Annotated in this window: 54 protein-coding genes and 1 riboswitch (1 of these 55 running past the window's edge); of the genes, 35 read left to right on the top strand and 19 right to left on the bottom strand. The window is 45.4% G+C overall.

The window, feature by feature from the left end:
- Positions 1-261 precede the first annotated feature (261 nt).
- Positions 262-378, top strand: a riboswitch (SAM riboswitch).
- A 351-nt stretch (positions 379-729) separates the two neighbouring features.
- From C7460_RS05450 to C7460_RS05465, 4 genes are read left to right on the top strand one after another with little or no spacing between them, the layout of a single operon-like run.
- A complete protein-coding gene (locus C7460_RS05450; RefSeq protein ID WP_115867081.1) occupies positions 730-2,853 on the top strand; it encodes a HEPN domain-containing protein in 2,124 nt (707 codons plus the stop codon).
- Positions 2,854-2,857: 4 nt separating this feature from the next.
- The gene (gene cobA, locus C7460_RS05455; RefSeq protein ID WP_115867375.1) at positions 2,858-3,625 is read left to right on the top strand and encodes a uroporphyrinogen-III C-methyltransferase; all 768 of its coding nucleotides are present in this window, start codon (positions 2,858-2,860) and stop codon (positions 3,623-3,625) included.
- Positions 3,622-4,260: a precorrin-2 dehydrogenase/sirohydrochlorin ferrochelatase family protein gene (locus C7460_RS05460; RefSeq protein ID WP_115867082.1), complete on the top strand. Its 639-nt coding sequence runs from the start codon at positions 3,622-3,624 to the stop codon at positions 4,258-4,260. Before cobA ends, C7460_RS05460 begins: the two co-directional genes overlap by 4 nt.
- Positions 4,235-4,900 (top strand): phosphoadenylyl-sulfate reductase, encoded by a 666-nt coding sequence (locus C7460_RS05465; RefSeq protein ID WP_115867083.1) that lies wholly within the window; start codon positions 4,235-4,237, stop codon positions 4,898-4,900. The genes C7460_RS05460 and C7460_RS05465 overlap by 26 nt, the downstream gene beginning before the upstream one ends.
- A 48-nt stretch (positions 4,901-4,948) precedes the next feature.
- On the opposite strand, the gene C7460_RS05470 is transcribed toward C7460_RS05465, so the two are convergent.
- The 4 genes from C7460_RS05470 to C7460_RS05485 form a co-directional block, all read right to left on the bottom strand.
- Positions 4,949-6,754, bottom strand: a complete 1,806-nt coding sequence (locus C7460_RS05470; protein ID WP_115867084.1) for a cytochrome-c peroxidase — start codon at positions 6,752-6,754, stop codon at positions 4,949-4,951.
- Positions 6,755-6,777: 23 nt separating this feature from the next.
- Positions 6,778-8,358, bottom strand: a complete 1,581-nt coding sequence (locus C7460_RS05475; protein ID WP_245986185.1) for a PhoX family protein — start codon at positions 8,356-8,358, stop codon at positions 6,778-6,780.
- Between the two features lie 300 nt (positions 8,359-8,658).
- Positions 8,659-8,985 (bottom strand): HesB/IscA family protein, encoded by a 327-nt coding sequence (locus C7460_RS05480; protein WP_115867085.1) that lies wholly within the window; start codon positions 8,983-8,985, stop codon positions 8,659-8,661.
- On the bottom strand, positions 8,985-9,392 hold the full coding sequence (locus C7460_RS05485; protein ID WP_115867086.1) for a hypothetical protein: 408 nt from the start codon (positions 9,390-9,392) through the stop codon (positions 8,985-8,987). Before C7460_RS05485 ends, C7460_RS05480 begins: the two co-directional genes overlap by 1 nt.
- A gap of 102 nt (positions 9,393-9,494) precedes the next feature.
- Between C7460_RS05485 and mce the strand changes: the two genes are divergently transcribed.
- Together mce and thiL are read left to right on the top strand one after the other, a co-directional pair.
- The gene (gene mce / locus C7460_RS05490; protein WP_115867087.1) at positions 9,495-9,917 is read left to right on the top strand and encodes a methylmalonyl-CoA epimerase; all 423 of its coding nucleotides are present in this window, start codon (positions 9,495-9,497) and stop codon (positions 9,915-9,917) included.
- On the top strand, positions 9,914-10,945 hold the full coding sequence (thiL, locus tag C7460_RS05495; protein ID WP_115867088.1) for a thiamine-phosphate kinase: 1,032 nt from the start codon (positions 9,914-9,916) through the stop codon (positions 10,943-10,945). The genes mce and thiL overlap by 4 nt, the downstream gene beginning before the upstream one ends.
- 74 nt (positions 10,946-11,019) lie before the next feature.
- Here the strand turns inward: thiL and C7460_RS05500 are convergent, their stop codons facing one another.
- A complete protein-coding gene (locus C7460_RS05500; RefSeq protein WP_115867089.1) occupies positions 11,020-11,598 on the bottom strand; it encodes a YceI family protein in 579 nt (192 codons plus the stop codon).
- 169 nt (positions 11,599-11,767) lie between these two features.
- Between C7460_RS05500 and C7460_RS05505 the strand changes: the two genes are divergently transcribed.
- From C7460_RS05505 to C7460_RS05585, 17 genes are all read left to right on the top strand, one after another.
- Positions 11,768-12,337 carry a DUF3109 family protein gene (locus tag C7460_RS05505; RefSeq protein ID WP_115867090.1) on the top strand — a complete coding sequence of 190 codons (570 nt, stop codon included), beginning with the start codon at positions 11,768-11,770 and terminating at the stop codon, positions 12,335-12,337.
- A gap of 259 nt (positions 12,338-12,596) precedes the next feature.
- Entirely contained in the window at positions 12,597-18,158 is a 5,562-nt protein-coding gene (locus C7460_RS05510; protein WP_170147900.1) for a choice-of-anchor I family protein, read from the top strand.
- Between the two features lie 264 nt (positions 18,159-18,422).
- Positions 18,423-20,954: a methyl-accepting chemotaxis protein gene (locus C7460_RS05515; RefSeq protein WP_115867092.1), complete on the top strand. Its 2,532-nt coding sequence runs from the start codon at positions 18,423-18,425 to the stop codon at positions 20,952-20,954.
- A gap of 103 nt (positions 20,955-21,057) precedes the next feature.
- Positions 21,058-21,612 carry a chemotaxis protein CheW gene (locus C7460_RS05520; protein ID WP_115867093.1) on the top strand — a complete coding sequence of 185 codons (555 nt, stop codon included), beginning with the start codon at positions 21,058-21,060 and terminating at the stop codon, positions 21,610-21,612.
- A gap of 18 nt (positions 21,613-21,630) precedes the next feature.
- Complete coding sequence (locus C7460_RS05525) at positions 21,631-24,237, top strand: methyl-accepting chemotaxis protein (RefSeq protein WP_115867094.1); 2,607 nt, start codon at positions 21,631-21,633, stop codon at positions 24,235-24,237.
- A gap of 29 nt (positions 24,238-24,266) precedes the next feature.
- Positions 24,267-25,010: a ParA family protein gene (locus C7460_RS05530; RefSeq protein WP_115867095.1), complete on the top strand. Its 744-nt coding sequence runs from the start codon at positions 24,267-24,269 to the stop codon at positions 25,008-25,010.
- Between the two features lies 1 nt (position 25,011).
- Entirely contained in the window at positions 25,012-25,683 is a 672-nt protein-coding gene (locus tag C7460_RS05535) for a chemotaxis protein CheW (protein ID WP_115867096.1), read from the top strand.
- A gap of 2 nt (positions 25,684-25,685) precedes the next feature.
- Entirely contained in the window at positions 25,686-26,720 is a 1,035-nt protein-coding gene (gene cheB / locus C7460_RS05540) for a chemotaxis-specific protein-glutamate methyltransferase CheB (RefSeq protein ID WP_170147901.1), read from the top strand.
- 1 nt (position 26,721) lies between these two features.
- A complete protein-coding gene (locus tag C7460_RS05545) occupies positions 26,722-28,443 on the top strand; it encodes a chemotaxis protein CheA (RefSeq protein WP_115867098.1) in 1,722 nt (573 codons plus the stop codon).
- Between the two features lie 5 nt (positions 28,444-28,448).
- Positions 28,449-29,294: a CheR family methyltransferase gene (locus tag C7460_RS05550; RefSeq protein WP_115867099.1), complete on the top strand. Its 846-nt coding sequence runs from the start codon at positions 28,449-28,451 to the stop codon at positions 29,292-29,294.
- Between the two features lie 24 nt (positions 29,295-29,318).
- Complete coding sequence (locus C7460_RS05555; protein WP_115867100.1) at positions 29,319-29,687, top strand: response regulator; 369 nt, start codon at positions 29,319-29,321, stop codon at positions 29,685-29,687.
- A gap of 158 nt (positions 29,688-29,845) precedes the next feature.
- Positions 29,846-30,448 carry a hypothetical protein gene (locus C7460_RS05560; RefSeq protein ID WP_115867101.1) on the top strand — a complete coding sequence of 201 codons (603 nt, stop codon included), beginning with the start codon at positions 29,846-29,848 and terminating at the stop codon, positions 30,446-30,448.
- A 27-nt stretch (positions 30,449-30,475) separates the two neighbouring features.
- The gene (locus C7460_RS05565) at positions 30,476-30,835 is read left to right on the top strand and encodes a response regulator (protein WP_115867102.1); all 360 of its coding nucleotides are present in this window, start codon (positions 30,476-30,478) and stop codon (positions 30,833-30,835) included.
- A gap of 33 nt (positions 30,836-30,868) precedes the next feature.
- Positions 30,869-33,499, top strand: coding sequence for a nitrate- and nitrite sensing domain-containing protein (locus C7460_RS05570; protein WP_115867103.1), 2,631 nt, complete (start codon positions 30,869-30,871; stop codon positions 33,497-33,499).
- Positions 33,480-33,863, top strand: coding sequence for a response regulator (locus C7460_RS05575; protein WP_115867104.1), 384 nt, complete (start codon positions 33,480-33,482; stop codon positions 33,861-33,863). The genes C7460_RS05570 and C7460_RS05575 overlap by 20 nt, the downstream gene beginning before the upstream one ends.
- Complete coding sequence (locus tag C7460_RS05580) at positions 33,838-34,305, top strand: chemotaxis protein CheX (protein ID WP_115867105.1); 468 nt, start codon at positions 33,838-33,840, stop codon at positions 34,303-34,305. Before C7460_RS05575 ends, C7460_RS05580 begins: the two co-directional genes overlap by 26 nt.
- A 6-nt stretch (positions 34,306-34,311) precedes the next feature.
- Positions 34,312-35,094 carry a PP2C family protein-serine/threonine phosphatase gene (locus tag C7460_RS05585; protein ID WP_115867106.1) on the top strand — a complete coding sequence of 261 codons (783 nt, stop codon included), beginning with the start codon at positions 34,312-34,314 and terminating at the stop codon, positions 35,092-35,094.
- A 2-nt stretch (positions 35,095-35,096) separates the two neighbouring features.
- On the opposite strand, the gene C7460_RS05590 is transcribed toward C7460_RS05585, so the two are convergent.
- From C7460_RS05590 to pdxA, 8 genes are all read right to left on the bottom strand, one after another.
- Positions 35,097-35,723 (bottom strand): hypothetical protein, encoded by a 627-nt coding sequence (locus C7460_RS05590; protein WP_115867107.1) that lies wholly within the window; start codon positions 35,721-35,723, stop codon positions 35,097-35,099.
- Between the two features lie 191 nt (positions 35,724-35,914).
- Entirely contained in the window at positions 35,915-37,258 is a 1,344-nt protein-coding gene (accC, locus tag C7460_RS05595; protein WP_115867108.1) for an acetyl-CoA carboxylase biotin carboxylase subunit, read from the bottom strand.
- Between the two features lie 19 nt (positions 37,259-37,277).
- A complete protein-coding gene (gene accB / locus C7460_RS05600; protein WP_115867377.1) occupies positions 37,278-37,754 on the bottom strand; it encodes an acetyl-CoA carboxylase biotin carboxyl carrier protein in 477 nt (158 codons plus the stop codon).
- 84 nt (positions 37,755-37,838) lie between these two features.
- On the bottom strand, positions 37,839-38,402 hold the full coding sequence (efp, locus tag C7460_RS05605) for an elongation factor P (RefSeq protein WP_115867109.1): 564 nt from the start codon (positions 38,400-38,402) through the stop codon (positions 37,839-37,841).
- Between the two features lie 15 nt (positions 38,403-38,417).
- On the bottom strand, positions 38,418-39,416 hold the full coding sequence (locus tag C7460_RS05610; protein WP_115867110.1) for a beta-ketoacyl-ACP synthase III: 999 nt from the start codon (positions 39,414-39,416) through the stop codon (positions 38,418-38,420).
- Positions 39,417-39,440: 24 nt separating this feature from the next.
- On the bottom strand, positions 39,441-39,632 hold the full coding sequence (gene rpmF / locus C7460_RS05615; protein WP_115867111.1) for a 50S ribosomal protein L32: 192 nt from the start codon (positions 39,630-39,632) through the stop codon (positions 39,441-39,443).
- 9 nt (positions 39,633-39,641) lie between these two features.
- Positions 39,642-40,169 (bottom strand): YceD family protein, encoded by a 528-nt coding sequence (locus C7460_RS05620; protein ID WP_115867112.1) that lies wholly within the window; start codon positions 40,167-40,169, stop codon positions 39,642-39,644.
- Between the two features lie 82 nt (positions 40,170-40,251).
- Positions 40,252-41,277, bottom strand: a complete 1,026-nt coding sequence (gene pdxA / locus C7460_RS05625) for a 4-hydroxythreonine-4-phosphate dehydrogenase PdxA (RefSeq protein WP_115867113.1) — start codon at positions 41,275-41,277, stop codon at positions 40,252-40,254.
- A gap of 55 nt (positions 41,278-41,332) precedes the next feature.
- On the opposite strand from pdxA, the gene rsmA reads away from it, so the two are divergent.
- From rsmA to rsgA, 7 genes are all read left to right on the top strand, one after another.
- Positions 41,333-42,094 (top strand): 16S rRNA (adenine(1518)-N(6)/adenine(1519)-N(6))-dimethyltransferase RsmA, encoded by a 762-nt coding sequence (rsmA, locus tag C7460_RS05630; protein ID WP_115867114.1) that lies wholly within the window; start codon positions 41,333-41,335, stop codon positions 42,092-42,094.
- Positions 42,091-43,458, top strand: coding sequence for a magnesium transporter (gene mgtE / locus C7460_RS05635; RefSeq protein ID WP_245986188.1), 1,368 nt, complete (start codon positions 42,091-42,093; stop codon positions 43,456-43,458). The genes rsmA and mgtE overlap by 4 nt, the downstream gene beginning before the upstream one ends.
- On the top strand, positions 43,455-44,411 hold the full coding sequence (locus C7460_RS05640) for an NAD(P)-dependent oxidoreductase (protein ID WP_115867115.1): 957 nt from the start codon (positions 43,455-43,457) through the stop codon (positions 44,409-44,411). The genes mgtE and C7460_RS05640 overlap by 4 nt, the downstream gene beginning before the upstream one ends.
- Before the next feature lie 128 nt (positions 44,412-44,539).
- Positions 44,540-45,013, top strand: a complete 474-nt coding sequence (greA, locus tag C7460_RS05645; protein WP_115867116.1) for a transcription elongation factor GreA — start codon at positions 44,540-44,542, stop codon at positions 45,011-45,013.
- Positions 45,013-45,411: an HIT family protein gene (locus tag C7460_RS05650; RefSeq protein ID WP_115867117.1), complete on the top strand. Its 399-nt coding sequence runs from the start codon at positions 45,013-45,015 to the stop codon at positions 45,409-45,411. The genes greA and C7460_RS05650 overlap by 1 nt, the downstream gene beginning before the upstream one ends.
- A 69-nt stretch (positions 45,412-45,480) precedes the next feature.
- Positions 45,481-46,710 (top strand): 3-deoxy-D-manno-octulosonic acid transferase, encoded by a 1,230-nt coding sequence (locus C7460_RS05655; protein ID WP_115867118.1) that lies wholly within the window; start codon positions 45,481-45,483, stop codon positions 46,708-46,710.
- Positions 46,707-47,624, top strand: coding sequence for a ribosome small subunit-dependent GTPase A (rsgA, locus tag C7460_RS05660; protein WP_317127686.1), 918 nt, complete (start codon positions 46,707-46,709; stop codon positions 47,622-47,624). The genes C7460_RS05655 and rsgA overlap by 4 nt, the downstream gene beginning before the upstream one ends.
- On the opposite strand, the gene C7460_RS05665 is transcribed toward rsgA, so the two are convergent.
- On the bottom strand, positions 47,585-48,478 hold the full coding sequence (locus tag C7460_RS05665; protein WP_115867120.1) for a glycosyltransferase: 894 nt from the start codon (positions 48,476-48,478) through the stop codon (positions 47,585-47,587). The two genes, rsgA and C7460_RS05665, sit on opposite strands and share 40 nt — an antisense overlap.
- A gap of 21 nt (positions 48,479-48,499) precedes the next feature.
- On the opposite strand from C7460_RS05665, the gene C7460_RS05670 reads away from it, so the two are divergent.
- Complete coding sequence (locus C7460_RS05670) at positions 48,500-49,420, top strand: sulfotransferase family protein (protein ID WP_115867121.1); 921 nt, start codon at positions 48,500-48,502, stop codon at positions 49,418-49,420.
- The gene (locus C7460_RS05675; protein ID WP_115867122.1) at positions 49,417-50,616 is read left to right on the top strand and encodes a glycosyltransferase; all 1,200 of its coding nucleotides are present in this window, start codon (positions 49,417-49,419) and stop codon (positions 50,614-50,616) included. The genes C7460_RS05670 and C7460_RS05675 overlap by 4 nt, the downstream gene beginning before the upstream one ends.
- On the opposite strand, the gene C7460_RS05680 is transcribed toward C7460_RS05675, so the two are convergent.
- Positions 50,591-51,457, bottom strand: coding sequence for a GNAT family N-acetyltransferase (locus C7460_RS05680; protein ID WP_115867123.1), 867 nt, complete (start codon positions 51,455-51,457; stop codon positions 50,591-50,593). The genes C7460_RS05675 and C7460_RS05680 overlap by 26 nt on opposite strands.
- A gap of 71 nt (positions 51,458-51,528) precedes the next feature.
- On the opposite strand from C7460_RS05680, the gene C7460_RS05685 reads away from it, so the two are divergent.
- Together C7460_RS05685 and C7460_RS05690 are read left to right on the top strand one after the other, a co-directional pair.
- Positions 51,529-52,689, top strand: a complete 1,161-nt coding sequence (locus C7460_RS05685; protein WP_170147902.1) for a tetratricopeptide repeat protein — start codon at positions 51,529-51,531, stop codon at positions 52,687-52,689.
- Entirely contained in the window at positions 52,689-53,291 is a 603-nt protein-coding gene (locus C7460_RS05690; protein ID WP_115867125.1) for an IMPACT family protein, read from the top strand. Before C7460_RS05685 ends, C7460_RS05690 begins: the two co-directional genes overlap by 1 nt.
- Here C7460_RS05690 and C7460_RS05695 read toward each other — a convergent pair.
- From C7460_RS05695 to C7460_RS05705, 3 genes are read right to left on the bottom strand one after another with little or no spacing between them, the layout of a single operon-like run.
- Complete coding sequence (locus C7460_RS05695; protein ID WP_245986191.1) at positions 53,288-53,878, bottom strand: 3'-5' exonuclease; 591 nt, start codon at positions 53,876-53,878, stop codon at positions 53,288-53,290. The genes C7460_RS05690 and C7460_RS05695 overlap by 4 nt on opposite strands.
- On the bottom strand, positions 53,875-55,308 hold the full coding sequence (gene nhaC / locus C7460_RS05700; RefSeq protein WP_115867126.1) for a Na+/H+ antiporter NhaC: 1,434 nt from the start codon (positions 55,306-55,308) through the stop codon (positions 53,875-53,877). Before nhaC ends, C7460_RS05695 begins: the two co-directional genes overlap by 4 nt.
- Before the next feature lie 42 nt (positions 55,309-55,350).
- Positions 55,351-56,472, bottom strand: coding sequence for an NAD(P)/FAD-dependent oxidoreductase (locus C7460_RS05705; RefSeq protein WP_115867127.1), 1,122 nt, complete (start codon positions 56,470-56,472; stop codon positions 55,351-55,353).
- A 35-nt stretch (positions 56,473-56,507) separates the two neighbouring features.
- On the opposite strand from C7460_RS05705, the gene C7460_RS05710 reads away from it, so the two are divergent.
- Positions 56,508-56,984, top strand: a complete 477-nt coding sequence (locus tag C7460_RS05710; RefSeq protein WP_115867128.1) for an Mpo1 family 2-hydroxy fatty acid dioxygenase — start codon at positions 56,508-56,510, stop codon at positions 56,982-56,984.
- Here C7460_RS05710 and C7460_RS05715 read toward each other — a convergent pair.
- A protein-coding gene (locus C7460_RS05715; protein ID WP_115867129.1) for a glycosyltransferase family 4 protein crosses the window boundary here: on the bottom strand, positions 56,974-57,671 show its 3' portion. The gene runs 583 nt beyond the window's last position; only the last 698 of its 1,281 coding nucleotides appear in the window; its start codon lies beyond the right edge, outside the window; the stop codon is at positions 56,974-56,976. The two genes, C7460_RS05710 and C7460_RS05715, sit on opposite strands and share 11 nt — an antisense overlap.

Raw genomic sequence — 57,671 nt, forward strand, 5'->3', positions numbered from 1 at the left:
CGTACGTACGGTGGTGTGAGAGGGCTGAAGTAAAGAAGAAATCCTTTCCGGGTTTCCGAAGGTCTAAAAGTCTCCTTTACTTTGCTCTACTCGATTTTAGCACCCAGTAGGTGCTAATATTCTTTGGTGAGGAGGTGGATTTTGAGGTGAAAAATGAAGTGGTAATCCGATTTTCCTAATAATGTTTTTCGGCTTTTTCTATGGTTCATTTTGTACTTTAAAAATTCTGTCCCACCTTTGTGTCATCAATTCAAAGAAATTGATTTATACAGAAGCGTGGAGAGACAGGCTCTTTGAAGCGCTAGCAACCTGAAAGCAACGTTTAAGGTGCTAATTCCTGAGTTTTCTGAGCGGTTATCAGAAGACAGAATATGAATTAATTAAAGATGAAATTCACAAGTAGAACATTTAGTAATCCCTTAAGAGAATCATTGCATCACATTTCGTGTTTGTGTTGTTGTTGCTGTATGTAAACCTTCCCCTTTTACAACAGACAGCCCAATACTACGTACAGACAACACACGAATAACGAGAAGCAATGATATCTTATATACCTGAAATTTACGGACTCAAAAATGCCCACTGCTGCATGTGCTGTGTGTGTTGTTGTATGCTATAGCGTGCCGGGATTCGTATATCAAAATATTTACAAAACACCATTCATTAAAGATATATACAAGCCCCGGTAGACATTCTTCCGGGGCTTTTTTGTAAGAATAAACAGTAGCCATGAGTACAAAAACAATTTCTAAAGAAGCACAAGCAGACATTACGGAGTTGAAGGATAAAATCCAAAGCTTTAAGTTAGGTCAGATTCCTGAAGAGCGGTTCAAAGCTTTTCGTCTTGCCCGTGGAGTATACGGTCAGCGCCAGCAGGGTGTGCAGATGTTTCGCTCCAAGTTGCCATTCGGCAAAATCACACCAGACCAGCTAGAGCGCTTCGCTGATCTGGCAGAGCAGTACACCAATAGCAATCTGCACCTGACCACCAGACAAAATATTCAGTTGCACTACGTAAAACTGGACGATTCGCCCATTATCTGGGAGCAGCTGGAAGAAGTAGGGGTGACCAGTAAAGAAGCCTGTGGAAACACCGTAAGAAACGTCACCGCATCGCCTTATGCAGGCATCGATCCGGAGGAGCCCTTCGATGTGGCTCCTTACGCTTATGCGGTGTTCGAGTATTTTCTTAGAAATCCTATCTGTCAGGAGATGGGCCGAAAGGTGAAAATCGCCTTCTCTTCTTCTAAAGCAGATGCTGCTTTTACATACATTCATGACTTTGGTTTTATCCCTAAGATTCAAAACGGAGCTTATGGGTTTGAAGTGATTATAGGCGGAGGACTAGGGGCTCAGTCTTTTATGGGACTCAAGGCATACGATTTTCTTCCTCAGGATGAGCTGATTCCGTTCATCGAAGCAGGCCTGCGTGTGTTTGACCGCTATGGTGAGCGCGAGCGTAGACACAAAGCACGTATGAAATACCTCATAGAGCCTAAAAAAGGACTCGGTCTCGACGGATTTCTGGCGCTCGTAGAAGAAGAACGTCTGGCACTTAAAAACAAGACTTATAAGATCAATACCAAGAAGGTAATCACCAAAATACCTGAAGATCAGCCAATGCTTGGGGTAGAAAGTGTGGAAGTGGATGAGGCTTATGATCAATGGTACAAGACCAACGTGTTTGAGCAAAAGCAAGAAGGTTTCTATGCGATCAAAGTACGTATCCCTCTCGGTGATATCAAATCTCCCAAGGCACGTATACTGGCTGATATCGCAAGAAAGTATGCAGCGGAAGATATGCGTCTCACCCTCAATCAAGGTGTGTTGCTGAAGTTTGTACGAGCAGAAAACATCCCTGCTGTGTACAATGAGCTCAAAAAGTTGGGCTTTGGAGAAGCCGGCTTTGATACATTGGCAGATGTGACGGCCTGCCCAGGTACTGATACATGTAACCTCGGTGTGACCAACAGTACTGCACTTGCACTAGAGCTGGAAAAATTGATCAAAAATGAATTTCCACACCTTGTGGATGAAACGCTGATCAAAATCAAAATCAGTGGGTGTATGAACTCCTGTGGCCAGCACATGGTAGGGAATATCGGTTTTCACGGAAGTAGTATCAAAAATGGAGATAAAATCGCACCTGCTATGCAGGTAGTGATCGGTGGGGGTGTAGATCCTGATGGTAAGGGCTACATCGCCGAAAAAGTGGTGAAAATTCCGACCAAGCGAATCCCCGAAGCAGTTACTGTTCTGCTGAATGATTTTGAAGAGAAAGCTACTGACGAAGAGTATTTTAACGCCTATTTCCGAAGACAAGGCAAGCGCTATTTCTACGACTTGCTCAAGCATCTTGCGGATGTGAAAACGCTGGCTGATGAAGACTATCAGGACTGGGGTAAAGCAGATGACTTTGTGCCGGAAATTGGTGTGGGGGAATGTGCCGGTGTGATGATGGATCTGGTAGGTACCATCATTAATGATGCTGCCGAGCGTCTGGAAAAAGGTAAGGCCGCATACGGTGAAGGCAAATGGGCAGATGCGATCTACTATGCATACAATACGCTGGTGATCGGAGCTAAAGCCATACTTCTCAGCAAAGATGTTCAGTGCAACACACATCAGGGCATTATTGCTGATTTCCAGAAAAAGGTAGTAGAAACTGGTGATCTGGAGCTTTCTGAAGGCACTTTCCAGGATCTGGTACTACAGATCAATAAAAACGAACCGAGTGAAGCCTTTGCGTCAGCGTATCTGGCTCAAGCCGATGCTTTCTTTGGTCAGGTGCAAGCCCTTAGAAACAATGAAGCTGGCAAGAAGCTGGTAGTCAATGAATTTTATAAAGCCTAAACTCATGAGTAAGACTCCTAAACTTACGCTGGTAGGTGCAGGCCCAGGTGATCCAGAGCTGATCACACTGAAAGGTCTAAAAGCGCTGCAAGCTGCCGATGTGGTGCTATATGATGCCTTGGTGGACCCAGAGTTGCTCACCTATGCGCCGGATGCGCTGCATATTCCGGTAGGCAAGCGTGCGGGGAAGTCTAGCGTGTCGCAAGACACCATCAACAGCCTGATCGTGCAATATGCCAAGGAGCATGGGCATGTGGTACGACTCAAAGGCGGAGACCCGTTTGTGTTTGGTAGAGGCTTTGAAGAAAAAGCCTTTGCTGAGCAGCATGGACTGGAAGTAGATGTAGTAGTAGGGGTGAGCAGTGTGATGCTTCCCGGTTACTTTGGCATACCGTTGACATGCAGAGGTATCAACCAAAGTTTTACCGTAGTGACAGCTACTACCCGCGAAGGCAAACTCAGTGATGAAGTGCTCAATGCAGCAGCATATGCTCCCACTACACTGTTTTTTATGGGGCTGGGAAAGCTGGATATGATAGCGGAGGCTTACGTGCAAAACGGTCGTGGAGAACTTCCTGTGGCTATTGTAAGCAAAGGCTCTCATAAAGATGGGGAAGTGATTAAAGGTACGGCCAACACCATAGCAGAAGTAGCTGCCAAAAAGCAGCCTGAAGCACCAGCTTTGCTCGTATTCGGTGAAGGTGCCGCGCTGGCATCTAATGAGCAGCAGGTCAATCAATGGTGGGAAACTGTAAAAACTGAAGTGGCATGAGTGAAGCAATCAAAACGGATGGAAATGTGCTTTTTCCGGTATTTCTAAAGCTCAACCAACTACAAACTGTAGTAGTAGGTGGAGGAAATGTAGGGTTGGAAAAAGTGGAGGCACTGTTGAAAAATGATCCCAATGCCCGTATCCGTGTGATTGCTCCTGAAATAAAAACCGAGCTGCGAGCAATTGCAGCTCAGTCTGAATATATAGAAATCGTAGAGCGCAAGGTGAGGGGTAGAGATCTCCGCAAAGCAGACCTTTTGATTCTGGCTACTGATAATTACTCGCTCCATGAGCGACTTAAGCAAAAGGCTAAGCGACGCAGACTGCTCACTAACGTGGCAGATACTCCGAACCTTTGCGATTTCTATTTGGGATCTACCGTTAAAAAAGGTGACCTCAAAATTGGGATCAGCACCAATGGTAAATCACCAACGTTTGCCAAGCGCTTCCGGCAGACATTAGAAGAAATTTTACCAGAAAGCACCCCTGAGCTACTTAATCAGCTCAAAACCATTCGCGACCGACTGAAGGGAGATTTTCAGTACAAAGTGGATAAGCTGAATGAAATCACTTCGGTGATGGTAAACAACGAAAACAACAAAGACGAACATGGAGAGCGAATTGAGACTCACTGAACTCAACAAGCGATACAAGAACCTGACCTATCTGGATCGGATCAAAATGCTGTTTGGGGAGTTTGATGCAGACAAGATTTTGGTCACTACCTCTTTTGGTAGCACTTCTGTAGTGCTGCTCCACATGATCAATAAGGTGGCTCCAGACCACCCTATCCATCTGATCAATACAGGGTACCTTTTTAAAGAAACTCATGCTTACAAACAGGAGCTTCGAGACGAATGGGGACTCAATGTAGTGGATGTTCACCCTCGGGAGCGATCTCACGACTTTTCGCGTAAGCACAAGGTTTGGAACGACAACCCGGACTTTTGTTGCTTTATCAACAAGGTAGAACCGATGATGGAGCTAAAGCGGGGCAAAGACGTTTGGGTATCTGGATTGCTGGGCTTCCAAAACGCAAACCGCGCTAACAAGCAGATTTTTGAACACCATCAGGGGCTCAATAAGTTTCATCCGCTGATAGACATGAATCAGGAGGACCTGAATCTTTACCGCACGATCTATGAGCTGCCCACACACCCGCTCATGTACGAGGGCTATGGCTCCATAGGCTGTGTGCAGTGCACCAAAAAAGGTGAAGGGCGTGAAGGTCGCTGGGAAGGCCGTGAAAAAACAGAGTGCGGATTGCATCTGTAAAAGGTAAGAGTGCCCCAAACGGGACACCCTCGAGCAATCAAATCCTTTTTAGTATGCTGCAACAGCAGCAACATCATCGTTAAGAGCGTGCATAAACGCTATGATTGCATCTATTTCCTCCTGGTCGAGACCGAGGGAGTCAGGGGGTAAAGTCTGATGCGGTACCTGAAGCCCCATGCCTTCTCCGCCACCGGCGTTGTAGAAATCCATTACTTGTTCTAAAGAATCATATACACCATTGTGCATATATGGAGCCGTGAGTGCTACATTTCTAATGGTTGGCGTCTTGAAGAAAAATCGTTTTTCTTCCGTGTGAAAGAGGCTGAACCTTCCAGGGTCCGTGTCTATTTTTTTGTTTTCTGCCGTGGCTGGTACTCCCAGATTTTCCAGCTCTGAGTCTTTCCACCTTGGTGGTACGGTACCATTGAAAAACGGAGGGAAATGGCATGTGGCACAGGCAGCTTTGCCCATGAATAGATTGAAACCTAATTTTTCCTGTTCATTGAGGACCTCATTTTCAGACTGAAAATGACGATCGAGTTTGGAGCTGAAAGGAGCCAGGCTTCTGATGTAGGAGGCAATGGCCTGCCTGACCTGGGCCTCTACTATGGTGGTAGTTTTAAAAGCTTTAAAAAACTGCTGCCTATAAGTCGTGTCTTTGGTTATAGAGGCTTGAAGAGTTTGGAGGTCTGAGTGAAATTCATTTTCATCGTTGACCACTTGAGTGATTTGAGCCTCCAGGCTATTGGACCTTTTGTCGTAAAAAAATCCTTTTTGAAATCCGGCATACAACAGTGTAGGGGCATTTCGCAGCAGTTCCTGCCCCTGGTTTCCAATGGATTTTTTCTTGCCGTCTGTAAATGCCAGCTTAGGTTGGTGGCAGCTTCCGCAGCTCATTTTTCCATTTGCAGAGAGTTTTTGGTCGTAAAAGAGCCTTTTGCCAAGAGAAAGCAGTTCAGGTGTTGGGGCGGGACCATTAGGGTCAGAAAAGTACTTTAAATTGTAGCTTTCTGCCTCAAATAAGTTGTCGGCATCATTGGATAGTGCTAGTGAAAACGGGAAGGAGACATTCCAGTCTGCTACGGTTTGGTTCCAAAGTCTTAGCTGAAGATGCGTATGGTTTTTGATGAATTCTAAGCGATCAAAAGTGTCAAACTCTCCTTTTTTGAGTGTTTCAATGGTCTTTTGCAGTTCCTTTTGCCAGCTATGATGCAATGCTGGGTCTGAAAACCTGTTTTTTTGTGAGTCAAGCCAAAAGGAGAGTGTCTGGTATACTTCGGTAGCATCATTTAGCGAATTAATTAGCATTGGAGAGTCAAATCCGGAAAGTCCAGTGAGCGCGGTGCCTACTATGCTGTTTCGAATGGCCCATAAGACGTGGTGAGGTTTCAGCGCTTCTAAGGAGGTGTTTTTATTGATTAGGCCAGCTCTTTGGATCACAAAGTTGGCCTTGCGTGCGATAAGGGCTGTGTCAGGACGGCTTGCAAATAATAGTTCTTCAATGACCTGAAAGCCTTCCGGGGCCTTGATTCGAATATTGGTGAGGTCCTCTTCTTCTACTTGGAGTAGGTTAGGTTGGTTTAGGGTTTCGTAGTTTTCAATGTCCACAAAAGCGAGCATAGGCTCTATAGCTTTGAAAGCACTGCGTGAGGCTTTATATGCTTTTCTTTTTTCGTCAAGAGTGGGAGCATTTTGTACGATTAGCATTTGAGATGCCATTTCATCCAGTTTTTCGTGGTAGTAGGCATCGGGTGTTACGGGCTGCTGAGAGCGCTCTACACATGAGAATGCAAAAAAGAGGCCTACAGTCATGTAAGCCCCTTTTTTGACACGATATAAAAAGGTGTCTATCATTTTGTTGAGAGATTGTGCGTAGCTTATCTGGCCAAACCTTTGATGGCAAATAATACACTTCCTTCGGCTCTGGAAGACTCCAGGTCAGGGTTTGCATTTTTGTCAGTAAACTGACCACTGGCAGGTTCCCATCCGTGGTTTTGAGTCATCATCAAAAAGGTGTTTTCTGATCCGCCTACTACGTCGGTTACATCTATCATACCGGTAATCTCCCAGGTGCTATTGGTGGTGCCATAGCCTAGAGACTCAGCAGTAGCTTGGTTACATTCTAGTACTACTTTCAGGTCACCGGTGTTTAGGTCATACTGGTAGAGGTATGCAAAGTGATCAGCAGCTGCTTTGCCTTCATAGCCATCTTCTCGTGCAGGTACTACACCATTAGGGTCTTCCTGGATATAGGCGTAGTTTTCTGTAACCAGGATGTTGTCTGGGCTGTGAAACATTTCAGCTTTTCCACCCACTTTGTCTCCATCCAGTATACAGGTGATGGTGGCAGCTCCCGTAGGGTCAGTCTCATTGAGCACTACCTTGTACACTCGACCTGTCAGGCTTCCTTTGCCGATAAGTCCACCTCTATTGCGGCCCGTTACCGCCATGTATAGCTCGCGCTGGTTGGCAGCACTTCCTCTTCTCCAGTCAATGTCTTCTAGTCTGGAAAAGCCCATTACGCCTTTTTCTTTAGCCTCAGCATCTAACAAGTCGATTTGAGTTTCTTCTAGCGCCACCCACTCTACATTGTAAGCTACGCCTTCTTCCATGTCCATTTCATAGGTGATGCCTGCGTCTGTTACCTTCAGACCGTATAGTTGGCCTGAACGCAAGTCACCTCTGCCACCTACATACATGCCCAGCTGTCCCGAAGGGATAGAGCTGTCGCTGTGGTCGTCACCGATAAATACTACTGTTTGGCTCGGGTATGCATCTTTACCTATTGCCACGGCGTTTTCTGTAGACCACTGACCCATTGCTGGTAGCATTTCTGCAAAGCTTGCGTCATTTGTGGATTTGTAAGGGCTTGTTACAAATACGCCTTTAGATCCGCCTCCCCATTCGCCACCGGAGAGGTATAGCGGGCCAAAGCCATGTTCTTCAGGAGTGATCAGTGAACCTGAGCACTGAGCAGTAAATGCAGTAGCATTGGCATTTACAATGTATTCGCCGTGGAATGGTCGTAGATTTTGATCTAGAAAAATACGTGCTATAGAGTAGTCTGCCTCTATGTTGTTGATCAGCATATAGCTGGTATCTGTATCTTTTAGTAGGCCGGCACCATCTGCCATACTTCCATATACAAATTCAGTACTGCTAGGCAGGGTGTCTTCTGAGCTAAGTAGCACCTCTACCGTGATGTTAGAGAAGTCAGATTTTACATCCAGAAGATCTGCAGGAGTATTGGAAGTTGCCAATGGGATCATCTGACCTGTGGTGTAATCTGCACCATCTTGTCCATCAGTACCGTCTTGTCCATTGGCGCCATCAGCACCGTCTTTTCCGTCAGTGCCTGCTGGTCCTTGAGGGCCCTCAGGACCTTCACAGCTAGTAGCAATCACTCCTGTGAGCATTAGAGCGCTCAGAAGGATAGGTAGTCTTTTCAATAGTTTCATTGTAGTTTATTAGGTTTCTTTTCTGCCTCGAAAAAACACAATGAATTTTGCTCTATGATTACCTGAATTGCTTGCTTGCGTTAAGAAAATAGGTGTCCTGTGGAGTGGTTTTAATCTCTGCTTAAATAATGTATTACTGGCCTAATACGTTCATAACCTAATAGGTGGGTTGTTCAGTGAAATGCGGTCACTATCAGCTGGTTCAAGGTTATGGATTGTTAATGTAAAAGGTAGAAGTCAAAAAAAACCACCTCTCCAGGGAGGTGGTTCGAAGTGTATTTCTTGTAAGTGTCTAGCTGTTTATACAGAAAAGCTTTCACCGCATCCGCATGTTCTGGTGGCGTTTGGATTGATAAACTGAAAACCTTTGCCATTGAGGCCATCAGAAAAATCAAGTGTGGTGCCCAGCAGGTACAGCATGCTTTTCTTATCTACAATTACTTTCACACCTTTATCTTCAAAGACTTCATCGCTATCAGCGAGCTTGTCGTCAAACAGGAGGTCGTACATGAGGCCCGAGCAGCCACCTCCTTTTACCGCTACGCGTACATTGTGAGCTGGTGAGTGTCCTTCTTCGGCTCTTAGCTCCATGATTCTTTCTTTGGCTTTATCTGTTACGTTGATCATTACGCAATCGGGTTTAATACTACACTAAATACTGTAAGGTTGTTCATATCTCGGCCATAGTACAGTTTATCCATGGCGTCATAGATGTTTTTGGCACGAAAGTATGACGTCTGCAGCTCGCCCATGCCTTTGGTAGCCCACTGGATGGTGTAGCTGCTTTCTTTCTCTTTGTGCGTTTTTACATAGTCCAGCATTTTGTTTAGCGCATCCGTTTTGTCAAATCCTGTGATGGATTTGAAGAGAAACGACTGGTTATGTCTGGGATTGATCGTAATCAAATCCAGCTTCACCTTGCCATCTACATTACTATATTCAAAAATCAGGTCGCTGCTTTTGAGCCCCAGAAAGTTTTTGATTTCGTTTTGAATGCGTGCCGCTTCTACGTGGACGTCAGCCCTGTACTCCATAGACTATGTTGCGTTTATCTAAAATTACAACAACTCAGGAAACCTTTCAAATCCCCGAAAAGTTTCCTCATTTTTGCGAAATTAATACATAATCGGCACAACATGGTCAGGATAGAGCATATAGGTATCGCAGTGAAAGAACTGGACAAAGCCAACGAGCTTTTTAAGAAACTCTTTGGTGAAGCGGCCTATAAAGAGGAGGCTGTGGAATCAGAAGGCGTGACTACTTCGTTTTTTGGTGTAGGCCCTAATAAAATAGAGCTTTTACAAGCCAAAGATGAAGATAGCCCCATAGCCAAATACATCAACAAACGTGGAGAAGGTATCCATCACATTGCTTTTGAGGTGGACGATATCCATGCCGAAATGGAAAGGCTAAGAGGAGAAGGATTTGAGCTGCTCAATGATCAGCCCAAAGCGGGTGCCGACAACAAACTGATTTGTTTTTTGCACCCTAAAAGTACCAATGGTGTGCTGGTAGAACTGTGTCAGGAAAACGAGATAACGAATAATTTAAAGCCATGAGCGAAGAGAAAAGAACAGAAATAGGTGAAATAGGCGAGTTTGGTCTGATAGATCAGCTAGCGGAGAAGGTTCGCTACTACCATGGTGAGACAGTGAAGGGGATAGGTGATGATGCTGCGGTATATGATGCAGGCGATCATTATATGCTTATCAGCTCAGACATGCTACTAGAAGGTGTACATTTTGACCTGAGCTACATGCCTTTGCAGCATTTGGGTTACAAGGCCGTAGCAGTAAATGTGTCCGACCTAGCTGCCATGAATGGCGTGCCCAGGCAAATTACTGTGAATCTCGGCTTGAGCAATCGCTTTTCTGTAGAGGCAGTAGAGCTTATCTACGAAGGCATTCGGGCCGCATGCGAGGCATTCAAAGTAGACCTGGTGGGTGGTGATACGACTACTTCCAAGTCGGGCCTGGTGATATCAGTAACCGCTACGGGCGCTGTGGACAAAGACAAGATCGTCTACCGCAGCGGCGCTAAAGAAAGCGAAATCCTGTGTGTGACAGGAGATGTAGGGGCGGCATTTATTGGCCTCAATGTGCTGGAGCGTGAAAAACAAGAGTTTTTAGGGAATCCAGACATGCAGCCTAAGCTGGACAAGTACCCGTATGTGGTAGGTAGACAGCTACGGCCACAAGCACGGATGGATATCATCCATGAGTTTGCAGATCTGGGCATTGTGCCTACAAGCATGATCGATGTGTCCGATGGACTGGCCTCTGAGATTTTTCATCTTTGTAAGCATTCGGGGCTGGGTGCAGCTATCTATGAAGACAAGCTGCCGATAGACAAAGAAGCCTATGAGACTGCTGCAGAGTTTAGCATAGACCCTAATACCTGTGCCCTCAATGGAGGCGAGGATTACGAACTGCTGTTTACCATCAAACAGGAGGATTTTGAAAAGCTGAAGAACCATGCCGAAATACACACCATAGGCTACATGCAGGCCATGGACAAAGGGCGAACGATGGTGACCAGAAATAACAATGTCATAGAGCTACAGGCACAGGGCTGGAAACACTTTTAATTCACAGCAAAAAAAGAACCCCGGCTCCTAAAAGGATACCGGGGCTCACCGCCTAACCTAACTATTGTCTTATCTTATTTTGTGGCTTCAATGTTGACTGTAAGGTCAAAATTGTCGTAGATGGTTTTGTCTCCCAGGTCATCGAAGAAGCTTCCAGATCCGTAGCGCACATCGAACTTAGAACGATCGATGGTGAGGTTTGCCAGACCGTAAACTTTGTCGCCAGACTCCGTCAGCTGAGCTGGAAATGTGATCGTTTCTGTTTTGCCTTTGATCGTCAAGTCTCCTGTTACTTCATACTTTCCGCCACCTTGTGCTTTGGCTTTTTTGATGACGAACACTGCGTTCGGATATTTTTCTACTCCAAAGAAATCATCAGATTTTAAGTGACCTTCTAGTTTTTGTTTCCATTCACCTTCCAGATCTTCAGACACGATAGTGGTCATATCTACGGTAAATGTTCCTCCAGTCAATTTGCCATCCTCAAATTCGAAAGAACCAGACTTGAGCTGTACTGTGCCATTGTGCTGGCCAGTTACTTTTTTGCCCAACCAGGATACTTTGCTGGCTTCTGTGTCTATTTTGTAAGTGGCTTGTGTGCCTTCACTCGTTGGCAATAAAATCGCTAAGGCTAAGATGATTGTTTGTAACATAGTTTTATGTGTGTTTAGAAATTAAATGTATGTACATATAAATGTTGTGATAAGGATAACGCCATATCTGAAAAAGGGTTTCAGAATGTTTGAAATTTTTTTCAAAATTCATCTTAGCGCTTTCTTTACCTTTGCATTTCCATTCTAATACAAATAGGGACGAGGCGCAATGATTCAGATAGATCACACACTTATTTCGGATGACATCAAGGAGCAATTTTTTGTTTGTGACCTGGACAAATGTAAAGGAGCATGTTGCGTGGAAGGTGATCTGGGCGCACCCCTGGAGAAGGACGAGTTGCCTGGTATAGAAGAAGTAGTAGAGGTGGTAAAGCCATATCTATCGAGTGAGGCCATTGCTGCACTGGAGGAGCATGGAGCATATTTGCTGGATGAAGATGGAGACTTTAGTACCACTACCATCGACAACAAGGAATGTGCCTTTGCCTTTTATGATGACAAAGGCATTTTGAAATGTAGCATAGAACAGGCCTGGCGCGATGGTAAAACAGATGTGCAAAAGCCTGTGTCCTGTCATCTATATCCTATTCGTGTGGCTAAACTTCACGAGTTTTTGGCGCTCAACTACGACCGCTGGCATATTTGTGCTCCAGCATGTGAGCTGGGAGAAAAGCTATCAGTACCTGTGTACAAGTTTCTGAAAGATCCATTGATTCGCCGCTTTGGAGAGGACTGGTACCAGCGCCTGGTTGCCGAAATAGAGGGTGAGCGCTCTTAAGGCCTATTTTTCTACATTAGTTTCTTTTATCCGAAAGGATAAACCCATAAAAGTCTTGGTTGTGTGAGTGAAAAGCAAGTAGAGCTACCATCTTGACAAACAAATAACATAGATGTGAGAGCCATAATTTTTCCTTAACCTATAGGCTCCAATCAGGATATACCGCGCTTTTAGCTTTGGAAGTCGGAGCAATTGCTCCTATTGATTTTTATTGAATCAGATAATTTCAAAGATCTAAGAGATGCCAAGAACTTTACGAATGAAAAAACCTGGGGGCCGATCAAGTCGCTTTTTAGCGATTTTGATCGGCTTTTTTATTTTAGGACTGAGTGCAAGTTATGCTCAGACGGATGTGTCACTGGAGCTCTTCATTACACAGGAAGAGGATGCTGCGGAAGAGCAGTTGGAGTCTGGAGAAATTGATTTCGCAAGTAGCGATCTTGAGTTCGGTAGTGAATTTGCCGATGGTGGTGACCCACAGCGTGTAGGGGTGAGGTTTAGAGGGTTGGACCTACCCTCAGATGCTGAGATCACTTCTGCATACATTCAGTTTACAGTAGACGAAAACGGCAAGAACGTAGACCCTTGTGTTCAGACTATCTATATAGAGGACAATGCCAATGCTTCAGCTTTTACTGCTGATGCTAAAAACCTAACTGACCGGTCTACAGCAGAAACCACAGTTTCCTGGTCCATAGAAGAGGGTAGCTGGTCTACAGTAGGAGAATCTGGGCAAGATCAGCGTACTCCAGACCTTTCTGGCCTGATAGCATCTGTTCTCAATTCAGATGAGTGGGAAGCAGGTAATGCTATTGCCTTTTTCTTCGAAGGCTCAGGCCTTCGTACTGCTGAATCGGCTCAGGCTGGAATAGAGGGAGGAGCGCCCAGACTTGTGATCAATGCTACCATACCTCCGGCAAAGCCTGAAGTGGTACGGGAGATAGAAGATATCACGGTACGTTCAGGTTGGTCACTTTCCATTGATGTTGCTACCTACTTTCGTGATTTGGATAGTGAGCTGAGTTTTGAAATCGCTACTCCTGCTGGAGACGCACTCCCCGCGGGACTAAGCATGAGTGGCACAGTGCTTACAGGTATGCTCAGTGAAGTAGGCTATTACACCTTGAAGGTGACTGCCACTGAAGAAGTAGCTTCAGGTGAAGCTGAGTCTGTGAGTCAGTACTTCGGGATCGCAGTAGAACCTGAACCAAATCGTTTTATAGAGCCGATTTCTTCTGTTTCACTCGGCGCCTTTGGTGAAGGTGCAGCGGAGATTTCAGCATTTGACAAAGGGTCCAAAAAGCTTTTTGTGACCAATGCTGAAACCAAAAACGTTGATATCATTGACCTGACCAATGTAGAAGCTCCCGAAATCGTGAAAAGCATAGATGTCACTACTTATGGAGGTGGAGTCAATAGTGTGGCTGCCTATGATGGGCTGCTGGTGGCTGCTATAGAGGCAGACAACAAACAAGAAAATGGCAAAGTAGTCGCTTTTGATACAGACGGCACCTTCCAGTGGGAGGTAACTGTGGGCGCATTGCCAGATATGCTTACTTTTAATGAAGATGGTACTAAAATCCTAGTAGCCAATGAAGGTGAGCCTTCAGATGATTATACCGTGGATCCGGAAGGTACGGTTTCAATTATTGATGTAGCAACAAAAAATGTAACCACTGTAGACTTTCAGGCATATAATGGTCAGGAAGCTCAGCTTTTTCAGGAGGGTGTAAGGGTGTTTGGCCCAAATGCCACTGTAGCTCAAGACCTGGAGCCAGAGTATATCACAGTGGTGGGTGATTCGGCCTATGTTGCCCTGCAAGAAAATAATGCAATTGCCATCATAGCTATCAGCACAGGGGAGCTCAAAGATATTTTTGGCCTGGGCTTTAAAGACCATAATGTAGCTGGAAATGGCCTGGATGTTCCATTTGATAAAGAGACAATTTATATCACGACATTACCCGTGAAGGGTATGTACCTTCCAGATGCAATTTCTGGATTCAGAGCGGGTGGCAAAACGTACATCATGACAGCCAATGAGGGAGATGCACGAGAATATGAAGATGGCGATTTTCTTTATACAGATGAAACAAAGATCAAAGATGTGGAACTAGACCCTGAAACGTTCGATGTAGATCTGGTAAACGAGCTTGCAGGAAACCTGAAAATAACGTCTGCTCATCCAGACACTACGGCAGATGGAAAATACAAAACACTGTATAGCTTTGGAGCTCGTTCGTTTTCGATATGGGATGCCGAAACCGGTACTCAAGTGTATGATAGTGGTGATGATCTGGAGCAAATTACGGCTGCCACTAACCCATTATACTTCAACTCTACTGATGATGAATATGCACTAAAGGATCGTAGCGATGATAAGGGACCCGAGCCAGAAGCGATTACCTACGGAGTGATAGGTGACAAAACCTATGCCTTTGTTGGTCTGGAGCGACAGGGTGGTATCATGGTTTATGACGTTACAAATCCTGCTGCGCCGGAGTTTGTAGAATACTTCAACAATAGGAACTTCAATGTAGAAGTTTCATCACCAGCTGCGGGTGACCATGCGCCGGAAGGTTTGGTGTTTGTGCCTTCAGCTGATAGTCCCAATGGTAAAAACCTTCTGATTGTTTCCAACGAGGTGAGTGGTACAGTTACGATCTATTCTGTAGGTGAAGCTCAGAATCCATATACTCTAGCTATTTTTCATAACAATGACGGTGAGTCAGCATTGCTTGCAGATACCGTAGCTATTAAAGGGCATGAAACGCCAGCAGGTAGCGTTGCTCAGTTTAAGTATATGGTAGATAGCCTGAAAGCTCAGGCTGATGCTTACGGGTTCAATTCGCTAATGCTGTCTTCTGGAGACAACTTTTTGCCAGGTCAGACTTTCAACGCGAGCAACGCCAATGGTGTGTTCTACGACGCTATGGCTCTTGATGCCATCGATTATGATGCCATTTGTTTAGGAAATCATGATTTTGATTTTGGTACGTCAGTGCTGGCAGATTTTATTGCTGCTTTTACTACCAATAAAGCGCCATACCTCTCGGCCAACCTGTCATTTGAAAATGTGCCCGTACTCAAAGCGCTTGCTGATGCGGACAGAATAGTGCCAAGCACTGTGGTAGAGAAAGGAGGCGAGAAGATTGGAATTGTTGGCCTTACCACACCTGAGATCACCAGCATTTCCAGTCCGGGAAATACCACAGTTTCTACTGACCTGGTGGCGAAAGCTCAGGCCGAAATCGATGCACTCCTGGAAGCAGATGTTAATAAAATCATACTCATCAGTCACTTGCAAGGTCTGGAACAAGACAAGGAATTGATTCCTCAGCTTTCTGGAGTGGATATCGTCATTGCCGGTGGTGGTGATGAGCTGCTTTCTAATGATGATCAGCTAGGAGCACCTTATAAGCTGGATGCTAAAGGGCCATACCCTATTGTGGAGCAGGACAAAGACGGCCAAGACGTTTATATCGTGACTACTCCTGGCAACTACCGCTTCCTCGGTCATCTTGTTGTCGATTTTGATGCTGATGGCAAAGTGAGGCGTGTATATGACTCCAATCCGGTACTGGTTTCAGGTAAAGCTGATGCTGACCTGTTAGCAAATGCTGAGAAGCCGGTGAGGGATTACATAGAAGACCTGGTGACCAACATCGTAGCTACTTCAGAGGTAGATCTTGATTTTCGTAAGCCAAGCCTACGTACAGGTGAGACCAACGGAGGCAACTTGTTTGCGGATGCCATGCTGTGGCAAGCGAAACAAACCTATGCAGATTTTGGTACGGCAGAGCCACACGTTGCTATCCAAAATGGAGGTGGCCTTCGTATAGAAAAAATCATCGAAAAAGGTGATTTTAACGAAAATCTGACTTATGAGGTAGCGGCTTTCACCAACATTGTGTCCGTGGTAGAGGAGGTTGCTCCTGAAGTGTTCAAATCCTTGATAGAGCATGGTGTAGCAGACGCTCCAGTGGCTGTGGGTAAGTTTCCACAAATAGCCGGATTCAAAATTACGTATGATCAGGGCAAGCCGGCGGGCTCGCGCGTAGTGTCAATTACCCTCGATGATGATACCGAAATTGTAAAAGACGGGGCAGTAGTAGATGGTGCTCCGGCACTCAATGTGGTTACTATCGATTTCCTTGCCAATGGTGGAGACGGTTATCCTTTTGGCGATTTGGACTATACCACGCTGGGCGCTACTTACCAGCAGGCATTTCTCAATTACCTTACAGCAGAAGACGGGCTGGATAGCCTGATCACCTCTGCGGCATACCCTGAGGGAATGAACGAGCGTATTTTGGTAGACAAGTCGCCTGTGGAAGCTGTAGCTTCTATCTCTGAGGACTTTGATGACGCTTGTCCTACTCCAGACGGTTGGGTGAAGTATAACACAGAATCTGATCTTCAGTTTTGCTCAGGTGTAGGCAACATTAAGCAGCAGTTTAATGGCTACAAGGTAGGTGCTGGTACGAGTTGGGTGATTGCCCCAAGGGTGAAAGTGGATGAAGGATACATCTTGTCGTTTGATTACACCAATAAATATGATGGCCCTGCTCCAGAGTTTGTGTACTCCACAGATTATGTAGGGTATGGAGATCCAGCGGATGCCACCTGGACCAACCTCACCGAAGTGGAAGATACCATTAAGGTAGCCACTGATGGATGGGCACATGTAGACCACATAGATATATCTACTCTAGGTACTGTTTCTTTTGCATTTCGCTATACCTCCGAGGGTGAAAGCAGTGGGCAGAGTATCAGCTTTGGTTTTGACAATTTTATGGTGGCCAAGCCTACAGTGTCTGTCCTGGCAAACATCGAAGAGACTTTTGATGCGGAGATTCCGGCAGATTGGACAGCATACAATGAAGGTGCAAACCTACTCAGCTATAGTGGCAGTCAATATGTGGATTTTAATGGTTACAGTGTTGGTTATGGTACTAGCTGGTTGGTAGCACCTAAAGTAGACTATTCGGTAGGTACTTTCGAAATGAGCTTCGATCACGTCACTGCATTTAGTGGGCCTGAAGTAGAAGTGGTGTTCTCTACCGATTATCCTGGGTATGGAAGTCCTGAGTTTTACAGCTGGACCAGGCTCGTTGCTGCCACTGATAGCGCCAATGTAGCTACCAAAGAAGTTGATGAATTTGAGAACACTGGAGCCATTGCTTTGGATGTAGAGGAGGCTGGATTTATTGCATTTCGCTATACATCAGAGGGAAGTCAAGGAGGAGAGAGTATTCGCTTTAGAGTGGATAGCATCGTGGTTCGTCCATCTAATCTAAATCCTGTTGCCAGTGACATTGATGACCAGCTCTTGACCGAAGGGTTTGGTGCTGTCACTCTGGATCTGACTACTTATTTTGTGGATGCTGACGGTGACGACCTTACCTTCACAGCAAGCTCTACCGAAGAAACGGTAGTGACTGTGTCAGTGGCTGATGCCACACTTACCCTTACTGAAGCTGGACTCGGGGCTAGTGAAATTTCAGTGGTAGCGTCTGATGGAAACGGAGAGACTACCTCCACCTTCAAAGTAACAGTGGAAGCATTGCCATTGGAGGCAAACACAGATGCAGACCTTGGAGTCTATCCAAATCCTACAGCATCTCTGGTTTACTTGCCTCAGCATAATTTGAGATTTGAGAATGTTTCGGTTTACTCTGTGGGTGGGCAGCTAATGGCTCAAGCAAAAATCCAGGATGGAATCATAGATTTGCGAGCATTGAAGTCTGGTATCTATTTGTTACATCTCTCAGATCCGAATTCCGGCGAAACGATGAAGGTTAGAGTAGTGAAAAACTAACCAACACAATCATAAGCGTGCCCTTACTGAAAGGGATATTAGCAAAAGCGGCTCCTTGGAGTCGCTTTTGTTTTTAGTGTTCAATCGAGATTTGTCCCGTAAAACGAAGAATTCATCCAAAACTGTGAATTCTACTTCGTTGAATTTTTTTCTATAGCGCTCATGGCCTATTTTTCAATTTGAGCATATGGATGATAGCCCGAATGGAACAGGTGCGTCGTACATGTGCTATGCGCAGTACATATAGAATTCCAATTGGCCTTTATGAATTATAACCTGAACATACGGAGAAAAATGATGCTCCTCATCGTGGGAGTTACCGTACTTACCTATTTGATTACCCTCATGTATGCGGCATTTAGCTTGAGAGATCAGGCGTTGGATGAAGCGAAAAAACTGGTAAATACTGCGGCAGCCAAAAAAGCAATGGAAATTCGGTCTGAGCTCGATCAGGATATCAGCATTGCTAAAACTATGGCATTGGCTATGAAAAATTACTTGCAGCTCCCCACCTCTCAAATGAACAGCCTCAAAAACGAATTGCTTCGGGAGGTTTTGCAGTCGGATGAAAAATACGAAGCTAGCTGGGTGAGTTTGGAGCTGTCAGCCATAGATCCTAAGTGGGACAAGCCGTTCGGTCGCCAGCGAAATACGGCGTATTACGAAGACGGTGAGCTAAAGACATATAGTGAGCTTGTCAATCTGGACGGTGACCCGGCTTCAGGGCTTTATGTAGACATAAAATACAATCCAAGATCCAAAATCGGAGAGCCGTATGAGTTTTCAGCTTATGGAGGTAACACAGATCGGGTGTACCTGGGAGTATCTCCATCTGCACCGATTATGCTTGATGGCAAGTTTGTAGGGCTGATTGGTACAGATATGTTTCTGGACGATTTTCAGTCCATGGCTACCATCGACTTCTATGATCGGGGATATGCGTTTCTATTGTCCAATGAGGGCATTATAATTTCGCATCAGGATGAAATGCTGGTGAGCCAAAAGCTGGACTCGTTGCCGGTGGTCAAGTCTTCTAACATCGAATTGAACGATAGAATAGGTTCAGGAGAAGCCTTTTCACTGGCCATCAATGACCCAATGCTCAACGAAGAAGTTTTGTTGGCCTTCGCTCCCATAGATATAGCCGGAGCGGGGGAGCCCTGGGCAGTGGCGGTGCAGGTACCTATGGCCGAAGTAACTCGATCTATCGATCGCACATTTACCACTACTATCATTGTAGGGTTGTTAGGGCTATTGCTTCTCGTTTTTATCGTATATCGCATTGCCACCAATACCGCCAGGTCTATAGAATTGTCCAGCGGACTGCTGGGCGAATTGGCTAAGGGGAATCTTTCGGCAAAGAAATTACAGAAACGTTCAGACGATGAGTTGGGGCAGCTTGCAGAGTCTGCCAATCAGCTGATGGATGAGCTGGCGCGTAAGGCGGACTTCTCTTATCAGGTAGGACAGGGCAATCTACAAGCAGAGTTTACCCCTTCGAGTGGAGAAGACCTTTTGGGTAAGTCGCTGCTCCAGATGCGAGCCAACCTCAAGGCCGTGACAGATAAAACCAAAGAAGTGATAGTAAAAGCGGGTGACGGTGGTGATCTGAATGCACGTATTCCTAATGGGTCAGACGAGGGAGCCTGGAAGGAGCTCACTATGGCGATTAATAACTTGTTGGACTCTGTTTCAGCACCTTTTCATCAGATGAACAAGGTGGTGGATGCCATGTCCAAAGGTGACTTTACCGTAAGGTATGATCACTCACTGGCAAAAGGTGACATTTTGGCTATAGCCAAAAACCTCAATGTGGCCCTTGATAACATCAATGAATTGATTCAGGAGATTGTGAGAGGCGCAGAGGTGGTAGACAGCTCCGCCAACGAAATGCTGGTGGTCAATGAAGAAATGACCTACAATACCAAAGAAATAGCTTCGTCTATCTCGGAGATGAGCAGTGGCGCACAAAACCAGGTAATGAAAGTAGACGAGTCGTCTACGCTGGTAGAAGGGATATTACGTTCTTCTCAAGAGATGGGCGATCAGGCAGAGGCCATCAATGGTGCAGCCCGAGAAGGAGCTGAGAGCAGTGATAAAGGGCAAAAACTGGTGAGAAAAGTGGGTTTTAGTATGCGAGATATTGCCGCTTTTTCCAGCGATACTTATGACTCCATACAGGTACTCACCAGGCGTTCACAGGAGATATCCAAGGCACTGAGTGTCATTACGGAGATTGCCTCCCAAACCAACTTGCTCGCTTTGAATGCTGCCATAGAGGCGGCTCAGGCTGGTGATGCAGGCCGTGGGTTTGCCGTGGTAGCCGAAGAAATCCGGAAATTGGCAGAGGATTCACGTAAATCAGCGTCCGAAATTGCTCAGTTGGTAGTAGATGTGCAAAAGGATGTAACCACTGCCGGGCAGGCCATAGAGATGATGAAAGCCAGCGTAAAAAGTGGAGAAGACGCCACACAACATGCATCGGAAGCTTTTGGTGAGATTACAGACTCGACCTCACGTACGCTGCAGCAGTCAGAAGAAATCCGCCAACGCGTGAAGCAGCAGCTCGACGCAATCAAAAATGTGGTTACTATTACAGAATCTGTTGTGGTCATAGCCGAAGAAACGGCTGCCGGAACAGAAGAGATAGCTAGCTCAGCTACACAGCTTTCTTCTGGAATGGACAACTATGGCAGCCGTGCGCGTCAGCTGACACAGGTAGCTGAGGAGTTATCTGCTAAGTTGGCCAAATTCCAACTTCGTGAAAATGAATCAGATGCGTCAGAAGGTTTGTAAGCATCTTTTCAATTGTGGAAAATTAGCTGTCAGGCATTTTGGCTCGCTTGAAAAAATTGGAATAGATTACAGGTTGTGAAGAGAATTTTAGTCGAAGTTACCTATGGCATTGGGAGAAAATATAAAATCTGCAAAAAAGACTAACCCACCAGCTGATACGGCTGCTGGTGCCAGCTGGGTAGATGCTGCATCAAATACCCAGTCGGACACGCAGGAAGCTGAGGTGGTAGAACAGGTTGTACTGGCAGTCTTTCCAATAGGACGAGAGCACTACGCCATCCCTATTGATGTAGTAAAAGAAGTAGTGAAGACCCCCCAAATAGCCCCCATACCCCAGGGGCCAGAATATGTGGTAGGCGTTGCCAATGTAAGAGGCAACGTGCTGGCCATGATAGATTTACGAACCAAAATAAACCCCAATGATGCCCTAACCCCAGAGGGGCAACAGTATACGATAGTAATCAAACATAAGACCATACAGGCTGGATTGCTGGTGAATACTGTGCCCGATACTCTGAAGGTAGAAGTGGAAAAAATCAACACTTCTGCTGCTGTGATTAAAAACCTGTCAGTAGAAGATGTTTTTATCTCGGGAATAGTCAAAGCCGATGATGGGCCCATGATTATCCTGATAGACCTTTTTGAAATGATTCAATAAACCAACCGGCGATTTTTTATGAACGAATATTTAATTACCATCCTAATCCTTCTAGCTGCTGGAGGCTCTATTATCCTTGCCTCCAAAAAGATATTCAAACGATCATTTCTTTATGATATGGTCGTATTGGTCGTGTCTTTATGTGTTTTGATTGCCTTCATTGCTTTTGTGGTAGGCAAAAATGGCATTGTTCACTTGACCTGGGCCGTACCAGTAGCTGTGGGCACATTTGTAGGTGTGTATACATACATCTATCAGAAGCTTCACCGTCCATTAGAAAGCATCATCCAGGATATACTGCGTCTATCAAATGGTAGTACAGATACCCATTCTACTATCAGTCAGCTCCAGAAACGGAAAGATGAAATAGGAGACATAGCCAGGGCTATGGATGACCTTACCAATTCGCTTACTAACGCATCCAGCTTTGCCCGGGAGATTACCGCTGGCAATTTGAATGCTCCTTATCATCTGAGAGGTGATGAGGACGTGTTGGGGCATTCATTGGTGCAAATGCGAGATAATCTGGAAAATATGCTCGGGGAAACCAACCGGGTAGTGCAGATCGCCGGACAAGAAGGTAACCTGGATGCGAGAATTGACGCGCAGGATAAAGAAGGTGTATGGCTAGAACTCGCTGGATCTATAAATGAGCTGTTGGAAAATATTTCTCAGCCGTTTACGTCTATCAACAAAATTGTAAACGCTATGGCGTCTGGTGACCTGACCCAAAGGTATCAGGCAGCAGCTAGTGGCGATATTCAGCGCATGGCGGACAACTTGAACCTTGCACTCGATAACCTGGAGGGGCTGTTGTCACAAATTTCTCAAAATGTATTGATCATTGATGAATCAGCCGGAGAAATGAAAGTAACCGGTGAGGAAATGAATGCCAATACCAATGAAATAGCCTCAGCTATTGCTCAAATGAGTAATGGAGCTCAAAATCAGCTTCAGAAGGTAGATGAGTCATCTGTGCTGGTAGAACGCATTTTGCAGGCGTCACGTCATATGATGGAACGCTCAGAAGGCATCAATGAAGCAGCCCAACGTGGCGCCGATAGCAGTGAAAAGGGCATGGGTATCGTAGACGGAGTGGTGTCTAGTATGCAAGAAATATCCGAGTACTCTTCTAAGACAGATGAGTCTATGCGGATACTTACCGAGCGGTCATCAGAAATCTCACGCGTGCTGGGCATGATCACCGAGATAGCCTCTCAAACGAACCTTCTGGCCCTCAATGCAGCAATAGAAGCAGCCCAGGCTGGCGATGCAGGTCGAGGTTTTGCGGTAGTGGCAGAGGAGATTCGTAAGCTTGCAGAGGATTCTCGTCGTTTTGCCAAAGAGATAGAAGAGCTTGTAGGCGACGTTCAAAATGATACCGGAGAGGCCGCAGCCATTATTACACAGATGAACACCGTAGTAAAGGCCGGGCGAGAAACATCACAAAAGGCGTCGGCATCTTTCAGGGAAATACTCGAAAGCTCTACAGAAACCTTGCGTTTGTCTGAAGAGATACTTTCCGCAGCACAAAATCAGATCGAAAGCATCAACAATGTAGTAGGTATCACCGAAAGTATTGTGGTCATAGCAGAGCAAACCGCTGCAGGTACCGAGGAGGTGGCCAGCTCGGCTACTCAACTATCCGCAGGTATGGGCTCATACAATGAAAAAACGCACGGCCTGGCAACAGTAGCAGAGCAGTTCAAAGAGGGTATTAGCATGGTGAAACTCACCGGACAGGCTAGCGAAAACAATGCACTGTTTAAAATGAGAGAGGCATATGAAACCGAAAAGAGCCTGTTGGATGCCTTGCTAAACTATATGCCAGATTTCATTTATTTCAAAGACCTTGAAGGCAAGTTTACTAGAGTGAGTAAGTCTATGGCACCAAACTTTGGAGCCAATAGTGTGAAAGATCTCATCGGAAAGACGGACTTTGACTTCTTTGGAGACCATGCTAAGAAGGCTTACGAAGACGAACAAGAGATCATCAGAACGAAGAGACCTCTACTCAATCAAATCGAGAAAGAAGATAAGCGAGATGGCACCACTTCTTTTGTATCCACTACCAAGCTTCCATTGTATGATCAGGAAGGTAAGGTAATTGGCACATTTGGAATTTCTCGAGATATCACTGATTTGAAGCTGGCTCAGATGAAAACCGAAGAGCAAGCCGCAGCTTTGAGGAGCATGAAGAAACAAATTCAAGGTTCCAGTGATCATCAGGAAATCATCGATCAACAAAATGAATTTTTTGGACAAGTGATTAACTATATTCAGGATAAAATGGTAGTGCAGTCACCTGATGGTAAGGTGTACCTGGTCAACAATGCCATGGCCAAAACGCAGGGAAGCAAAGCCTCCGATCTCATAGGGCAGTCACTGGATGGCCAATGGGCACTAGACCCTGCTTTGACTCAAGGCAGACAAGCCCAAACCCGGGCCTATCGTCAAAACCGATCCGATGTAGTTATAGAAACAAAAGCTCCGGTATATATTCCTGAGTATCACGACTGGGGCATGCTTTCGGTACAGAAAAGCCTGACTTCTAACGGGAGTTCAGAATCACAACTTGTGAGTCAGTTGAAGAAAGATTACCCTGAAATCACCATTGATATCTAGAAATTCAGCTTTCCCAATCGTAAAAAACTATGATCATAGCAGTAGTCAACCAGAAAGGAGGAACAGCCAAAACCACAACTACCGTAAACCTCGGTAAAGCGCTTGCTGATGCAGGAAAGCGTGTGCTGTTGGTAGATCTGGATGCACAGGGAAGTTTAGGGTATAGTCTGGGGATACAAGAGGCGCCTCACTCCATCGCCGACGTATTGGCTGGTGAAATTGACCTTTCACAGGCCCTGATAGACCGTGAGGGGCTGCAAGTTGTAGCTTCGCAAATAGGGCTGGCAGACCTGGAGCTGGAGCTAGCTGGTATGCAGGAGCGTGAGCTGTTGCTTGCGGGTGTACTTCAATCGGTAGAAGAGTCGTTTGATGTCATTTTGATTGATTGTCCGCCATCACTATCACTGCTTACAGTCAATGCTTTAAGCGCGGCAAATCAGGTGATCATCCCCATGCAGATGGAGGTGCTGAGTTTGCAAGGGTTAGACCTGATATCGGAGACCATTACGAAAATAAAGGCTGCACTCAACCCGCATTTGGAGGTATTGGGCATACTGCCTGTCATGGTGGACAAGCGCCGAAAACTTAGTTCAGAGGTACGAGAGCACATACAGGAAAACTACCCGTTTAGAATTTTTGATACGAACATCAGGCCAAATGTAAGAGCCTCTGAGGCTCCGTCTTTTGGTCAGAGTGTGATCTCCTATGCACCAGATTCCAATAGTTCAAAAGATTATCAACAGTTGGCAAATGAAGTACTAAACAACCTCTAAGATGGCGTTGGGCAAAAATTTAAAGAAAAGTAAACTCATACCAGACACTCCGGTAAAAAAGAAGGCCACGACAAAGGCGGTATCGGTAGAGGAGGACCTTCCGCAGGAAAGCACCACTCCTGATGGTACGGTCACGCAGGCAGAATACGAGAGGCGCCGGGCACTTCATCAGAAATTTCACAAAGAGATCGAAAGTCTGGAACGCAAGCAGGTGCACTTAATTGCCTTTGAAGTTGGTGGGGAAGAATATGCCATTGACATAGATAAAATCAATGAAGTAGTACCTACCCCAGCGATTACACGTATGCCCAAAACACCAGTGTACATTTCCGGTATTGCCAATATTCGGGGGCGAGGTATTGTAACCATAGATTTAGCTAAGAAGCTGGGATTGGTTCCTGATGAGCGGGAGCTTGAAGGGCGAACCAACTACACCATCGTGGTGGATACAGGTAGGTATACCGTTGGGTTATTGGTGCCTAATGTGCCTCATAATCAGCGCTTTTCTGGTAGTGACATCCAGCCGGCCTCAGATAGTGTTTCGGATACCACCCTTGACGAAACATACATCAAAGGACTGATTCGGGTCAATGACCGGATGATATTTTTTATAGACATAGACGAGCTGGTAGAAGGTGATCGTCTCAAATCAAGGGTGGTAAAAGAAGCTTAACTGTGGCAAAAAAAATTAGCATATTAGTTGTAGACGATTCCGCATTTTTGCGCCTTCTTATCAATGATCTACTCTCCAAAGAAGAAGATCTGGAGGTGGTGGGTACGGCTACAGATGGTAGGGAAGCTGTAAAGCAAACCCTGGCATTAAAGCCGGATATTGTACTGCTCGATATGAATATGGGAGACTATGACGGCATGTTTGCAGTAGAGCAAATCATGGAAAAGCTTCCTACGCCTATATTGATACTCAGCTCTGTGGGTAATACCAATCTCCACCAAATTTTTGATGCACTGGAACTGGGAGCTGTGGATTATATCAACAAACCTGTGAAGGGTGGCTCCAAACTTCGAGAAATTACCACCGAACTAGTGGCAGCGGTAAAACGGGTGGCTAAGGCTCGTCCGCGAACTACACCAGTGAACCGTGATGGTCTCAATGAACTGCACCACACGTTTGATGACAGCCCCAACTATGATGTTATTGTGATAGGAGCGTCTACTGGTGGCCCTACTGCTGTAGAAAAGGTGTTGCTATCCCTTCCGGCAAACCTGAATGTGCCGCTTGTAATAGGTCAGCATATGCCACCAAACTTTATTTTGTCATTTGCCGCACGGCTAGACCATATGAGTCCGCTAAGGATAGTGGTGGGGAGGCCAGGGATGGAGCCCAAGCCAGGAATGGTAATCATCGCTCCGGGCGATGGGAACATGATTCTGGAAAAGCGAGATCAACAAGTGCTGGTAGGATTTAGCGATCGAGATTACCCTGAATATAATCATCCCTCTATCAACGCACTGATGTATTCTGTGGCTGAAATATATGGTCCTAAAGCGCTAGGGGTGCTGCTCACAGGTATGGGGAAAGATGGGGTGAAAGGATTGAAAATGATTCGAAACAAAGGAGGAAAAACCATCGCTCAAGATGAAGAATCCAGCGTAATATACGGCATGCCCAAGCTCGCATACGAAACCGGGGCGGCCGAAGTGGTTATGCATGTAAAAGAAATTGGTGGCTATTTGGTAAACTGTCTCTAACGTGAAAGAAAAAGAATACAAAGAACTTTTCCTCATGGAGGCCAAAGACAACATCGAGCAGCTAGACAAGCTCTTTGTGGATTTGGAGAAAGATCACGGCAATGCAAATGCCATTAAGGAGATCTTTCGCATTACGCATACGCTCAAGGGCAATGCGATGGGACTTGGTTTTGAACCAATCGCACAGCTTTCACATGTCATGGAAGACGTCATGCTGGCCATTCAGGAGGGGAAAATCAATCTCGATCAGGACCTCTTCAAAATTCTCTTTCGTGCCAACGATAAGCTCGGAGCGCTGGTCAATGCACTCGAGACTGAGGAAAAAGTGAGTTATCTGGGTATCAAAACCAGTCTTTCTTTGTTTTTGCAAAAGGCGCTAAACCAAAAAGAAGAAACACCTGACGAAGAACCTGCCGACAGCCCGACTCCACCGGCACTTGAAGCCGAAGAAGAAAAGCCTCAGCCAGTACCAGAAGAGACGGGTACGCAAATTTCCTTTTCTGATGTCATACAGATTCCGGTTCGCAAAATGGACGAACTGATGAATGAAGTAGGGCAGCTGATCATTGAACGCGACAGGTTAATTGCGATGAGCGACGAGCTGGGAATTCGCAGCAGCGAGCTAGACAGGCTCAAACGCATTACATCCAATCTTCAATACAGCATTATGAATGTTCGTATGGTTCAGATTGGCTTCCTGTTCAACAAGTTTCATCGCGTATTGAGGGATGCGGCTGCCATAGAAAACAAAAAAGTAAACCTTGTCCTCAAGGGCACAGAAATAGAAATAGACCGCAATATTCTCAAAATTATCAGTGATTCGCTGGTGCACCTTGTGCGCAATGCGGTGGGCCACGGCATAGAAGCCGCCTCGCAGCGTACCACACAAAACAAACCCGAAGTAGGTACGGTGATGCTAGATGCCAAGTACGAACGAGACCGGGTAGTAATCATGGTCACCGATGATGGAGGAGGGATCGATCACGAAATCATCCGTAAAAAAATAGTAGAAAAAGGACTGGTCAGTGAGGTTATTGCCAAAAACCTGAAGCCAGAAGAAGTCATTCAATACATCTTTGAGTCGGGTTTTTCCAATGCTGCTGAGGTAAACGAAATCTCAGGTCGGGGAGTAGGCATGGATGTAGTGAAAAAAGCTGTAGAGTCTATAGGCGGGCAGGTCAAAGTGGAAACCATCGTAGGAGAGGGCACTACAGTATACCTTCACGTGCCTTCTTCCCTTGCTCTGAAAGGCACCCTGTTGTTTAAAGTGGATGACCAGGAGTATGCCATGGCATTGTCCTATACTGAATCTGTGGTTCCGCTGAATAGTCATGATATTTATAAGCTCGGGAGCAGTTTGATGACCCGCTATCAGGAAGAAACCATCTCTGTCGTATTTTTAAAAGACATCCTGGACCTGCCCACCCTGTCTGCCATCAATGAACGTGGAGTACTGCAGCGGTCCTATGAAGCTATTGGGGAGGAGGCAGTAGACTTCAATGCCATCGTGGTGTCTTATGCCGGGCGCACCACAGCTGTGATCGTAGATCAGGTATTGCAGCAAAAAGAAATCATCGAAAAGCCACTAGCCAGGCCGCTTACGCAAGTGAGGTTGCTTAGTGGTACCACCATATTGGGCAATGGCAACGTTTGTCCAGTAATAGATATCGCCGCACTCACGGACCTGCTTCATAAGCAGGCCCTTCAATCACAACATGAATAATATTAATGAGACCAGCACAACCAGTGAGTGACAACAAGCCCGTAGAAATGATTACCGATGAAGAAATGAATGCGCTCATGGTGGCGATCAAAAATCGGTATGGACTAGATTTTACCAATTATGAAAAAACCTCCTTGAAGCGCGGCATTACCCGGCTGATGATGAAGCATGGCATGGAGTCTTCTTTGGACCTATGGGGACGCGTACTTCAGGATTATGAGTTTTTCAACAAAGCAATCGATGACTTGCTCGTCAACCTCACCGAGCTTTTTAGAAATCCTGATGTTTGGATTCGATTGCGCGATGAGGTACTGGATCGGTTTGGCAATGCACCGCTCAACATCTGGCATGCAGGCTGCTCTACCGGTGAAGAGGTTTATACCATGTCCATAGTACTGGAAGAAAAAAACCTGCTCAATAGCACAAGGCTGGCTGCTACAGATTTGAGTACAAAGGCACTGGAAAAAGCCAAAAAAGGAGAGTATCCGCTGGAGTTGATCAAGCAATACCTCACACCGTTTCTGAAATTTTTTCCAGACCGTAAACTCGAGGACTACTTTGATTTTCATGACAAACATGCCACTATAAAATCCAGATACCGCAGGCAGGTTATGTTTGAAAAACATAACCTGGTCCACGATCCGGTACATGGTAGCTATGACATAGTCTTTTGTAGAAATGTCATGATTTATTTTGACGATCAGCTAAAGACTAAAGTGCTAAATCTGATGCATCGCGCCTTGAAACCAGGGGGGTATTTAATTATCGGTTATTACGATATTATGCCAGATGCAGGGAAGAAATTGTTTGAGGTAGAAGATATACGGACAAGAATCTATCGAAAGAAGTAAATTAGAAAAGAAAACAACAGAAAAATGGGCCATAGAATACTGATTGTAGATGACTCTGGTTTTTCCAGGGCCACTATTCGGAAAATACTCGAAGAGGCCGGGCTGGAAGTAGTAGGGGAAGCAAAAAATGGAGTGGAAGCGCTCGATCAAATAGAACTGTTGCAGCCAGATCTTATCACATTGGACAATATCCTTCCGGATATGACAGGCCTGGAAATACTCAGGGTATTGCGCGAACAGGAAATTGTAGCCAATGTAATCATGATCAGCGCAGTGGGGCAGCGATCAGCCATAGAAGAGGGACTACACCTCGGAGCTAAAAAATACATGATTAAGCCTTTTACAGCAGACAAATTGCTCGAAGAGGTCCGGGAAGTATTAGAAATTACTTGAGATTTCAGTGGATTAAAGGTGGTTTATAACTCAATTGAGTAAATTAGGCCATGGTCGGCTTTTATTCCCACTCCCTTTAGTGATTTCGTGTTTGAGCCATGAAAAGTTGAACTAATTATCCAAAATTAACACATTGCGATACCAACCAAATAAAGTAGATGTTAGATAAGCTAAACGAAACAGAATTAGAAGTAGCCTCCAAGCTCGTATTTGATGGGCTGTCTATGGCCAAGAGGTCTATGGAGCAAATACTACAAAGTCCTATTTCACTAGAAAAAGTAGACTATAGTAGTAGTGTACATGCCCCTTTACCTACATATGATAAACATGCAGAGGAAAGTGTACACGTCATTAAAACTCAGTTGATTGGTGAGCTTAAAGGTACCAGTCATTTGATTTTTAGTGAAGACGAGGTGGCCAAGGTATTTAAGGCATGTTTGCCGGCTAATCTTATCGAGAGTGACTCGCCAGAAAGCAAAATGATGAAAATGGGCTTTCTGACAGAGATAGATAACATGATGGCCGCAGCAGTCATTACAGAATTTTCAAACTTTTTAGGTTTGGAAATCTACGGACATGTACCTTCGCTGAATGTTATGAAAGCCCATGAGCTCAATGGGTTTTTAGAGAAAGAGTCAGGAGAGTTTGACTCTATTATCCACTTCAAGGCTATTTTTCATGGCAAGGAGCTGGATATAGCACCAGATTTCGTGTGGATATTCCACGAGGAGTTTGTAAACAAAATCAAAAACTTAGTTTGAGTTTTCCCAACAATATAGAAAATAACAATGAGTAAGAAAGTACTAATAGTTGACGATTCGATTTACATGCGGTCACTCATTCGCACTGCGCTAGAAGAAGAGGGCCTGGAGATTGTAGGAGAAGCTAAAGATGGCGAGACAGCCATTGATCTGGCACTGGAAACTACCCCGGATCTGATCACCCTGGATAACATACTGCCAGACATGATGGGGTTTGAAATCCTTAAAGTGTTGCGAGATCAGGGATTGGAGTCTAAAGTGATCATGATTAGCGCGGTAGGACAGCAGACTGTAGTAAACAAGGGTAAGGAGTTGGGTGCTTCTGATTATATTGTAAAACCCTTTACCTCTGAATCTTTGCTAGAAGTGGTAAATAGAGTGCTTTAGTCCACTAATTTTTAAAAGGATCAAACAGACAGTATGCGCATTCTTTACGATTTACCTATAAGAATCAAATTCGCTGTGGTGCTGGTGCCACTTATAGTCATCATTATTTGTTTTGATTATCTACAGATCAAACACAACTATCTGGACTATAGTGATTCCCAACGACTCAACCAGACACTGCAATTGGGGGTGGAAATCAACCATGCCGTACACGAACTACAGAAGGAACGAAGTATTTCTATAGGGTTTGTGTCCAATGATGGTTATTCTTTCGTAGAGGAAATGGAGCATCAGCGGCAAGTGACCGATAGCACCATTCGCGCATTTTATAAAGAACTAGAATCCTCCGATCTGGATGGAGTGTTTTCCATTCATATGGACGATATCGAGTTGTTAAAAAGTCAGTTTCAGTCCATCAAAAGTATTCGAAACAGGGTAGATCAACTTGCCCTGGACCCTTTGCAGATTTTAGAGTACTACTCTGATATAAACGATGTGGCCCTCAACACGGTGGACATGTTGATCAATGAAACCAGAGACAAAGACATAGCTCAGCAGGTACACGCCCTCATTTATTTTTTGAAATCCAAAGAGCGAGCAAGTATTGAGCGTGCTATTGGTACTCAGGCGTTTTCACATGAAGTGATAGATGACGAACTCTACAGCAGTTTTGCTGCGCTAGTAGCGGAGCAAGATGCATATCTCGATGCTTTTTTGGTCATAGCAGACCAGGAATCCTTTAATGTTTACTCTCGCCTTATGTCAGGACATGATGTGGGTGAAGTAGAGCGGCTGAGGGAAGTGGTTCATGATCGCAACGAAATGGGTGAGGTAGACCCTGCTTACTGGTATGACATGACCACCAGCAAGATCAACCTTCTAAAGCAAGTGGAGGATCATATCTCTGATCGGCTATTGAGTCACACTGAGTATTTGTATGTTACGGCTTTTCGTAAGTTTTGGACGTTTATCGTACTGGATATCATCATCGGCGTGATAGCCGTGTGGCTGATGTCTATCATTGTCACCAATCTCCTGGCCAATGTGAAAATATTGGAAAATTTCACCTTGCGCATTTCCAAAGGAGACCTGTCTAAGAAAGTAAACATACCGACCAAGGATGAAATTGGGCAGTATGCCAAGACTTTCAATGTGATGGTAGACGAAATTGTGAAGTCTCATAACATCCTTAGAAAAGAGCGGGATAAGGCCAAGTTTCTCTACAACAACATCTACAGGGTGTCTTTGGTGGTATTTCAAAACATCCATCAGGGGATATTCCTACTCGACCGAAACTTTAAAATGAGTAAGCTCTATTCCAAGTCCATGGAGAAGATCTTTGGAGAGCAAAAGATTGCCGGTGAAAACTTTGCCAATTTCATGCGTCCGCTCATTATTCCCCGAGACCTGGAGGCCTTAGAGATGTTTATGAGGCACTTGTTTAATGAAGATATGGATGAGGACGTGGTAAACCAGCTCAATCCCATAGAACAAGTAAAGATCTATAGTGAAAATGATGGGGTTGTAACTACCAAGTACATCCGAGTCAACTTTACGCGAATCTGGCGCAGAGACCGCATCACCAATATCATGGTTACAGTTTCTGATGAGACAGAAAGTGTATTGCTCCAAAAGCACCTGGAAGAAGCAGAGAAGAAAAAGAAACAGGAAACCGAGCAAGTACTCAGTATTCTCAAAATAGACCCATCGCTCATTCGTGGATTTCTTTATAATGCCAAGCGTACCTTGCGTAGCATTTCAGAAAAGTATGAAAGCAGCAAAGATGGTGACTTAAGAGGCTTGCTGGACTTTACTTTCGAGACGATACACAACCTCAAAGGCAATGCAGTAGTGATTGGCCTGGACATCATGTCTCAGAAGTTTCATGAGGTGGAAGATGCCATAGAAGAGCTAAAAACCAAAGAAATTACCGGTAAAGACTTCCTAACGATTCTTTATGAGATAGATGATGCCGATAAGATCATTGATGAAATGAGCTCAATGCTGAGAAAGGTGGCGGATATCTACCGCAAATACCCTTCTGGTGGGCATGTAGTATCCAATATCATGCTCATAGATACTCTGGAGCGCTCCGTAAAAGTGATCGGCGAGAAAATGGATAAGCAGGTAGATTTCTTCTTTAAAAACGAAGGAAACCTCGTGCTGCCTAATGAACATATAGATGTTTTCAGGGATGTGATGATTCAGCTTATCCGAAATTCTATCAAGCATGGAATTGAGCCAAAGGATCAACGTGTGGCAGCAGGTAAATTGGCCCGTGGAGGTATTACCATAGAGCTGGATCAGCCAGCGGAGGGGCAGCTACGTGTTATATATAAAGATGATGGTAGAGGGCTGGATATAGAAAAGATCAAAGACCGGGCGATCATGAATAATTTACTAACAGAATATGACGCTGAAAACCTCACAGATGAAGATGCAGTCGGTCTCATCTATGAGAAAGGTTTTTCTACCTCTCAGGAAGTGGACGAAATAGCAGGGAGAGGCCAGGGCATGAATTTGGTGAAAAATTTGATAGAAAGTATCAAAGGCACATTTAAGACTGAATTTGAAAGTGGAAAATATTTTAGGCTGATAATCGAACTGCCTGTCAGCGGAAACATACAAGATCAAGAAGAAACGAATGAGGTTGCTAATAGTTGATGACTCGTCGATTATGCGCCGCATAATCGAAAAGAATCTAAAAGATTACGACATACAGATCATAGGGATGGCACCGGATGGGCAGACTGCATTACAGCTTGTAAAAGAACATATGCCGGACGTGATCACGCTAGATATTACCATGCCAGGTATGGATGGATTGGCCTGTCTGGATGAAATCATGGCTGTACATCCCAAAGCCAAAGTGATGATCATTACAGCTCTCTCCGATAAGCTTACAGGCCTTCGGGCGTTGGACAAAGGGGCACGAGGATTTTTATATAAACCAGTAAATGCTGTGGATTTGGCCAAAGCATTTGACAGACTTTTGAAACGCAATGAAAACAAGCAAGGCAGAGTTTGATGCTACATGTAACCTGTTTATCAACTCGGTAAACAACTATTTTCGACACCTGACGGAAATAGATTCTGAGTTGAATGTGCCTTACTTGAAGCAGTCTGAGGGACTGATGCTGAAGGACTATACAGGGATGATCGGTATCTCCGGAAACCGAAAAGGGTTCGTCTATATTTCGGCTAATCGTGACATGTACGAAGACCTAATTAAGATATTTATAGGCATAGATGACCCATCCGACGAAGATATATTGGATATGGCAGGTGAAATCTCTAATGTAGTCGCAGGAAACGTGAGGGCAAACCTTGGTGCAAACTTTATGATATCTGTACCCGTTGTTTTTAAAGGGATGCCCAGCCAGCTGAAAATTCCAGATGATGTATCTATCTATGTAGTACCTATCATGTGGAACAATCACGAGGCATTCGTCGTAATAGGATTGCAATAGAAACGAATGAATCAAGAACGAGCATATTTTAATCTGGGAATATCAAACGCTGAAGATGCTACACTAAAAAACTACATGTCGCTCTTTCCAGAAGAGCTTATTGTAAGTGTATTGGATGCCTTTATAGTTAACCGACCTATGAGTGGAAAAGTGGGTGGGGATGGCTTTTGGGTATATCAGGAAGGCGATGATTTTTACCTGGCCGTTTTTGATTGTATGGGCCATGGTCATCTGGCCAGCATGATGACGAGGATTTATACTCAGACGTTTCAGCGTATCGTTCAGAAAGATGAGGTGAAAGATCCTGGAACCATCCTCAGGTATTTACATCATAAAATGGATCACCGCTTCCGTGGGAAAGACAACATGCAGGTGGGATCTGGAGCCGATGTAGGGCTGCTAAAAATTAACCTGGGCGTGCGTAAAATGGAATACGCAGGTGCGAAAATGGACCTGACCCATGTGAGAGATGGAGCTCTGGGCACTATTAAGGCTGATCGTATGCCAATAGGTGAACTGTTTGAGTACAATCATGATTACCATACGCGAACGGTGCATTTGAGTGATGATACCCGTACTTGGTTCTATTTAATGAGCGATGGCTTCAAAGACTTGATGGGTGGGCCAAACGGTAAAAAACTTGGACGCAAAGGTGTACAGGAAGTACTACAACAGGTCAATAATAGATCCTCCGTGGATCAGCGTGAGTATTTACTTGGTTTTTTAGACGAATGGAGTGGCTCAAATATGCAGTTGGATGACGTACTCGTCATAGGCTTTGCATTATAGTCCTACATGTCTGAGGTGTTGAGCTTCAGAATTTTTATGAAATTTTCATCCAGTATCCAAATAAAGTAAGGGGCCACATTTACCGCTACACCCTCTAGTACCGTTTTTACGTGGAAGGCCGTCTTGTATATTTTGTTTTCCTTTTCAAAAAACTCATTAATTTGATCGCATGGGATAATCTGAATTTGAGGGACTTTAAGCTCCAGCTGTACGCCCAGGTATTCAGAGATCTCTTTCATAGATAGCGCCGCTATTACGTTTTCTATTTCAGACATGAAGCCGTGCTTCATGAGTTTGTTTTCCGTTCGTTTGTCAGACTTAAATTCGTCTGGTAGGCACACAGAATTGATCAGGTCCACTTCATGATCTAAAATCACAAAATAAAAAGCTCCTCTGATATCACCGCTAAAGACGAGTTTGACGAGGTGTGCCTTAAACCTGCCCAATAGATCCAACTCGCGTATTGGGCGTAAGGGCTCCGTCTCAAAATCCACTATAGGGGCGTTGATTCTTATCTTGAGCATTTTCTCCATTGACTGCACGGCCTTCTCCATGGCATTGTGCACCATCTCAGAGATGATTTCTCTTTGTTCTTCAGTGAGGCGATGAGTAGGGTATACTGTAGACAAAGTTGTAGGATTAACGATTTATTCTGCGAGTGTAAATATAATAAGAAGCGTGTGTCCTGTAGGTTAAGTTTTTTGATGGGCTATGTATAAGACGGTAGCTGAGGTAAAAGGTTTATATCGGCCAGGTGGCGAATATAAAAAAAGGCCCTTGATATAAAATCAAGAGCCTTTTGAATGTATTAGTACTGATCTTAAAGATCAGAAAAGTCGAATGTATCGAGGAATTTAGTTGTGAAATTCCCTGATTTAAATGACGGGTCGTCCATGAGCTTAATGTGAAACGGTATAGTGGTTTTGATGCCCTCTATGACCATTTCCTGAAGCGCTCGTTTCATACGCACGATAGCTTCCTCTCTAGTTTGTCCAGTCACGATCAGTTTCGCAATCATGGAGTCGTAGAAAGGAGGAATAACATATCCGGCGTACACATGGCTATCTACTCGCACTCCATGTCCACCAGGGAGATGCAGGTTGGTGATTTTGCCAGGGCTTGGGCGGAAGTCATTGGCTGGATCTTCAGCATTGATACGACACTCTATAGAGTGCAACTGAGGGTAGTAGTTTCTTCCAGAGATTTCTACTCCAGCAGCCACTTTTATTTGTTCTTTGATCAGGTCAAAGTCCGTTACCTCTTCAGTGATCGGATGCTCTACCTGAATACGAGTATTCATCTCCATAAAGTAGAAGTCTCCGTGTTTGTCCACGAGGAATTCCACGGTACCAGCTCCTTCATATTTGATGGCTTCAGCACCTTTGATAGCTGCCTGTCCCATCTTTTCACGAAGCTCCTGAGAAACGATCGGAGAAGGGGTTTCTTCTACCAGTTTTTGGTGTCTTCGCTGTATGGAGCAATCACGCTCAGACAGGTGGCAAGCCTTTCCTCTACTGTCACCTATGATTTGGATTTCAACGTGACGAGGCTCTTCTACAAATTTCTCAAGATAGAGTCCATCGTTGCCAAACGCTGCACCAGCTTCCTGGCGTGCGTCATCCCAGGCTTTTTTAAATTCGCTCTTATCTTTCACCAGGCGCATACCCTTACCTCCACCACCAGCGGTAGCTTTTAGCATGATAGGGTATCCGGCTTCCTCTGCTATGGCCATGCCTTCTTCTATAGAGCTTAGAAGCCCTTCCGAACCAGGAATGGTAGGAACGCCAGCTTCTTTCATGGTAGCCTTGGCTGTAGCCTTGTCACCCATGGCGTTGATCATATCAGCCGATGCACCGATAAACTTGATGCCGTATTCTGTGCATACTCGTGAAAATTCGGCGTTTTCTGCTAGAAAGCCATATCCAGGATGGATTGCATCCGCATTTGTGATTTCAGCAGCAGAAATGATTTGAGGAATTTTCAGGTATGAATCTTTACTTGCGGCAGGTCCGATACACACGGCCTCATCCGCAAATCTCACATGAAGGCTGTCTCGATCTGCAGCTGAATATACAGCTACCGTCTTGATGCCCATTTCCTTACACGTTCTAATGATACGTAAGGCAATTTCGCCGCGGTTGGCTATAAGTATTTTATTGAACACAGTGATTCGCAGTTTAAAGTTATGAAGGATCTACCAGGAAGAGTGGTTGGTCATACTCTACAGGTTCGGCGTTTTCCACCAATACTTTCACGATTTTTCCAGCAACTTCTGATTCTATTTCATTGAAGAGTTTCATGGCTTCAATGATGCATACTGTGTCTCCTTTGGAGATGGTGTCTCCTACATTTACAAATGGACCAGACTCTGGGTTTGCTGATCTGTAGAAAGTACCAATCATAGGTGATTTAACCGTGATAAGGTTGGAGTCATTTGCTGGAGCGTCTGCTTTAGGAGCCTCAGCTGCTGGTGCAGGAGCTGCAGCCGGTGCTGGCGCGGGAGCCGGAGCAGGTGCTGGAGCTGCCGCAGGTACAGATACTGTGGCCTGTGGAGTAGATCGCTTCACATTGATTTTAAACTCTTCAGTCTCGATATTGACCTCTTCAAGGCCTGATCCTGAGATGAAATCTATTAAATCACGAATTTCTTTTGCTTTCATACTATGAGCATTTTTGGTTGAATTGGTACGCATAGAAATGCGCACCAGGCTTGTTATGTCTAGTCCGGTTAAAGGTAATTATTTTTATTTTACTCGCTCCACGTAGGAGTTGGTCAGGGTGTTGATCTTGATGACCTCATCCTGATCAATAAACAAGGGTACCTGTACAGTAGCACCTGTCTCCATTTCTGCAGGCTTCGTTGCATTGGTTGCCGTATCGCCTTTTAGGCCAGGCTCGGTATATACTACCTTCAATACCACGTGCTGAGGGAGCTCCACACCCAATACTTTTTCCTCTTCTGCATGGAAGAGAATTTCTACTTCCTGACCATCTTTTAAAAACTGTGGCGCATTGATCAGGTTTTCCTGCACTGGGATTTGCTCAAATGTGTTGCTGTCCATGAAATGGTAGCCCATGTCATCTTTAAACAAAAACTGGTAATCTCGTCGCTCAACACGAGCGGTGGTCACTTTATGACCTGAAGTAAACGTGTTGTCGATTACTTTTCCAGTGGTAAGGCTCTTGAGTTTTGTTCTCACGAATGCAGGGCCCTTGCCTGGTTTTACATGCTGGAATTCGACGATACTGAACAGGTCGTGGTTAAACTCTATTACCAGTCCATTTCGAAAGTCTGCAGTTGTTGCCATGATGTATAGTAAGGTTTATTTTGGATCGTATGCCCATTTCACCCAGGTAGCTCCCCAGGTAAATCCACCACCGAATGCTGCTAAGATGACATTGTCACCTTTTTTGAGCTGCGACTCATAGTCCCAAAGACAGAGGGGTAGTGTTCCTGCTGTGGTGTTTCCATATCGGTCTATGTTGAGCATCACTTTGTCGTCACCCACACCCATTCTGCGAGCCGTAGCATCGATGATGCGTTTGTTGGCCTGGTGAGGTACGAGCCATGAGATGTCATCTCCCGAGAGGTTGTTTTTTTCCATGACCTCTGCAGCTACATCTGCCATATTGGTAACGGCAAATTTAAACACCGTGGAGCCTTCCTGATAAGCAAAGTGCTCACGGTTAGCTACTGTTTCAGCAGTGGCTGGCTTGCGGCTACCACCGGCTTTCATGTGGAGGTATGGGGCTCCTGATCCGTCAGATTTGAGGATGGAGCTCATGACGCCTACTTCTTCTGTAGTAGGTTCTAGTAGAGCTGCACCACCTCCATCACCGAAAATGATGCAAGTGGTACGGTCTGTGTAATCGATGATGGAAGACATTTTGTCTGCACCGATTACGATTACTTTTTTGTGCATCCCAGTTTCGATAAACTGAGCTCCAGTAGCGAGTGCGTAGAGAAAACCTGAACAGGCAGCACTTAGGTCATAACCAAAGGCATTTTTGGCTCCAACCATATCTGCTACCAGATTGGCAGTAGCCGGGAAAGGCATATCGGGTGTCACCGTGGCACAGATAATAAGGTCTATTTCCTCTGGATTTGTGTTTGTCTTCTCCAGTAGTCCTTTTACCGCTTCTGCCCCGATTACCGAGGTGCCCTGGTTTTCACCTTTGAGAATGCGTCTTTCTTTGATGCCAGTACGTGTCTGGATCCATTCATCGTTGGTATCGACCATGGTTTCCAGTTCCTGATTGGTCAGTACATAGTCAGGTACATATCCATGTACCCCTGTGATTGCCGCTCGGATTTTACTCATGCTGTTTTTTTTGTTTGGCCGAAGTTAAGCCAAAACTTCTTTTTCCATCACCACTTTACCTTTATAGTAAAGTTTACCTTCGTGCCAGAATGCTCTGTGAGGTAGGTGCGGCTCGCCAGTAGCCTGGCAAATCACGTAGCTCTTAGGGGTAGCTTTTACGTGCGTTCTTCTCTTGTCCCTTCTAGTCCTCGAAATTTTTCTCTTAGGATGCGCCATTTTATTGTATTATTTATTGTCTTTCAATTTTTTTAATGCTTCCCAGCGAGGGTCTACCGTTTCTTCATTTTCTTCCGGTTCGTCTCCCTGTGAAGTGTATATCATATCTGGCTGCTCATCTTCCTGCCCTTCGTAACGAGGGTGCAGTTTTTTCATGGGTACAGCCACATTGATAAACTCATATATATACTCACTGACATCTATAGTAGGGGTGTCACCTTTGATCACCAATACTTCTTCACTCAATGAGTAGTTCTCTTCCCCAAACTTGATGATCAACTGTTCATCAAGCTGGATGGGATAGTCAAAAGTATCAAGGCTACGATCACACGTGAGCTCTATTTTCACATCTATGTGAAAGTCTAGCGTCATCATTGTGGCCGTCTTGTCTAGCAAAAGCTTGCAAGTGCCAGATCCTTTTTCAATTAGGCTGTGCTCATGAAGTTGGAACAAACGCTCATCAATTTTGAACTCAAACTCGTGTTGCTTGAGGCCTAAATTGAATATATCTATGTGAAATTCCTTCAAACTGTTCATGCACACTCGCCTTCTATCCGCCTAAAGAACCGCAAATTTAGAAATAAACGAGATATAAAAAAACTAAAATAAGGGTGTAGTTTCAATTGTGTTCCTTCCGGGCTCTTACAATATCAGCAGCCATGTAAATGGCCTGGCGCATAGATGATTCACTGGCTTGACCTTTGCCAGCAAGTGGAAAGGCGGTGCCGTGATCGGGAGAGGTACGGATAAAACTCAATCCCGCAGTGAAATTTACCCCGTTGCCAAAGGCAATGCTTTTAAATGGAATAAGCCCCTGATCGTGATACATAGCCAAAATACCATCGAAACTTCGATATTGCGGACTACCGAAAAAGCCATCTGCCGGGAATGGTCCAAAAACCAGATTACCTTTTTCTTTAAATTCCTTGATTACTGGTTCTATGATCAATTCTTCTTCACTGCCGAGGAGACCATTTTCTCCAGCATGAGGGTTGAGCCCAAGCACACCTACACGCGGCTTTTTTATGCCAAAGTCCTTTTTTAAGGATTTGATCATTAGCTGGAGTTTGTCACGTACCAGGTCCTTGTTGAGTTTGGTGGCTACATCTTTCAGCGGAATGTGGCCTGTGACTACTCCGATGCGTACTTCCTCTGAGACCATAAACATCAGGCTGTCGCTGGCACCATCTTCTTTGGTTAGGTATTCTGTGTGCCCGGGGAAGTTAAATTCCTCCGTTTGAGCCAGGTCTTTACTCAGAGGAGCTGTAACCAATGCGTTTAAATGTCCGGCTTTTAAGTCTTCGAGTGCTCGCTTTAGCGAAAGCACGGCATACTCTCCGCCGGTTTTGTTGGGCTGGCCTGGAGTGACTTCTATGTGCTGTTCGTTAAGGTTGAGCACATTTACCTTGCGATGGTGAATCTTATCAATGGTTTTGGTTTGGTTGTAATTGAAGTTTTTGAGGTCCAGTTCTTTTCGGTAGTAAGAGATCACACGTCCGTCTGCATAGATTACGGGTGTGAGGTGGCGTAGGATGCGGTTGTCGGTGAGTGCCTTGATCACTACCTCGGGGCCTATGCCATTGATATCGCCAATTGAAATGCCGATCAAAGGTTTATTATCTGTATTGCGGGAAGATTCACTCATAATTTTGGCAATTTTACAGCTTCGAAAATACAAATGATTTAAAACTTCAGCGCTTTTGAAACACGTTTCGCCCAAAAAACATCTCGGTCAGCATTTTTTAAAGGATGAAAACATCGCTCAGAAAATAGTAAATGCGCTGATAGGCAAAGCTGCAGGTACTCTTATAGAAGTAGGGCCGGGTACGGGAGTGCTTACCAAATATTTACTCGACGAAAGTATCCATCTCCGTGCTATGGACGTGGACAAGGAGTCGGTAAGCTATCTGAAAGAAGTTTACCCTGAGCATGAAGCGAAATTTGTTTTAGAAGATTTTCTTAAAACAGATTTAAAAGCATTGGATGCGCCTATAGCTGTAATTGGAAACTTTCCGTACAACATTTCTTCGCAGTTGTTTTTTAAAATATGGGATCATCGCAATGAGGTGGAAGAAGTGGTTTGCATGATTCAAAAAGAAGTAGCGGATCGTATTGTGGCCAGGGAAGGGAATAAGACTTATGGAATATTAAGTGTATTGCTTCAGGCATTCTACGACATAGAGTATTTGTTTACTGTGCCCAGGGGTGTTTTTAACCCACCACCTAAAGTACTCTCTGCAGTGATACGCCTCAAACGAAACGATGTAACCCGGCTGACCTGTGATGAGGTGCTATTTAAACGTGTAGTGAAAGCGGGTTTCGGAAAACGTCGCAAGACCTTGCGCAACGCCCTAAAAGACCTAAATTTGGCCTTCGCTACAGACGCTCCCGTGTTTGACCAGCGAGCCGAGCAGCTTTCAGTAGAAGAGTTTGTACAACTGACCAATCAAATTTCGTCATGAACGAAACGATCATGCAATTTGAGCTTTCCAAGGAATATCTTGAGCGTTTTCAGCAGGCACTCAATGAGCAGGATGCGGAGTTTATCCGAAGCTCATTAGAGGGCGTGAACCCCGCAGATATTACGGCTCTGTTGTATGAGTTTGATGCGGAGGAATGTAAGTATGTGTTTAGTCTCCTCCCCAAAGAAGTAGATGCTGCCATTCTCAACGACCTGGAAGATGATTTGCGCGAGCGTTTTATTTCAGAGTTTAGTCCTGAAGAACTGGCCCAATACCTCGAGCATCTAGACTCTGATGATGGTGCAGACATCCTCTATCAGATGTCCATCAAAAAGCGTGAGGAGGTGATCAAATACATCGAAAACGAAGAAAAGGCCAGCAACATACTGGATCTCCTTCGCTACGATGAAGATGTGGCTGGTGGACTCATGGCCAAGGAGCTCATCAAAGCCAACATCAACTGGACCATCCTGCAATGTATAGAGGAGATTCGCAAACAGGCTGAGAATGTCCAGAAAATCTACTCTGTATATGTAGTAGACAACCTGGGAAAGCTGGTGGGCAAGGTTTCTCTAAAGCGCATTATTCTGGCTGAAGATGGCGTGAAGATCGCAGATATCTATGATGATACCGTAGTGTCTGTAGAAACTTATATGGAAGATGAAGAGGTGGCACAGATCATGCAGAAATATGATTTGGAAGCCGTGCCAGTGGTCAATGCACGTGGTAAGCTAGTGGGGCGTATTACCATCGATGATGTGATCGATGTGATCACAGAAATGGCCGAGGAAGAACGTCAGATGATGGCTGGTATCAGCTCTGATGTGGAAGAGGACGATACGGTATGGATGCTCTCCAAAGCCCGGCTGCCCTGGCTCATAGTGGGTATGGTGGGTGGATTGGCTGGAGCCCAGTTTATTGGATTGTTTAAAGGGGATATCGCCCTGATTCCGGCTTTGGCATTTTTTATCCCACTCATTACAGCTACGGGGGGAAACGTAGGCATACAATCATCGTCTATCGTTGTGCAGAGTCTGGCCAACCCGAATGTGTTTTCCGACGGGCTGTTGCGCAGGCTAATGAAAGTGCTCTTTGTAGCCGTGGTAAACGGAGTGATTTTGGCGCTGATGGTGTTTGGAGTAGTGATGCTCTTCAATCGCAATGAGCCCCTTGCCGCTACTGTTTCTATCGCACTGTTTAGTGTGGTGCTACTGGCATCTTTTATGGGTACGATCACTCCATTGGTGTTGGACAAGTTTGGAATCAATCCAGCACTGGCATCAGGCCCATTTATCACTACAGCGAACGATTTGCTGGGTTTGGCCGTTTATTTTTCCGTCGCACATTTGCTATATAACTTATGAACCAACCAACTAATAATCGAGTGCTTATCGTGGATCAAATGCACGATAGCGTGGAACGCCTGTTTACCGAAGCTGGTTTTGAGCCAGATTACCGGCCAGATATCAAACCTGCTGAAGTGCTGGACATCATCCACCAGTATGGAGGAGTGGTAGTACGCAGCAAAATGGCTATTGATAAGTCTTTTTTAGATGCTGCGGTAAACTTGAGATTTGTGGCCCGAGCAGGTGCGGGTATCGATAAGATAGACTACCCATACCTTACAGAGAAAGGCGTGAAACTGGTCAACGCGCCAGAAGGCAACCGGGACGCTCTTGGTGAACATGCTATTGGGATGTTGCTCAATTTGTTTCACCGCCTGGATAAAGGCAACCGAGAGGTGAGAGACATGATCTGGGACCGTGAGGGCAATAGAGGCTTTGAAGTAAAAGGCAAGACAATTGGAATCTTTGGTTTCGGATTTATGGGCTCCGCATTTGCGGAAAAGCTTCGCGGGTTTTCGTGCAGGGTGCTAGCTTATGACAAGTACAAAACGGATCTTTCCAACGAATACGTAGAGCAGGTAGACCTGGAAACCTTCTTTAGAGAAGTAGAGATATTGAGTATACACGTGCCTCTTACTGCCGAAACCAGATTCTTGTTTGATGAGGCTTATCTGGAGCGTTTTCAAAACTTAAAAGTAGTGGTCAACACCAGCCGTGGTGAGGTGTTGAAACTCTCAGCGCTCAATAAGCTACTGGCAGAAGGTAAGCTGCTGGGGGCAGCACTGGATGTGTTGGAAAATGAAAAGCTGAAGACACTCACTGAAGAGCAACAGCAGGATTTTGATACACTGAGAGCATTTGGAAACGTGATACTAAGTCCCCATGTAGGTGGGTGGACATTTGAGTCTTACGAACGCATCAATGAGGTGTTGGTTTCCAAGTTGCAGGCCGAAGGGCTGGCGCATGTGTAATGGAATTGTGAATCAGCAGCAAAAAAATTATATTTGCGTCCACCAAGCATATACGAAAGAAACCATAAGAGAAGGCGGTCCATCTGGGCCGTTCTTTTTTATTTATAAGTAGGTAAAAGAAAACGAAAATGTCAGGAGTCAATTATTACACTAAAGAAGGTTTGCAAAAACTCAAAGACGAACTAAATGAGTTGAAAACCAAAGGCAGAGCCGACATGGCTAAACAAATCGCCGAGGCTCGCGACAAAGGAGATTTGAGTGAAAATGCAGAGTACGATGCGGCGAAAGACGCCCAGGGGCTTCTGGAATTGAAAATATCCAAATTAGAAGCGGTAGTAGGAAATGCCCGAGTAATTGACGAATCAAATCTGGATACCTCAAAGGTTGGAATTCTCTCCAATGTGAGAATTAAGAATAAGAAAACAGGCATGGAGGTAAAATACCAGATAGTGGCTGAAGAAGAAGCCGACCTGAAGCAAAACAAAATCTCCATTAAGTCACCTATAGGCAAAGGACTTCTGGGTAAAAAAGTGGGCGAAATCGCCAAAATCAAAGTCCCTGCTGGAGAAATTGAATTTGAGGTACTTGAAATCTCGTTCTGATGGCTAGTATTTTTTCACGAATTATTTCCCGAGAAATACCAGCGCATATCGTAGCTGAGAGTGATGAATATTTAGCTTTCCTGGATATCAACCCACTTACTCAGGGGCATACACTGGTGATACCCAAAAAGGAAGTGGATTATATCTATGACCTGGATGATGAGACCCTTTCGGGCTTGCATGTTTTTGCTAAAAAGGTAGCCAAGGGGATAGAGTCAGTGATTGATTGTGAACGTATAGGTGTGACTGTAATCGGGCTGGAAGTGCCACATGCACACGTCCACCTAATTCCCATCAATGCTGTGGATGATATGAATTTTGGTCGGATGAAACTGGCTCCAACAAATGAAGAGCTTGCTGAAACTGCTCAGAAAATTAAAGAAGCCATTCACTCATGAATGGCTTTTTTCGTGTTAAGCGACTGATCTGACCACTCAGGTAGTTCAAAACGGGAAACCCTCTGATTCATGCAGATTTTGTATTGGCTTGCTGTTCAGCTTTATCACCTCGCAGTAGGTCTGTTGGCCCCTTTCCACCGGAGAGCTCGTGTGTTTTCCAGAGAGCGGATAGGAGCTATCCAGCGTATAGAGGATGCCCTGGATGGGCGTAAACCTGGTCCACTTGTATGGGTGCATATAGCGTCAGTGGGGGAGCTAGAACAAGCCAAGCCAATCATTGAGAGGCTAAAAGCCACAGAGCGCCCACCTCAGGTATTGCTTACTTTTTTCTCACCCTCTGGTTTTAAAGCGGGTCAAACATACAGGTTTGCAGATTTTGTTCACTACCTACCCAAAGACACGCCTACAAATGCACGCCGTTTGGTTCGGGCCGTAGCCCCGTCCACAGTAGTGTTTGTCAAGTATGATCTTTGGTATTTCCTGCTCAAAGAGCTTCACAGGCAAGAGCTTCCCGTGTATGTGGTCTGTGCTCATTTCAGGCCTTCTCAGATGTATTTTGGTATCACACGCAGGTTCTGGTTACAAGTACTCAAGCCTATTAAGCATTATTTTGTGCAGAGTGAGGAGGTGGCCATGCTATTGCGACTACACGGTATTCACCAGGTGATAGTAGCTGGAGATACGCGTTTTGATCGAGTGGCGGCAGTAGTGAATTCGGCACGCAGCTGGCCAAAAATTCAACGTTTTAGAGGTGAAGAACCCCTAATGGTACTGGGTAGTATATGGCCATCTGACATGGAGGTGTGGGAGCCGATCATTCGGAAACATGTTAGTACTGTCAAATGGTTGATAGCGCCACATTTAGTTGACTATACTGACCAGTTGTTGTCATTGCCGCATAGTGTACGCTATACAGATAGTGCTCTTGGTGATCAGCACCGAATATTGATTTTAGATACCATGGGCATGCTGTCTTCAGTCTATGGGCTAGGTGCCGTAGCTTATGTAGGTGGTGCTTTTCGGGGCGCACTTCACAATGTACTGGAACCCGCAGCACATGGAATGCCCGTATTGGTTGGAGCACACAAAAAAAATAGTAAATTTCTGGAAGTGGCAGCACTGCAGGAGCGAGGAGGGCTACGGCGTTTTACTCATACAGAAGATCTGGAGCAGGTCTTCCTGCAATTGATGGAAAACAAAAGAAAACGAATGGAAATGGCCGAGGCATCAGCTAAATTCATTGAAGAGCACGTGGGTGCTTCTAATTTAATCGTGAAAGAACTTATAAAATGGATATGACGGGATTGGTTGTGAAGTCTACAGGGTCTTGGTATCGTGTGCGCTTAGCTACAGGCGGGGAGGTAGAGGCTCGTTTACGCGGAAAATTTAAGCTAGAAGGCAAAAAAATCACCAACCCCATAGCCGTGGGAGACCAGGTGGTTCTTGAGCAGTTTCAAGACGAATACATCATCAGCTCCATTGCAGATCGTTCCAACTATATCATACGTCAGTCACCCCGAAAAAAGCACCATGATCACTTACTGGCGGCTAATGTGGATCAAGCCATTATGATCGCCACGCTGAAAATGCCCCGAACTTCACTCGGATTTATTGATCGGTTTTTAGTTACGCTTGAGACCTTTCGGATTCCCGGTATCATTGTTTTTAATAAGATGGACCTGCTCTCTGAAGAAGAAAAAGATGATGCGGGCTACCTTTCGTTTCTCTATGAGCAAAAAATAGGTTACAAATGTCTCCAGACAGCTTTTTTGGAAGAAGGTGTACCCGAAGAGTTGAGCGAGCTACTGCAAGGCAAAAAAACCTTGCTTTCTGGACATAGCGGAGCTGGCAAGTCTACGCTAATCAATATGCTGATCCCCGACGCAGAGCAAAAAGTCACTGAGATTTCTTCTTTTGCCAATAAGGGTGTGCACACTACCACCTTTGCAGAGATGTTTTTTCTAGATGAAGCTTCAGCCATTATAGATACACCCGGCATCAAAGAGCTCGGATTGGCAGAGATTGATCCCGAAGAACTAGCGCATTATTTCCCGGAAATGCGAGACTACCTGGGGGAATGTAAATTTCATAACTGCATTCACACCAACGAACCAGGCTGCAAAGTGAAGGAAGCATTGGAGGAAGGTAAGATCTCTTCTGAGCGCTACTATAGCTACCTTTCCATGCTGGATGATGAGGACAATCGTCGGTAGCTGGCATTCATCAGTTTTACATATTTAGGTATCAACCCAAAGTTTAAGGTGCGGGTGCACTGCCGGATTTCATACTGAATGCGTTTGCGTAGCGCTTGCCGTTCATCCTCCGCCGTGCAGAGGTTCAGAGCTTTTTGGCATACGCGGAAAGTCGACTTCTGGTGTTGGTTTCTAAAGGCAAACTGAGCGTTTGAATGTGAGCCTGAGACAGTGCGTTTTTTCGTGAGGGGAGCAGGATTGAAAATGTAGTGAAACTGCCGTGCAGAGCGAACCCAAAAGTCAAAGTCTTCATAGCTAAGTGTGTCATCATAGCCATTGAGCGCTGCGAATACTTCGCGTTTCATCATCATGGTAGGTGGGCAGATAAAATAGCGCTTAATTACTTCCGTAAATATGTCGCCTTGAGGTATTGGCGTAGTGAGCTGGCCATCGGTGTTGCGTGGGTAGTGGGTAGTGCGAATTGCTCCTGACTCATCACAAATAAAGGCATCACTAAAGTGCACTCCTGCATGCTCTGTGGCATTTGCAAAATCATTGATACCTGTTTCCACACGTTTTGGTAGTAACATGTCATCGGCGGCCAGATCAATGATAAAATCTCCGCGAGATTTTTCCAATCCTTTGTTGAATGCCGCGCAGTTGCCTAGATTGTCGGATAAATCAATAAATGGCACTTCGGTGCCTTCAAGCAGTTTGCGTATAGTGGCTTTGCTGTCGTCTGTGCTGCCATCATCTACTACGATGAGTTCTATATTTTGGTAGGTTTGTGCGCCTACAGAGCGGATAGCATCTGCTACGTATTTGTTTTGATTGTGACAAAGACAAATGACCGAAACTAGAGGTAATGATTCCATAGGATACTGTCAGGTGTAAATATGAGAAGAATAAAATTAGCACGTACACTACAGCAACTCACAGGCTTGTTTCCCGGCAAATATCCTCTTCATAGCAAAGTTGGAACCCGCAATGAACCTTTTTTTGTCTTTGGTAGTGGTAGAAATGGTAGTACCATGCTCAACCGGATTTTGAACCAACATCCGGCGTTTTTCCTGCCATCAGAGCAGTATTTTCTTGGGAATAGTATTATCAAATTTAGGCTGTACAATTTTTTGATTTGGCGGGATTTGGTGAAAATCATCGCGGGAGAGCTGCTGCCAGCTACAGGCAGCCATACCTGGAGTTACGGTCCTGATGCAGTCATCAAAGACCTGTTTCACACGTCGGACAAAAGCCTGCAATACGTGGTGGACAGGATTTTCAGGTCTTATGGTGAAAGTAGAGAGGTGCAGTTTGCTCGTTGGGGAGATACTACACCCATGAATACACGCTATATGCCCGAAATCACGGATCTTTTTCCTAAAGCAAAATACATCTTTTTGTTACGTGATGGCCGCGATGTAGTGGCTAGCTATCAAAAGGGTGGAAAAGATTATTTGGGTGAATTGGCCGCACCCATGAGTGCAGCCAGGCACTGGCTACGCTCTGTGGCTATGTACGAACAAATGCTCAAAAAAACGGATATATTGCTGGTGAGATATGAAAAGCTGGTGCAGGATCCCGAGTTTGAGCTCACACGATTGTGCCAAACTTTGGATGTGGAATATGATCCGGGCCTGTTGGACTTTCATTTATCTACTCCTCAGGAAGCTTTGTATCAGGAGCCACAGCACGCCAATATACGCAGACCAATATCTGGCTCTTCTGTTGGTAACTGGCAACGAACACTCGCCAAAGAGGACCTGGATATGATCATGCCACTTTTGCAGGATACACTGGCTAAATATGGATATGTATGAATGTATTTGTGATCCCGTCGTGGTACCCCTCGGAGGCACACCCATCTACAGGAATTTTCTTTAAGGAGCAATCAGAACTACTCGCCCGACATGCCCAAAATATACGTTTAGGTATCAGTGTGTGGGGACAGCACGAGCCTAGTCTGTGGCTTCCTGTGCATAAGCCGTTATCGAGCCTGATAAAGCTTGCTTCACGTCCATCAATCAAAAAAAAAGACGTTCACTTAAATGAACGTTGTGTGGAGTTTTTCACTCCGGCTTATACCTGGAGCAGGAAGATAGGTAAAGGCAATGCTAAAGGTATACAGGAAGCTAACGAGGCAAATTTTCAGCGTTTTACCCAAGCATTTGGCCCACCTGATCTTATTCATGCGCACGTGGCTTATCCTGCAGGTGTCATTGCGCAAAAACTGGCAAAGAAGCACGGGATTCCGTTTTTGATCACCGAGCACATGAGTCCGTTTCCCATGCCATCGCTCAAATCGATCTTTAAATCCAAAATACTTCCAGTGCTGGCCACAGCCGATCGTGTATTTGCGGTGAGCAAGGCCCTGGCAATGGACATAAGTAGCTATGCTATCGGCAGTGAAGTGCTGTCCAATTTCATTGATGATGAGCAGTTTATGCCAGGTAGTGAGCGCAAGGGGGGTAAGATGTCTCTTTTGGCTGTTGGGCGGTTAGAAAAGCAAAAGAACTATTCGCTGATGCTGCAGGCCATGGGCAAGCTTCGGGATGCTGGTGTGGATTTTGAATTGAAAATTATTGGAAGTGGTAGTATGGCCAATACCCTACAGCGTCTCACACAGCAACTATCTCTGGACACACATGTGGAGTGGCTGGGAGAATGCAGTCGAGAGGGGGTGAGTTGTCACATGAAAAATGCAGATGTTTTGCTCAACACCAGTATGCATGAAAACCAACCTGTAGCTATTTTGGAAGCACTTGCCTCTGGGCTGGAAGTAGTTACTACCAAATGGGCAGGTGCGCAAGAGTTTGCCCGTACGGTAAATAGTCACCTGGTGGGGTATTCACCTAAAGAGGTGGTGGCTGCACTTGTTACTTTGAGCAAAGAAGGAGTAAGACCCAAATCCCAAATTCGCGCTCTATTCGATGCGCATTACAGCACGCGTAAGCAAGTAGATCAGCTTATTAGCCGCTATGAAATGGTTGTTAATCGAGCTGTTTCCAAAGAGTGACCCGCTCAGTACGTATGCCACCCATATTTTCCTTGAAACGAATGAGGCTTTCCTGTGGAGTGCCATTGATAGAGGAGATGCCCAGGTCTATGTAATGAAATTTACGTTCTTGAAAGTACTGGTATATGTGATGTATCAGCCGCACCATGGGGCTTTCTGACTTGTGATCAGGGTGAGTGGCTGGTAGGAAGTAATAAGCAACAGCTTCTATAGGGATGGTCATGACCACTGCTGCTATGAGCTGGCTGTCCTTTCTGGCTGTAAACAAAACATACCTTTCGGGAAAAGTCTCCACCATCTTTTGGAGCATTTCATAGCTGATATTGATTTCCAGGCCCTGCTCTTGTCTACACCTGCTGATAAACTGGTGGACCTCCAGTAGTGCTTCTTCCGATTCTACCTGGCACGTAAATGAGGCTGGTTTGTCCAGTTTTCTTTTTTCCATGCTATGGAGCCTGTCTTCCAACTTGCCTTCCAATGGGATGTAATGGGTGATTTCTGCAACTCGTTGCTGAAAACCAATCAGCTCCAAAATGGTAGGGGATACAGCTCCAGGGTAGAAATGAGGGGCCTGAACTACTTCCAACTTGCGGACGCCCATATGTTGTAGTGCATTTTCTGTTTTATTCAGGAAATCCAGAAAATCAGATTTTTGTGCATTTTCTATGAAAAACCCACCAATTGGGCTTTTCGGCATGGAAACTGCTCTTTCACCATCCAAAAAGAAGCTGATTTGAGCGCACTCAGAATGTATTTTTTGATAACTGTCGAGCTTGTGGATTTGAGCATATTCTGGGGTGAAGTAGAAACAAGGGAGGGGTTCTTGCAGTTTTGTTGACATCTATTTTATGGATCGGTGTGTCCTTAAAGTTAGTCAGTTTCTTTTTTTGAATGACTAAAGCTTCTGCTAAATTGCCCTTTAATAAATACAACGATATCTATTTAAAATTCAAATTGAAGTCAGGACTTACCGCCATATTTTTGTCTGTAGTACTTCATGCTCAGGCTCAGCTGTTTGACAGCCCAAAGAACATAGCGCTTGTTCGTACGGGTATAGATTATATATACAACATCCAGCCCGACTCAGCGGAGCTTTATATAGTGAAACTGGAGCATAAACTACCCAATCACCCCTGTGTGCCTATGTTGCGCGCGCTAAATGTGCTGTGGACGCACATACCAGTGGTTTCAGTAGATTCTGTTTTTAGAGACTTTAGTCAGCACCTTAGGGAATGTATCCGGCTTTCGGCGCATTTGGATGGTGGCCGTCAGGAACATCCCGAGGCTATCTTTTTTGAGATGTCTGCACGGGGACTGCTCGCAGAGTATTATGCCGATGCTGGTCAATATATGAAGGCACTGTCGGAGGCCGGAAAAGCCTATGACCTCATCAAGAGCGGTTTTGAACTTACAGACCAGGTGCCAGACTTTCTACTCACCACGGGAGTTTACAATTACTTTCGTGAAAAATATCCAGAGAAGCATCCGGTTTACAAACCGTTGCTGTGGTTTTTTAGAGCCGGAGATGTGGAGCTGGGTCTTGCGCAGATCACTGCTGCCACCGAGCGCGCGTTGCTCACTCAGGTAGAGGCCTATGTTTATCTGGCATACATCTACCTCAGGTATGAATACAAACCTGAGAAAGCGCAGCGTTTCCTCTGGGAGCTGGCGAAAAAATACCCGAACAACTTCTATATCAAAGCCAAGCTTCTGGAGTCTCTTACTCCCAAGGGAGATTTTGAGGAGGCGCCCATGGAGTACATCAAAGAGCTGAAGCAATCTGACAGGCCTTACTATCAGCTTGCAGGAAATTCCTTTTATGGACTTTATCTAGAGCAGGTAACTTTGGAGGTGGGGCGTGCGGCTGATTTTTATCGAAAGGCTCTAGCGTCAGGGTCTCAGATCGTAGGGCATGGTACTTATTACAAAAGTTTGGCCCATCTGGGACTGGGACGTATAGCAGCCAAACAGGGAGATACTGCAGAGGCTGAATATCATTACGAGCAGGTTTTGGAGATAACAGAAACGGATACCTTTCGGAAAAAGGCTGAGCGTTTGCTAAAGATGTTGTAATGAATGAATTTTTTACCATAGAAGCTCCTTCAGAGGGGCTTTTCAAAGAAAAGGGAAGCAAATTTTTGGCGTATGCCTATCCGGTAGAAAGCGAAGCAGACGTCAAAAACCGATTGGAAGAGCTGCGCAAACAATATTATGATGCCCGCCATCATTGCTATGCCTACATTATTGGTCTGAAAAAGCAGGCGTATCGTGCCAATGACGATGGTGAGCCGAACCACTCGGCAGGAGATCCCATATTGGGGCAGATTCGTTCGATGAATCTGACCAATTGTCTCGTAGTAGTGGTGCGCTATTTTGGTGGTACAAAACTAGGTGTGGGGGGATTGATAGCAGCGTATAAAACAGCAGCAGAAGAGGCGCTAAAGCAGGCCAAAATACGAACGATATATTCTCAGACAACATTTGATTTGACCTTTTCCTATGAAGCTACTGCAGAAGTGGAACGTGCGTTGGCTGGATTTGATATCCACTACCTGGAAAAAAACTATACAGACTCCTGTCAGTTTGTAGGGCTTCTCAAAGATGAAGATGTGCCACTGCTGGAGGCAAAGCTGGAATTGACAGAAGGCGTACGGCTGACTTTTGCTGCGGATTAGATATAACCTTTGTCCAGCAACATCTTGTAGATTTTGATGCATACCCAGGCGTCCGTGGCTGCGTAGGAGAGCTGACCAGTGGTAAGCTCCCTGGACTCCCAGTTGGAGGTTTGCTGGCTTTTACTTATTCTGGATTTTAGAAATATTCCTGACAGGCTTTTCATTCCGATTTGGCGAATGCCGAGCTCTCCGGCTATGTCGTTGAGGTCTACAAATCCGGCTGGTCGGAAGTTTCTGCATTTCTTAAGCTCTTTCAGATCATCCCTGATGCTGATGCCTACTTTTACAATGTCAGGATCTTCCAGTAGGTTTTTAAGCAGATTAGAGATGCCCAGATCTTTGATGCGGATGATAAAAGCGTCTGTAAGGGTGGAGAGTTGGATCAGGGCAGTTTGGTTGTACTCGCCTTTGTTAAACGTGGGCTTGGTCTCGGTATCGAACCCGAGGATCATCTCATGCTCCAGCAGCTGCATGGCTGCCAACATGGATTTTTCAGAATCTACCAGATGAATCTTACCCCCAAATCTGATCAGGGGGAGATGCTTAATGTCTTCTTTGGCTATTTCACTTGGAAACATAGTACTCATACTTCGGGTTTAATGCGTCGTATTTTATAACCGATAAATGCGAAAAACATGGTCATAAAAGGACTGATGATATTGAAAAAACAATAGGGTGCATAAGTGAGGGTAGAAACACCCAATACGCTGGCGTGGTAGGCGCCGCAGGTGTTCCAGGGGATGAGAACTGAGGTAACCGTGCCTGAATCTTCCAGGCTACGGCTGAGGTTTTCGGGAGCCAGGCCTTTGCGCTTGTAGATGTCAGTATACATACGTCCCGGTACTACGATGGCCAGGTACTGGTCAGAAGCCGTGATGTTGAAAAACACACAAGTGCCAACAGTGGAAGCCACGAGTGCTCCCGTAGAATTGACAAAGCTGATGATCGTTTTGGCGATACGCTTGAGCATGCCAGAGCTCTCCATCACACCACCAAATATCATGGCCGACAGGATGAGCCAAATGGTGCCGAGCATGCCGGCCATGCCGCCGGAGGATAAGAGTTCGTTCACCATATCATTGTTGGTAACGATAGCAATGTCACCATACAGTGATTTCATAACTCCTACAAACATGCCTGCCGCGTGGGCACCACCACCTATGTTGGCCACTACTTCAGGTTGGAAAATCAATGCAAATAGCCCTCCGAGCAAGGTGCCCGCTAGTAAAGCTGGAATAGCAGGGACTTTTTTTACGATTAAGATGACTACCACAATGGGCACTATGAACAGCCAGCCGTTGATGTTAAAGCTGCCCGCAATGGCGTCTAGTATGATGCCTGTCTCTACCGCCTGTCCAGAAGTATCTGTGGTAAATCCGATCACCAAAAAGACGATCAAAGCCAATACAATAGAAGGCACTGTGGTGATGGCCATGTAGCGAATGTGCGTAAATAAATCGGTCCCGGCCATGGCAGGGGCGAGGTTGGTGGTGTCGGATAGCGGAGACATTTTATCTCCAAAATAGGCCCCGGAGAGGATGGCTCCGGCGATCATTCCTTCGGATACACCCAGCGCTTTACCTATACCTATCAGGGCGATTCCTACAGTAGCTGCGGTGGTCCATGAACTACCTGTAGCTACCGATACGATAGCACATACAATACAGGCTGCAAATAGGAAGATAGTAGGGTTAAGTATCTGAAGACCGTAATAAATCATGGCTGGCACAATGCCGCTCAGCAGCCAGGTGCCTGCCAGCGAACCGATCAGCAGGAGGATCAATAAAGAGGTCATGGCCGAACTGATGCTCTTGACGATTCCATCTTGTATTTCATTCCACTTAAAGCCCAGTCTGGTAGCCACAATTGCCGCTACGGCGGCAGAAAGTATTAGTACGATTTGGTTGGAACCATCAAGCGCAGCATCTCCGAAAATTCCTACGTTTATGGAGAGTAAAATGATTAAGAAGATTACGGGGATTAAAGCTTCAAAAAGGGTGGGTTCGCGCTTCGCCATCAGTCAATTTTCTACCAAAAAAACGAAAAGATAACACAATTTTCAAAAACTGCCTTGTAGTATGAGGTCTGCCAAATCGTCTCCGGCCAGGCTGCCCAGTGCCACGCCCATGCCGCCAAGTCTTGCGGCCAGGTAGCGGTGGTCACCCAAAGCTTCTATTAATGGATTTTTTGTAGGCCCAAATGCCATAATGCCCGACCATTTCATCTCCACTTCATAGGCGCTATTTGGAAGTATGATTTCATTTAAATCTTCGAGTAATTTCTGCTCAATTCGTGGATTTAATCCGAATATTTCGGTTTGCTCTTCGGCTAAAGCCAGGTTACGCCCACCACCGAAAATAAGCTTCCCATGGAAGTCTCTAAAATAAAAGTACCCTTCATCATAATGAAAAGTACCCTCAAATGGCAGTGTTTTTTTAGGTTTTACCAGCATGACCATGCCTCTGCCCGGAGTGATATCCACTGAAGGCTGCAGTAGCTTATTGGTGAAGGCATTGGTGCAAATGCCTGCGGCACGAGCGTGGAAAGTAAGTGTCGGTGTGGTAATGGAAACGCCCTGCTTTTCTGGTTGGATGGCCGATACTTCTGTGCCGGTTAGGACCTGTACTCCCAGTTGCTGGCAGTATTGCCACAGGCTTTTCATGAGCTTGCCTGTATCTAGCTGCCCTTCGAAGGGGTTGAAAATGAGATGTTTCGTGTTTTTGAATCCAAATGTGTCGAGTTGTGATGTGTGGTCTGCAAATACTGGCGAAGGGAAGATTGGTTTTAGGAGATCGTTGAGCGTGGAAAGGTCATGCAGGTAATGTGCATTGTTGGCTGTGAGCAGCTCGTAGCCTCCTTTTTGCTGAAGGTCAATTCGGTCAGGTCCTAATCGGTTGGACGTTTTTTGCAGGCCTTTCCAGCGTCTGGACACCAGGTTCACCATGCCAGATTCTCCTAACGCTTTGAGATCTTGCGCCAACTCAGAAATGCTGCCAAAACAAGCAAAACCCGCATTTTTGGTGCTAGCGCCCGTGGGTAGTGTGCCACGCTCCAGTACCAATACACTCAGGTTAGGGGCTTTTTCTTTGAGTGAGGCGGCTGCCGACAGCCCAGTGATGCCTGCACCAACGATGATGATGTCGTAAGTCAAAAAAGACTTACGTTCCCAAAAACTTACCATGTGGGGTTGCTGTTATTTATTCAAACCCAAAACTAATGAGGAAAATTGATCGATTGCTCTCGGAGTATGGCGAAAGCCACCAAAACCCCACCAATAAATTGATCCACTGGATTTGTGTGCCAGCTATATTTTTAAGTATCGTTGGGCTTATCTGGAGCATACCCTCCGATAATCTGCGGTTTGTGCTTGGCTCCGGACCGTACATCAATTGGGCCACGGTGGTGCTGTTTGTCGTAATGCTGTATTACTTGCGCATTTCGGTGCCGCTGGCATTTGGTTTGTTGGTTTTTGCTGTGGTCTGTTTGTTTTTGATCCGGCAGCTGGAGCTCTACCTGCCTATTCCTGTATGGAGTACCAGCTTGGGTATTTTTATAGTCGCCTGGATTGGGCAGTTTTACGGACACAAGGTAGAAGGCAAAAAGCCCTCATTTCTTAAAGATTTGCAGTTTTTGCTCATAGGCCCTGCCTGGCTCATGCACTTTATTTACAACCGCGTAGGGATTAAGTATTGAGCTGCTCAAATACTTTCTCCATTTGCTGTATAGACGTCTGCCAGCTCAGGCGGGAGGCCTCTTTTTGACAGTATGCAAGCGTAGATTTTCTATAGTCTGGGTCGGTCATGAGTCGCTCAGCCAGACGTACGTAGGAGTAGTGGTCCCAGCGCTCCACCTGCGGGAGTGATGGGATAAACTCTGCAATGCCTACTCCTCTGGCCGCTGCTACCGGCACGTTTTTGAGTAGCGCTTCCAGTATGATGAGGCCAAAAGGCTCGGATGTAGAAGGCACGATGAGGAGGTCTACTTTTCCCAGCTGCTGCAGGAGCTTTGAGCGATCCAGAAATCCGGTAAATGTTACTCTCTGGCTAAAGTTCGAATTGGAAACATGTGCTTCCAGGTTTTGGCGCAAGTGTCCATCACCCATGATTAAGTATTGGAAATCATGCCCTCGTGAGGTAAGGTCTCTGGCAATGTCTATGAAAGTAGAAGGGCTTTTTTGCTGTGTCAGGCGTCCTGCAAAGGCGATGGTTTTGGGTACTCTTTTTGGAGGTTCGCTCGCCAGTATTAGGCTAGAGGCATTTGGTATTACGGATATTTTACTTGCGTCTATGCCATATCTGGTGGTAAGTGTGTTGCGTACCATACGGCTCACACAAAACACGTGATCAGCAGCCTGCATTCCTGTTTGTTCTTCGCTTTCTA

Source organism: Marinoscillum furvescens DSM 4134, from assembly GCF_003386095.1.
In the GTDB taxonomy this organism is placed as follows: domain Bacteria; phylum Bacteroidota; class Bacteroidia; order Cytophagales; family Cyclobacteriaceae; genus Marinoscillum; species Marinoscillum furvescens.

Excerpts from the sequence above, each read along its gene's own strand:
- C7460_RS05580 (WP_115867105.1), top strand. The coding sequence starts at position 33,838 with ATGAAAACAAGCAAGGCAGAGTTTGATGCTACATGTAACCTGTTTATC.
- C7460_RS05620 (WP_115867112.1), bottom strand. The coding sequence starts at position 40,169 with ATGAACAGTTTGAAGGAATTTCACATAGATATATTCAATTTAGGCCTC.
- C7460_RS05565 (WP_115867102.1), top strand. The coding sequence starts at position 30,476 with ATGAGTAAGAAAGTACTAATAGTTGACGATTCGATTTACATGCGGTCA.
- C7460_RS05570 (WP_115867103.1), top strand. The coding sequence starts at position 30,869 with ATGCGCATTCTTTACGATTTACCTATAAGAATCAAATTCGCTGTGGTG.
- C7460_RS05640 (WP_115867115.1), top strand. The coding sequence starts at position 43,455 with ATGAACCAACCAACTAATAATCGAGTGCTTATCGTGGATCAAATGCAC.
- C7460_RS05555 (WP_115867100.1), top strand. The coding sequence starts at position 29,319 with ATGGGCCATAGAATACTGATTGTAGATGACTCTGGTTTTTCCAGGGCC.
- cobA (WP_115867375.1), top strand. The coding sequence starts at position 2,858 with ATGAGTAAGACTCCTAAACTTACGCTGGTAGGTGCAGGCCCAGGTGAT.
- C7460_RS05695 (WP_245986191.1), bottom strand. The coding sequence starts at position 53,878 with ATGAGTACTATGTTTCCAAGTGAAATAGCCAAAGAAGACATTAAGCAT.
- C7460_RS05535 (WP_115867096.1), top strand. The coding sequence starts at position 25,012 with ATGGCGTTGGGCAAAAATTTAAAGAAAAGTAAACTCATACCAGACACT.
- C7460_RS05550 (WP_115867099.1), top strand. The coding sequence starts at position 28,449 with ATGAGACCAGCACAACCAGTGAGTGACAACAAGCCCGTAGAAATGATT.
- C7460_RS05665 (WP_115867120.1), bottom strand. The coding sequence starts at position 48,478 with ATGGAATCATTACCTCTAGTTTCGGTCATTTGTCTTTGTCACAATCAA.
- thiL (WP_115867088.1), top strand. The coding sequence starts at position 9,914 with ATGAGCGAAGAGAAAAGAACAGAAATAGGTGAAATAGGCGAGTTTGGT.
- C7460_RS05525 (WP_115867094.1), top strand. The coding sequence starts at position 21,631 with ATGAACGAATATTTAATTACCATCCTAATCCTTCTAGCTGCTGGAGGC.
- C7460_RS05670 (WP_115867121.1), top strand. The coding sequence starts at position 48,500 with ATGAGAAGAATAAAATTAGCACGTACACTACAGCAACTCACAGGCTTG.
- mgtE (WP_245986188.1), top strand. The coding sequence starts at position 42,091 with ATGAACGAAACGATCATGCAATTTGAGCTTTCCAAGGAATATCTTGAG.
- C7460_RS05460 (WP_115867082.1), top strand. The coding sequence starts at position 3,622 with ATGAGTGAAGCAATCAAAACGGATGGAAATGTGCTTTTTCCGGTATTT.
- C7460_RS05650 (WP_115867117.1), top strand. The coding sequence starts at position 45,013 with ATGGCTAGTATTTTTTCACGAATTATTTCCCGAGAAATACCAGCGCAT.
- rpmF (WP_115867111.1), bottom strand. The coding sequence starts at position 39,632 with ATGGCGCATCCTAAGAGAAAAATTTCGAGGACTAGAAGGGACAAGAGA.
- C7460_RS05675 (WP_115867122.1), top strand. The coding sequence starts at position 49,417 with ATGAATGTATTTGTGATCCCGTCGTGGTACCCCTCGGAGGCACACCCA.
- C7460_RS05610 (WP_115867110.1), bottom strand. The coding sequence starts at position 39,416 with ATGAGTAAAATCCGAGCGGCAATCACAGGGGTACATGGATATGTACCT.
- nhaC (WP_115867126.1), bottom strand. The coding sequence starts at position 55,308 with ATGGCGAAGCGCGAACCCACCCTTTTTGAAGCTTTAATCCCCGTAATC.
- C7460_RS05705 (WP_115867127.1), bottom strand. The coding sequence starts at position 56,472 with ATGGTAAGTTTTTGGGAACGTAAGTCTTTTTTGACTTACGACATCATC.
- greA (WP_115867116.1), top strand. The coding sequence starts at position 44,540 with ATGTCAGGAGTCAATTATTACACTAAAGAAGGTTTGCAAAAACTCAAA.
- C7460_RS05470 (WP_115867084.1), bottom strand. The coding sequence starts at position 6,754 with ATGATAGACACCTTTTTATATCGTGTCAAAAAAGGGGCTTACATGACT.
- C7460_RS05480 (WP_115867085.1), bottom strand. The coding sequence starts at position 8,985 with ATGATCAACGTAACAGATAAAGCCAAAGAAAGAATCATGGAGCTAAGA.
- pdxA (WP_115867113.1), bottom strand. The coding sequence starts at position 41,277 with ATGAGTGAATCTTCCCGCAATACAGATAATAAACCTTTGATCGGCATT.
- rsgA (WP_317127686.1), top strand. The coding sequence starts at position 46,707 with ATGACGGGATTGGTTGTGAAGTCTACAGGGTCTTGGTATCGTGTGCGC.
- C7460_RS05680 (WP_115867123.1), bottom strand. The coding sequence starts at position 51,457 with ATGTCAACAAAACTGCAAGAACCCCTCCCTTGTTTCTACTTCACCCCA.
- accB (WP_115867377.1), bottom strand. The coding sequence starts at position 37,754 with ATGAAAGCAAAAGAAATTCGTGATTTAATAGATTTCATCTCAGGATCA.
- C7460_RS05560 (WP_115867101.1), top strand. The coding sequence starts at position 29,846 with ATGTTAGATAAGCTAAACGAAACAGAATTAGAAGTAGCCTCCAAGCTC.
- C7460_RS05510 (WP_170147900.1), top strand. The coding sequence starts at position 12,597 with ATGAAAAAACCTGGGGGCCGATCAAGTCGCTTTTTAGCGATTTTGATC.
- C7460_RS05515 (WP_115867092.1), top strand. The coding sequence starts at position 18,423 with ATGAATTATAACCTGAACATACGGAGAAAAATGATGCTCCTCATCGTG.
- C7460_RS05710 (WP_115867128.1), top strand. The coding sequence starts at position 56,508 with ATGAGGAAAATTGATCGATTGCTCTCGGAGTATGGCGAAAGCCACCAA.
- C7460_RS05690 (WP_115867125.1), top strand. The coding sequence starts at position 52,689 with ATGAATGAATTTTTTACCATAGAAGCTCCTTCAGAGGGGCTTTTCAAA.
- C7460_RS05585 (WP_115867106.1), top strand. The coding sequence starts at position 34,312 with ATGAATCAAGAACGAGCATATTTTAATCTGGGAATATCAAACGCTGAA.
- C7460_RS05530 (WP_115867095.1), top strand. The coding sequence starts at position 24,267 with ATGATCATAGCAGTAGTCAACCAGAAAGGAGGAACAGCCAAAACCACA.
- efp (WP_115867109.1), bottom strand. The coding sequence starts at position 38,402 with ATGGCAACAACTGCAGACTTTCGAAATGGACTGGTAATAGAGTTTAAC.
- C7460_RS05575 (WP_115867104.1), top strand. The coding sequence starts at position 33,480 with ATGAGGTTGCTAATAGTTGATGACTCGTCGATTATGCGCCGCATAATC.
- C7460_RS05465 (WP_115867083.1), top strand. The coding sequence starts at position 4,235 with ATGGAGAGCGAATTGAGACTCACTGAACTCAACAAGCGATACAAGAAC.
- mce (WP_115867087.1), top strand. The coding sequence starts at position 9,495 with ATGGTCAGGATAGAGCATATAGGTATCGCAGTGAAAGAACTGGACAAA.
- C7460_RS05450 (WP_115867081.1), top strand. The coding sequence starts at position 730 with ATGAGTACAAAAACAATTTCTAAAGAAGCACAAGCAGACATTACGGAG.
- C7460_RS05655 (WP_115867118.1), top strand. The coding sequence starts at position 45,481 with ATGCAGATTTTGTATTGGCTTGCTGTTCAGCTTTATCACCTCGCAGTA.
- C7460_RS05520 (WP_115867093.1), top strand. The coding sequence starts at position 21,058 with ATGGCATTGGGAGAAAATATAAAATCTGCAAAAAAGACTAACCCACCA.
- C7460_RS05475 (WP_245986185.1), bottom strand. The coding sequence starts at position 8,358 with ATGAAACTATTGAAAAGACTACCTATCCTTCTGAGCGCTCTAATGCTC.
- C7460_RS05485 (WP_115867086.1), bottom strand. The coding sequence starts at position 9,392 with ATGGAGTACAGGGCTGACGTCCACGTAGAAGCGGCACGCATTCAAAAC.
- C7460_RS05500 (WP_115867089.1), bottom strand. The coding sequence starts at position 11,598 with ATGTTACAAACAATCATCTTAGCCTTAGCGATTTTATTGCCAACGAGT.
- C7460_RS05505 (WP_115867090.1), top strand. The coding sequence starts at position 11,768 with ATGATTCAGATAGATCACACACTTATTTCGGATGACATCAAGGAGCAA.